Below are 57,671 nucleotides of genomic sequence, written 5' to 3'. Positions count from 1 at the left end.
TGCTTCGATTGCGGGGTATGTCCCCAGATGGATACGGCCATACAAATCGGCCCGACCGGCAAGAAGCTGCTGCCTCTGGCGGTCAAGAACGCTGGTCCGACGCCCGCTGCGAGTGGTCACACCCACTGACGTGAGCGAGGCACTCGATCGGGTGATCGAGGCGCCGGCGGGGGCGAGTGAGGACGAGGTGACTGCGGCGTTGGCTGCGGTCGGGGCTTCGCGTCCTCGCTCGCCGGTGCCGTCGGCCCCTTCCCGGACGCCACTGCCGGTTCCTGGGGAGCACCGTCTCGCATGCGTCGCCGTGGTATCCGGGGCAGGCTGGTGGAGCGGGGAGTTTTGACGTGGGAATCCTCCGTGAGCGACGGCCTGTCCGCCCCGGCATTGGCCCGAAATGTAGGTGAAGATCCAGAGCCTGCCTCAGGGTGATGATTCTCGCTCTGCGCGAATCGCGCACGGACATGGGCGTGCCACGACGCGGTCCGATTCAAGGCGTCCGATCGCAGCGTCCCCTCGTCCCAGTGCCTGCCGTGCTCGGCAGGCGGCAGCGGGAAGGAAGCGCCATGGAGATCAAAGGATCGATTGCCCTGGTGACGGGGGCCAATCGTGGCATCGGCCACGCGTTCGCTCGCGCACTGATCGAGCGGGGAGCAGCCAAGGTCTACGCCGGTGTCCGCGATCCGGCGAGCGTGAGCGACGAGGAGCTCTCTGCGCTGCGTCTGGACGTCACCAAGCCGGATGACGTCGCCGCGGCGGCCGCGGCCGCCGGTGACGTCACCATCGTCGTCAACAACGCGGGCGTCGGAGGTTTTGAGACCAAGCTGCTGACGGGCTCCTTCGACGGTGCGCGCGAGGCGATGGAGATCAACTACTTCGGCACCTGGGCCGTGTCCCGTGCCTTTGCGCCGGTCCTGGCGCGCAATGGCGGCGGCGCACTGGTGAACATGCTGTCGGCTGTCTCCTGGATCTCCCGGCCGGAGTATCCCGGCTATGCGGCCTCCAAGGCGGCCCAGTGGTCGTTGACGGGCGCGCTGCGGGAAGGCCTGCGCGAGCAGGGAACACTCGTGATCGGCGTCCACGCCGGTTTCGTGGAGACGGATCTCAGCTCCTTCACGGACGCACCGAAGATCAGCGCAGCGGACGTGGCGGAGCAGACCATGGACGCCCTGGCGAACGACCGGGTCGAAGTCCTCGCCGACGAGCGGACCAAGCAGATCAAGCAATCCCTGGCGCAACCACTCGAACAGTGAGGAGACGTTGGCTGGGCCGGGAGGAATGACGCGGTGCAGCCGGACCGCCGGCTTCGTGGACACGCCGTTGTCGGCCAGGCCTCGCGACGGCACGCTCGGCGCCCAGGCGAGTGCGCTGCGGCGCGCGGCTGCCGCCCATGGTGAACACGAGAAGCGCATTGGCCAAGAGGATGCGTACTGGCGACTGGTACGCCCCGTACATGGTCAGCGAGCAGATCGGCGCCGAACCGCCCTGGTAGGGCCGGTGCAGGGAGGAATCATGACCGAGACCTACGATCGCCGCCGCACGGCCGTTCTGCTGGTCGATCCCTACAACGACTTCCTCTCGGAGGGCGGCAAGGTCTGGCCGCGCCTGGAGCCCGTGGCCGGCGACGTCGGTCTGCTGGATCATCTGCGCTCTGTTGTCGCCTCGGCCCGTGCGGTCGGTGTGCGCGTGGTGTTCGTGCCGCACCGCCGCTGGGAGCCGGGTGACTACGAGACTTGGGACCATCCGACCCCCTCGCAGCGGAAAATCCAGCAGCTCCACCACTTCGCCCGGGGTTCCTGGGGCGGGGAGTTCCACCCCGACTTCCAGCCGCAGCCGGGCGAGGCCGTCGCTCAGGAGCACTGGGGGTCGAGCGGGTTCGCCAACACGGATCTGGACATGCAGCTCAAGCAGCACGGCATCACCCACGTGGTTCTTGTCGGCGTGCTGGCCAACACCTGCGTCGAGGCCACCGCTCGTTTCGCCATGGAGCTCGGCTACCACGTGACGCTGGTCACCGACGCCACTGCGGCCCTCAGCCCCGAGATGATGCACGCCGCTCACGAACTCAACGGCCCCACCTACGCCCAGGCCATCGTCACCACGAACCAACTCATCGCCGCATTCGACGGATCCCAGCCATAGGTCGTGCGGACGTGCACGAGCTCGGTGTTCGGCCGACGGCGGGTGGTGCGTTTGGGGGCGCGGTCGGAGACCAGGGCGGCGATGGCACGGTGGGTTTCGCCATAGGTCTCGCGGCGTTGGCGTGTTCGACGCAGATGCGTCGGGAGGACTGATGCCCTCAGTGCGCACCGCGGTCTGGTCGTGCACTCGGCCCGGCCGTTCGGCTCCCGACCACAGGGTGCGGCCCTGCTCGTCGCTGATGGCGGTGGTCTTGATGGTGATCTTTCTCGAGCGTGCGCAGCCGCACCCCGGGCCGGTCCGGGACGGCGAAGCCGCGCGCAGCGGACGGACCTCACAGATCGCTCGGCCGATGGTGGACGAGCCCACCTCGTAGATCACCCCCAGGGGGCCTGACTGGTCATCACAACCCAGACAACTCACGCGGCCCCTCTGGCCCCTGCTCCGCGGCCGCTTCGGCGACGTTCGGGCCGCCGCCGAGATGATGGTCTGCGGCCTCGCCGACCCGGCTCGGTACGATCACCTACCTCGGTCTGAGTATGCGAGCGGTTGACCGCCGTGCGCGGCGCCGGAAGGGTGGACGCATGCGCCGACTGCTGCTGCTCGCCCCGCTGTTGCTCTTCACCGCCGGCTGCGGGGTGGTGCAGTCCTACGCCGAGGACGAGGCGACGGACGCCGCACGGGAGGTGGCCAGGAAGGCGGGCGAGCAGCTCTACGGCCAGCGTCCGCGCACGGCGGAGGAGGTCGGGCGCTCCGCTTCCGGCATCGACGGGGTGGAGGTACTGCGGGTGACGGGTACCTCGACACACGACGGGGACGGCGTCGACGTGGTCGTCCGCACGTCTGTGGGATGGTCCGACCTCGAGGAGGTCGCCGTACGGCGCTGTTTCGTGGTGCGGGTGTCGCCCAAGTCGGAGTGGGGTGAGAATCCCCGTGACGTGGACTGCCCGGACGGCCGTCCGCTGACCTTCGCCCCGCCACCCGGACCGCCCCGGCTGCCGTACGAGGAGCTCCGCGCGAAACTCCCCGGGGTGCCGGAGGGCGGCCGGGCGGACGAGGCCGAGGTGCGCCGTACGCTCGCCGCCCTGGACCTGGATCCGGCGATCCGTACTGAGGTGAAGGCGGACGGCGGCCGAGTCGGCGTTCTCCTGTCGGTGAAGGGCAATGGCTTCGACGCGCAGGACTGCCTTCTTGCCCGCGTGGTCCCCGGTGCCACCGAGGTGTGGGTGCCGCCCCGGATCCAGCGGATGCCCGGAGAGGGCGGCTGCACCGTCGGCAACGCCCTGGACCCGATACCGTCACCGCACTGAACGGGGTGCCTGGCTCCGGCGAAAGGCCGCCTGCACCCCGGTGGGTGGTCAGTGCAGGAGCGGCGAACCGTGTCCTCTCCCTGATCCGTGCCGAGCCCAGCAGGGCGGCTCCGCCGATGTGACGCTCCTGCGTGGGTTTCCTTCCGCCCACCGCCCACCGCCCACCGCCCACGCGTCACGTCGTATTTGCGCAATCTGGAAATTGTGCCGTTATGCTGCCGCCGATTCGCGACAGACGGCTCGCTCGCCGTGGCGTCTGAAGGAAGGACGGAACGTGCGGAACGCGGATACGGCGGCAGACGCGCCCAGGACCGGGGCGCGGTTCGGCCGGCTCGGACGGCATCCGGTGCGGTGGCACACCGCTCTGCTGACTGTGTGGACGGCCCTCTGGTTCGTCGTGGCCGAGCGCCACGGCGCCGTGTCCTGGCACTATCTGAGAACCGGTGAGGAGCTGCTGTTCGGTGAGATTCCGGGCGGCGGCCTCGGGCTGTACGCCAACCATCCCGAACTGCAGATCGGCCCGGTCAGTTTCGTGGTCGCCGGCCTGTTCACGCCGTTCCCCGAGGCAGTGGGCGAGAAGCTGGCGGACGCATTCATGTCGGGCCTCGGGCTGTACATGCTGGTCCTGGTCGGTCGCACCGCCGCCGACCACTACCGGGGTACCGGGCTGAACCACCGGCGCCTCCAGCAGCGCGTACTGGTTGCCGGGGCCGCCTTCATCCCCATGTGGGTGGAGGTCGCGGTGCGTTTCGCGCACCTCGACGACGTGCTGGCGCTGTTCTTCACCACCCTCGCCGTGCGCGCGCTGGTGCGCGGCAACGCCACCGCCGTCGGGGTCCTGCTGGCCCTGGCCGTTGACTCCAAGCCATGGGCGGTGGGCTTCCTGCCGCTGCTGCTGGCGCTGCCCCGGCCAGTACGGCTGAAGGCGGGCGCCTGGGTGGTCGGGCTGGTGGCCGCCGCCTGGCTGCCGTTCTACTTGACCCATCTGGACACCTTCGCCGCGGCGCACTTCACCATCCCCAACCAGCCGGCCTCCGCCCTGCGCTGGTTCGGCGTGAACGACCCGAGCACCCCCTGGTGGGACCGCCCCGCGCAGATGACCCTGGGCATGGCCCTGGGCGCGCTCGCGGTGCGCAGGCACCGCTGGGCCGCCGTGGTGCTGCTGGCCGCCGATGCGCGGATCGTGCTGGACCCAAGCGTGTACACGTACTACAACGCCTCGGTCCTGCTCGGCACGCTGATCTGGGACTCGATCGGTCAGCGGCGGCTGGTGCCCTGGGTGAGCTGGATCGCCCTGATCTCCCTCTACGGCAGCACCCTGCTGGTCCCCTCCGACTCCGCGCAAGGCCTGATCCGGTTGGCCTTCGCGGTCGGTTCCGCCCTGTACGTCCTGTGGTGGCCGCAGCGCACCCTCCGCAGCCGACGCGGGCCGGCCGGTTCCGCCGGCCCGTCGGCCGAGCAGGATCCGGTCACACGGGTTCCCGGAACGGCCCGACCGGCAAGAAACTCCTGCCCCTGACGGTCAAGAACGCGGCCCCGGCACCCGCGTCGAGCGGTCACGCACACGGAACTGAGCGAGGCACTCGGACCGCGGGCTTGGCGATCCCCTCGAGCGATGTGGCATGGACAACAGGACCCTGATCCTCACGCGTATCGCCGCGCTCGCGGCCACGGACGCACCGGCGGTCTCCTACCTCGCCCATGTCGATCCCGCGGTCAAGGCCAACCTGACGGCCGAGCAAGTGCAGGACGTTCTCGTCGCGATCGCACCCGTGGTGGGCACGGCACGGGTGATGGCGGCGGTGGGCCACATCACCGAGGCGCTCGGCTTCGCCATCGCGGTGGCGGACTCCGACGCCGAGGCGATGGCTGCGGCCCAGAGCGGGAGCGGCTCCTGAACAGTCGCCGCCGCTGACGGCCGGTCGGCGACGGCGGTTCCGCCCGGATCGAGTCGGCCCCCTCCCGTTGAACGGGAGGGGGCTTCAACGTGTTTGAGAAGTGGGGAACTGGTCAGATCGAGGCCGGAAACGAGTGGCTGCGGTGTGCAGGGAATTGTTTGTATGACCTGTCACTTTCCGCTCGATTGCTTGAGGTGTGAAGCCACTTGAAGAAGGTCCTGACCACAATGGCCGCCGCTGTCATGGGTGTCACGATGTTCGGCGGGAATGCCCAGGCGGTGGACGCCACTCCGTTCAGCGCGACGAACTGCACCGGGAATGCGGGAGCCACGGACGGGTCCGGATCCGTTTGTATCACGGTGAACGGGACCGGTCTCAAGGTGGACAGCTTCTACCTGTCCAAGCAGTCGAACAACCGGGCCTGGACCGATTACGCGCACATCAACTTCACGGACGGATCGGGCGGTTTCATGAGTCAAACCGTCAGTGCCGCGCGGGTCGAGAAGAAGACGGTCGGAACCACCTGGGGGCTTTCTGCGGCGGACGGCAGCAAGATCTGCGGGTATTGGCACAATTACCCGGGAACCAAGGCCTGCGCGACGATTCACAAGTAATCCGAGGCGCGGAACGGGTGGGGCGGGCCGGTTCGGTCCGCTCCGTTGTCGTGGGCGGGCAGAGGCGGATCGGGGTCCGGCTCCTGCGGATTCCTGCCGAGTGATGTGTGGGCCTCGTGCATCCGGCGGGGGCGACGCTGCGTCCTCTCCGGTATGGAACTGGAGAAGCGGGGGACCGGTGAGCGACCGCCCGAGGGATGCCTCGTGGTGGCGATCCGGATGCCCGTACGGATCGTCGTGCTCGTGCTGGTCGTGCCGGTGCGCATGGCGTGGGACGCGCTCGTCGTCGGCGGGCGGTTCCTGCGCGACACCGTGCTGCGACCGCTCGGCCGGGCGCTCGCACGGCTCGGGCGCGTACTGGTCGTCGTACCACTTGTATGGCTCGGGCGCGTACTGGTCGTCGTCCCGCTCGTATGGGCATACCGGTGGGTGCTGACGCCGATCGGGCACGCGCTCGTGTGGCTCGCGCGGAGAGCCGGCGACCTGCTCGCGTGGGTGTACGCGCGCGTGCTCGCGCCGATCGGGCGCGCGGCCGCGTGGGCGCTCAGGAGGCTCGGGCTCGTGCTCGCCGCCGTGGGATCAGCGGTGTTCGCGGGCGTGGCCTGGCTCGTCCGGTGGCTCCTCGTGGCCCCCGGCACGTGGTGCTGGACGTGGATCCTCACGCCGGTCGGCCGTGCGCTCGCCTGGTGTGCGAGGGGGCTGCGGTGGGTTCTCGCGGCGGTGGCCGCCGGGGTCGGTGCGGTTCTGTACTGGACCTGCCGTGTCCTGCTCGTCCTGCCCGCGCTCGCGCTGTGGCGATGGGTCCTCACGCCGGCCGGCCGTGGGCTCGCCTGGTGCGGGAGGGGGCTGTGGCGGTGGGTGCTCGTCCCCGTCGGTCGCGCCCTGGCCGTCGCCGGGCGGGAGGTGGCGGACGCCCTCGGGCATGCCTGGCGGGTGGCCGGGCGGATCTCCCTCGCCGTCGGGCGGTTCCTGGGGACCGTCCTGCGCCTGCTCGTCGTGGAGCCGGTGAGCTGGGCGTACCGCCGGATTCTCACGCCGGTCGGGCACGTCGTCCGGGATGCTGTGCTGCGCCCCGCGGCGCGGGTCGCGCGCCAGGTGGGCCGCACCACCGGGCAGGCTTTCGCCGCGGCGCGCGACATCGCCCGGCAGACCCGCGCCGACCTGCGCCGGGCGCTCCTCGGGGAACCCCGGCCGGTGGCCCGTCGGGAACCCGTGGCGGCCGAGACGCGTATTCTAGAGACAAGGACCGGGCGCGAAGTCTCCCCGCCGACGCGGGGGTGATCCGGACGGGACGGCACCGGAAAGGTGCCGGACCGGACGCTCCCCGCCGACGCGGGGTGGTGCCACGGACCGTCCGCCGTACACGAGGAGAAGTTCCACTGGGCAAGCGACAGCCCGAAGGCCCACCGCCCGCACCCGCGGTGCAGCGCATCCGACTGCGCTACACCAAGCGTGGCCGCCTCCGGTTCACCAGCCACCGTGACTTCCAGCGCGCCTTCGAGCGTGCGCTGCGCCGTGCCGAGGTGCCGATGGCGTACTCGGCGGGGTTCACGCCGCACCCGAAGGTGTCCTACGCCAATGCCGCACCCACCGGCACGGGCAGTGAGGCGGAGTACCTGGAGATCGCGCTCACCGCGCCCCGCGAGCCGGAGCGTCTGCGTGAGCTTCTCGACGAGTCGTTGCCCGCCGGGCTGGACATCGTCGAGGCGGTCGAGGCCCGTACGTCGGGGCTCGCCGACCGGCTGACCGCTTCCGTGTGGGAGCTGCGGCTGGACGGTGTGGACCCGGCGGAGGCCGAACGCGCGGTCGCGGCCTTCAACGGGGCCGAGACCGTGGAAGTGCAGCGCCTGACCAAGAACGGCATGCGCACCTTCGACGCCCGGCCCGCGGTGGTGGACCTGGAGAGTGCGGAAACGCACGGTTCGGCGGCTGATGGGCCGACCGACCAGCCTTGTGCGATACTGCGGCTGGTTGTTCGGCACGTGACGCCTGCCGTACGACCCGACGACGTCCTGTCCGGTCTCCGCGCCGTGGCCGACCTGGCGCCGCCGGTCCCCGCAGCGGTGACCAGGCTGGCGCAGGGGCTGCTCGATGAAGAGACCGGCACGGTGACCGACCCGCTCGCGCCCGACCGCGAGGCAGACCCGGCCGCCCCGGCCGATTCAGTGGGGGCCGCCGTTCCTGCCGCCGCGAAGGCGCCTGCGTAGGGACGGTTCCGCACCGGGACGGACGTCGAAGCGCCGCCCTCGTACTCGGGAGCCACCTGGGTCGGGCAGCGCACCGACCAGAAGACTTTCGCCAGGCCGTACACGACAAGGCGTACGGAACCGGCGAGACAGGACACAGAGAGCTCCCGTGCGGCGCCCGCGCCCCGGACGGCGGCCGGCGCCCATGCGCGGCCGCGGACGTCAACGGTGCCGATCGACGTGATCGGCGCCGGACCAGGCGCGGCGCCCGGGAGCCTGACGGGAGATACCCCCGCATGCTCGAACCGACCGAACCCATCGAGGGTTCCGAAGAACTGAACACTCCCAGCGACACCCTGCCGCCGCGTCGTCGGCGCCGTGCCGCGTCCCGCCCGGCGGGTCCGCCCGCCGCCGCGTCCTCCGAGGCCGCGGCCGAGATCACCGCTCCGGCCGTACCGGCCGCCACCTCCGCGGAACTCGCGGAACAGGTGGAGGAGCAGGAGACTTCCGGGGCCGCGGTGACCGCCGAGACGGTAGCGGTCACCGGTGAGGCGCTGGAGGAGACCGAGGAAGCCGCCGCGGAGGCAGCGCCCGCGCGCCGTACGCGCCGCCGTGTCTCCGTGCCCGCCGGGACCCCCTCGACCGCCCAGGGCGAGGCTGCCGCCGAGACCGTCGTGCCGGCGGCGGCCGTTGCCGAGACGTCGGTCACCGGGTCCGGTGCCGTCGAGGCGCCTGCCGGGTCCGTGGAGGTCGGCGAGGCCGCCGCTCCGCGGCGGACCCGTCGGCGTGCCACGCGCAGCGTGTCCGCGCCCACCGCGTCCGCCGCGTCCGCGGAGGCGGTCGACACGGTCGTCCCCGCCACGCCCGCGGAGAGCGCACAGCAGCCGGCGAGTGCCGAGGCTGTCGCCGAGCCGGCGGCCGAGGCGCCCGCGCCTGCCGCTCGTACGCGGCGCCGCGCGACCCGGCGCGTGTCCACGCCCGCCGGTGCCCCCGCCCCGGCCGAGGCCCCTGAGGCCCCCGCGGTGAACGCCGCTCCCGAGGCCACGATCCCTGAGCCCGCGACCGCCGAGCCTGAGCCCGTTGCCCAGGCTGCGGAGGACGAGGCTCCGCGCCGCGCTCGCCGGCGTGCCACGCGGCGTGTGTCCGAGCCCGCCGCCTCGCCCGAGGGTGCGGCGGAGTCCGGGAGCGGCGCCCCCGCCGAGGAGGCCGCGACCCCCGAGCCCGCCGCCGAGGTCGTGGAGGACGCGGCTCCGCGACGTACCCGCCGTCGTGCCACGCGCCGCGTGTCCGAGCCCGCCGCCCAGACCGCGGGCGTCACCGAGGCCCCCGCGGCCCAGTCCGCCGAGGCTCCCGGCGAGGACGAGGCCCCCGCCGCCGTCGCCCCCACCACCCCTGCCGCCGACGAGTCGCAGGCGCCCAAGGCGTCCGCCGCCGAGGCCGGGGCCGAGGAGACCGGGACGCGGCGGAGCCGGCGTCGGGTCGTCCGGCGTGCTGCGACCGGGTTCTCCGAGCCCGCCGCCGAGTCCGCCGCCGGCGACGGCGAGTCGCCGCGTCGGCCCGCGCGCCCCGCCGTCGCCGTGTTCCAGGCGCCCGTCTTCACCGAGCCGATGTTCCAGACCCCGGAGCGGGCCGCCGCCGCTGCGGCGGCCGAGGCCGCGGAGGTCGAGGAGCTTCCGGAGGAGCAGCTCGAGCAGGCCGAACAGGCCGAACAGGTCGAGCAGGGCGTTTCGCGCCGCCGTCGCCGCCGGGGTTCCGGTGGCGAGGAGCCCGAGACCCGGGCGGCCGGGCCCGCCGACGAGTCCGCCGAGGACGAGACGGAGGAGGAGACCGCCGAGTCGGCCGAGGAGGCCGCCGAGGGCGAGGACGGCGAGGAGTCCGGTTCGCGCCGTCGCCGCCGTCGCGGTGGCCGCCGCCGTCGCCGGGGCGAGTCCGCCGAGGACGCGGAGGAGAGCGACGAGCTCGCCGCCGAGCAGGCCGCGCAGGACGCCGAGGACACCGCCGAGCAGCTCGACGAGGACGACGAGGAGTCGGCCGACGAGGACGAGGGCCGGCAGGGTGGCGGTGGCTCCAGCAGCAGCCGACGTCGCCGTCGGCGTCGTCGCCGGGCCGGTGACAGCGGCACGGACAACGAGCCGTCCGCCGACGACCCCGAGCGCACTGTCGTCAAGGTCCGCGAGCCCCGCAAGGCCGCCGAGCCGTCCGACGAGGTGCAGTCCATCAAGGGCTCGACCCGCCTGGAGGCCAAGAAGCAGCGCCGCCGCGAGGGCCGCGAGCAGGGCCGCCGCCGGGTGCCGATCATCACCGAGGCCGAGTTCCTGGCCCGCCGTGAGGCCGTCGAGCGCGTGATGGCGGTCCGGCAGCACGGCGACCGTACGCAGATCGGCGTCCTGGAGGACGGCGTGCTCGTCGAGCACTACGTCAACAAGGAGCAGTCGACCTCGTACGTCGGCAACGTCTACCTCGGCAAGGTGCAGAACGTCCTGCCCTCGATGGAGGCCGCCTTCATCGACATCGGCAAGGGCCGCAACGCCGTGCTGTACGCCGGTGAGGTCAACTTCGAGGCGCTCGGCATGGCCAACGGCCCCCGGCGCATCGAGTCCGCCCTCAAGTCCGGCCAGTCCGTGCTCGTCCAGGTCACCAAGGACCCCATCGGACACAAGGGCGCCCGTCTGACCAGCCAGGTCTCCCTCCCGGGCCGCTACCTCGTGTACGTCCCCGAGGGCTCGATGACCGGCATCAGCCGCAAGCTGCCCGACACCGAGCGGGCCCGGCTGAAGACCATCCTCAAGAAGATCGTCCCCGAGGACGCGGGCGTCATCGTGCGCACCGCCGCCGAGGGCGCGAGCGAGGACGAGCTGCGCAGGGACGTCGAGCGGCTCCAGGCGCAGTGGGAGGACATCCAGAAGAAGGCCAAGAACGGCGGCAGCTCGAGCGCACCGTCGCTGCTGTACGGCGAGCCGGACATGACCGTCCGGGTCGTGCGCGACATCTTCAACGAGGACTTCACCAAGGTCATCGTCAGCGGTGACGAGGCGTGGCAGACGATCCACGGGTACGTCTCGCACGTCGCCCCGGACCTCGCGCCGCGTCTGCAGCGCTGGACCAGCGAGGTCGACGTCTTCGCCACGTACCGGATCGACGAGCAGCTCGCCAAGGCGCTGGACCGCAAGGTCTGGCTGCCCAGCGGCGGTTCGCTGGTGATCGACCGGACCGAGGCGATGGTCGTCATCGACGTCAACACCGGCAAGTTCACCGGCCAGGGCGGCAACCTGGAGGAGACGGTCACCAGGAACAACCTGGAGGCGGCCGAGGAGATCGTGCGTCAGCTCCGGCTGCGCGACCTCGGCGGCATCATCGTGATCGACTTCATCGACATGGTCCTGGAGTCCAACCGCGACCTGGTGCTGCGCCGCCTGCTGGAGTGCCTGGGCCGCGACCGTACGAAGCACCAGGTGGCCGAGGTGACCTCGCTGGGCCTGGTGCAGATGACCCGCAAGCGGGTGGGCCAGGGCCTGCTGGAGTCCTTCTCCGAGACCTGCGTGCACTGCAACGGCCGCGGTGTCATCGTCCACCTGGAGCAGGCGAGCGCGGGCGGTGGCGGCGGGAGCAAGCGCCGCAAGCGCGCCCGCGCCGGTGCCGAGCAGCCGCACGAGCACGAGGCCGTGGCCGCCGAGGTGGTCGCCCCGACCGCCGAGGAGGAGGCGGAGGCCGAGACGGAGGCCGCCGAGCCCATCGTGCTGCCCGCGCTGGAGATGGCCCCGGACGAGGAGCTGTACAGCAGCGTCGCCGAGGCGGAGGCCGCGGCGAGCCGTGGCCGTACGCGGCGCCGGGCGAGCCGGCGGGCGTCCGCGCCTGCGGGCGCGCCGAAGGCGCACGCCGACGGTGGCACCCCGGCTCCCACGGCCCAGGACGTCACGGCGGCCGAGGAGGCCGCGCGCCCGGTGCGCCCGGAGCCGGCGGAACGGGCTCAGGCCGAGCCTGTGGCCGTCGAGGACCCGGCCGTCCCGGCGCCCGCCGCCGAGGCCCCGGTCGAGGAGGCCGCTCCCAAGGGCCGTGCGCGTCGCCGCGCGACCCGCAAGGTGTCGGCGCCCGCCGGCTCCCCGGCGGGTGCCGAGGAGACCGTGGTGACGGTGTCCGAGGCCGCGCCGGTGGCACCCGCCGAGCCGCAGGACGTCGCGGTCGACGCGGCTCCGGTTCCGGCGGAGCAGCCGGAGGCCCCCGCCGAGCCCGTCGCCCCGGCCCGTCCGCGCCGCCGTGCCGTGCGCAAGGCCACCGCGCCGACCGCGTCCGAGGACACGGCCGTCATGGTCGTCCCGTCGGCCCCGGCGGAGGAGGCCGAATCGGCCGCCACCGCGGAGGAGCCCGCCGAGGAGACCGCCGCGGAGGAGACTCCGGCGAAGAAGGCGGCGGCCCGCAAGACGGCCAAGAAGGCGACGGCGAAGAAGGCCGCCGCCAAGAAGACCGCGGCCAAGAAGACGGCCGTGAAGAAGGCCACGGCCAAGAAGGCGGCGAAGACGACGACCGCCAAGAAGACCGCGGCCAAGAAGACGACGGCCAAGAAGGCGACGGCCAAGAAGACCGCGGCAGCGGCCCAGCAGGCGCCGTCCTCGGTCGGCTCGTCGGTGGAGGAGTGACCAGGGCCTAGCCCCGGCCGCGTGCCCCGGCCCGGACACCCCCGCGGTGTGCCGGGCCGGGGCACGCGGCTGTTTCCGGCCCGGCGGGGGTGAGAGGCGCATCCGGTGCCACGCCGCCGCTGCCCGCGCGAGCGCACCCGGACAGCCCGGATCCCCGTCGAACGCCCGAGGTTACGGAGAGGTGGCGGGCGGGGGAACACACGTGCACTTTTGATAACCTGAACGGCGGTATCGGCCGCTGCCGAGACGTACGCCCAGGCGTTTGCCGAGGACCACGGCCGACGAGCACGCCGGACATCCCGCTCGCGGCTGACTCTCTCTCAGAGCACCCCGTCGGCCGGGGATTCGGCGGAGACCTGTACGCCGTCCCCGAGCACCGGTGATCCACGGGAAGCGGACGAACGTGCCACGGCGGCCACCTCCCGGCTCAGGTATGTCGTGCGGCGACAAGGCCGTTGAAGAGGAGGACGCCGATGGCGGACGCCCTGGAGTCCATCCCGGCTGCTCGGCCGGTGATCGGCGATGAGGAGATCGAAGCCGCGGTGCGCGTGCTGCGCAGCGGCAGGGTCGTGCAGGGGCCCGAAGTGGCCGCCTTCGAGTCGGAGTTCTCCGAGTTGGTCGACGGGCGCCACTGCGTCGCCGTCAACTCCGGGACCTCCGCGCTCCATCTGACCCTGATGGCCCTCGGTATCGGCCCGGGCGACGAGGTGATCGTGCCCTCGTTCTCCTTCGCCGCTTCCGCCAACGCCGTCCGCCTGGTCGGCGCCGACGTCGTCTTCGCCGACATCGAACCCGGCAGCTTCTGCCTCGATCCGGACGCGGTCGAGGCGGCCGTCACCCCGCGCACCGCAGCCGTCATGCCGGTCCACCTGTACGGGCACCCGGCGGCCATGGACCGGCTCCTGCCGATCGCCGAGAAGCACGGCCTCGCCGTCGTCGAGGACGCCTGTCAGGCCCACGCGGCTCAGCTGAACGGCACCCCGGTCGGCGCGTTCGGCACCGCCGGAACGTTCAGCTTCTACCCGACGAAGAACATGCACGCCCTGGAGGGCGGCATGGTCACCACCGCCGACGCCCAGGTGGCGCGGACCCTCAGGCTGCTGCGCAACCAGGGCATGGAGCAGCGCTACGCCAACGAGATCGTCGGCGCCAACATGCGGATGACGGATGTCGCGGCGGCCATCGGGCGGGTGCAGCTCGGGCGGCTCGCGGAGTGGACGGACCGCCGCCGCGCCAACGCCGCCCACCTCGACGAGCACATCACGGCGCTGGTGACGCCGCCGGTCGCCGAGGGCGCGCGGCACGTCTACCACCAGTACACCGTGCGCGTGTCCGAGGGCATGGACCGGGACGCGGTGCAGGAGCGGCTCACGGCCGCAGGAGTGGGCAACGCCGTCTACTACCCGACCCCCATCCACCGGCTCACTCCGTACTGGGAGCCGGACCGCAAGGCCGGCCGGACCTGGGACCTGCCTCAGACCGACCGGGCCGCCGCCCAGGTCGTGTCGTTGCCGGTCCACCCGTCCCTGACCGACTCCGACCTCGCGCGCATCGCCGACGCCGTGAACAGCCTGGGAGACACACTGTGAGCAGGGCGAAGCTGCGGGCCGGTCTCGTCGGCCTGGGGTCCATGGGTCGTCACCACTGCCGGATCCTGTCCGAACTCCACGGCGTGGAACTGGTCGCCGTCGTCGACCCGATGGGCGACAAGTTCGGTGTCGCGCGGGGCGTGCCGATCCTGGAGTCCGTCGAGCAGCTCGTCGCGCTGGGCGTCGACTACACCGTGGTGGCCTGCCCGACCGCGCTGCACGAGGAGATCGGCCTGCAGCTCGCCGAGGCCGGGGTGCACGCGCTGGTCGAGAAGCCGGTGGCCGACACCGTCGAGGGCGCGCGGCGGCTGGTCGAGGCGTTCGAGGCCCGCGGCCTGGTGGCCGGCGTCGGCCACATCGAGCGCTACAACCCGGCGCTGCAGAGCCTGCGGGCCCGCCTGGAAGTGGGCGAATTGGGCGAGGTGTTCCAGGTCGTGACCCGTCGTCAGGGGCCGTTCCCGCACCGCATAGCCGACGTGGGAGTGGTCAAGGATCTGGCGACCCACGACATCGACCTGACCGCCTGGGTCACCGGCAAGCCCTACGTGTCGGTCTCCGCGCACACCGTCTCCAAGAGCGGCCGCCCGCACGAGGACATGGTCGCCGCCGTCGGGCAGCTGGTCGACGGCACGATGGTCAACCACCTCGTCAACTGGCTGAGCCCGCTCAAGGAACGGTTCACCTCGGTCACCGGCGAGCGCGGCTGCTTCATCGCCGATACCCTCACCGCGGACCTGACCTTCCACTCCAACGCGGCCGTCGCGACCGAGTGGGAGGCTCTTCAGGCGTTCCGCGGCGTCGCCGAGGGCGACATGATCCGTTACGCGATCCCCAAGCGGGAGCCGCTCCTCGTCGAGCACGAGTTCTTCCGGGACGCCGTGCTCGGCCGCTCGCACGAGATCTCGACGCTCCGCCAGGGCCTGCGGACGGTCGAGGTGGCCGCCGCGGTGCTCGAATCCGCCGCCACCGGCGACACCGTGCGGCTGGACACGGCCGACGACGCCGTGCCGTCCGGGGCCTGACGCTCAGCCCATCGCTTCCGGCCGGGTCCCGTGTCCCGGTCCCGCAGTACGCCCCGAGAAAGAGGCACCCCGTCCATGAACATCTGCGTAGTCGCCCTCGGGAAGATCGGCCTGCCGCTCGCCGTGCAGTTCGCATCCAAGGGCCACCGGGTGATCGGCGCCGACGTCAACGAGAAGGTCGTCGACCTGGTCAACGCCGGTACCGAGCCCTTCCCCGGCGAGCACGCCCTCGACGTCCGGCTCAAGCAGGCCGTCGACGACGGGCTGTTGTCCGCCACCACCGACACCGCCGACGCGGTGGCCCGGTCCGAGGCCGTCGTCGTGGTCGTGCCGCTGTTCGTGGATGCCGAGGGCGTGCCGGACTTCGGCTGGATGGACGCGGCGACCAAGGCCATCGCACAGGGGCTGAAGCCGGGCACCCTGGTGTCGTACGAGACCACACTGCCCGTCGGCACGACCCGCGACCGGTGGGCGCCGATGCTCGCCGAGGGCTCGGGGCTGACCGCGGGAGAGGACTTCCACCTGGTGTTCTCCCCGGAACGGGTCCTCACCGGCCGGGTCTTCGCCGACCTGCGGCGCTACCCGAAGCTGGTCGGCGGCATCGACGAGGCGTCGACCCGGCGCGGCGTGGACTTCTACCGGCAGGTCCTCGACTTCGACGAGCGCGACGACCTGCCGCGGCCCAACGGCGTGTGGGACCTGGGTACCTCGGAGGCGTCCGAGATGGCCAAGCTCGCCGAGACCACCTACCGGGACGTCAACATCGGCCTGGCCAACCAGTTCGCGCGCTTCGCCGACACGGCGGGCATCGACGTCAAGAAGGTCATCGAGGCCTGCAACAGCCAGCCCTACAGCCACATCCACCAGCCGGGCATCGCCGTCGGCGGCCACTGCATCCCGATCTATCCGCGGATGTACCTGTGGAACGACCCGCAGGCCACCGTGGTGCGTGCCGCCCGCGAGGCCAACGCGGCCATGCCGGCGTACGCCGTCGACCTCCTCGCGGCCGCCTACGGCGACCTGACCGGCGTGAACGTCCTCGTGCTGGGCGCCGCCTACCGGGGCGGCGTCAAGGAGACCGCGTTCTCCGGCGTCTACGGCACGGTGGAGGCGCTGCGCGAGCGCGGCGCGGTGCCCTGCGTCTCCGACCCGATGTACACCGCCGAGGAGCTGACCGCGCACGGCCTGCCCCCGCACGAGGGCCAGACCGTGACCGCCGCCATCCTCCAGGCCGACCATGCCGAGTACCGCGAGCTGTCGGCAACCGACCTGCCCGACGTACGCGTCCTGGTCGATGGCCGCCGCACCACCGACCCGGCCCGCTGGGAGGGCGTGCGCCGGGTCGTCATCGGCGGCTGACCCGCTCCGTACGGCGCTGAGCCCCCGCCCGGACCACCGGGCGGGGGCTCAGCGCCGTACGCGGGCTCCGGTCAGGCGCCGGCCGCCTCCTCCATGAGCCGCACGACACGGCGGGCCGCGGTGCCGTCACCGTACGGAGTGCCGCGCGGTGTCCGGGGCGCGGGACGGCAGGCGATGCCGGTCCACTCGGCGGCCGGCTTCTCGTGCGGATCGGGCACGAGGACGTTCCAGCCGTCCTCCAGGGTTTCGACCCACTCGGTCTCCGGCCGCACCGTGGTGCACGCCCGGTCGAGCAGGTACGCCTCCTTCTGGAGACCGCCGGAGTCGGTGACCACACCGGCAGACGCGAGCACCGCGGCGACCAGACCCGCGTACGGCAGCGGACGGCCGACGCGGACGGATCCCTGCTCCAGCTTGATGCCGTGCTGCTCGGCACGGGCGACGAGGCGCGGATGGGCGAGCAGGGCCACGGGCAGCGGAAGCCCGGCCAGCGACCCCACGAGCGCGGAGAGGCGCTCCGGGTCGTCGGTGTTGTCCGGCCGGTGCAGGGTGGCCAGCAGGAACGGCTGCGCCGGGTCGATGCCCTCGGGCAGCGCCGGCGCCGGGTGCTGCCCGGCGAGCACGGCGTCCCGGATGCGCAGGCAGATGTCGACCATGACGTCGCCGGACAGCCGGGCGCGGTGCTCCAGCCCCTCGTCGGCGAGGTGTCGCATGGCCTCCTCGGTGGGCGCGAGCAGCAGGTCGGCGCAGTGGTCGGTGAGCACGCGGTTGTGCTCCTCCGGCATGCGGCGGTTGAACGAGCGCAGCCCCGCCTCGAGATGGGCGACGGGGATGTGCTGCTTCACGGCGGACAGAGCGCCCGCGATGGTCGAGTTGGTGTCGCCGTACACCAGGACCCAGTCCGGCCGGTGCTCGTCGAGGACGGGGTCCAGGGCGGACAGCACCGCGCCGGTCTGCACGCCGTGGCTTCCGGATCCGACCCCGAGGTGCACGTCCGGGTCCGGGATGCCCAGCCCGCTGAAGAAGACGTCCGACAGGTCGGCGTCGTAGTGCTGGCCGGTGTGCACGATGACGTGCTCGTGCTCGGTCTCCGCGAACGCGGCGGCTATGGGGGCCAGCTTCACCAGTTGGGGGCGGGCTCCGACGATGCTGATGACTTTCACGGCGTCTCTTCTTCTCGGTCAGGGGCGGTGGGTCCGGGCGTGCGGCCTCACTCGGCGCATGCGGTCTGCGGTCGCGGCCTCGGCGCCGCGGAGCGCGGGCCGAGTCTGCGCAGCGTGCGTTCGGCAGGGCGTTCGATCCACTGGTAGGCGGCCGCGGACAATGCCAGGCTGATCACCAGGACGAGCGTCCAGACCTCGATGGTCTCCGACAGCGACACGGGGCGACCGTGGAAGCCCTTGACGATTCGGATGACTATTTCATGAATCAGGTACCAGGCGAACGACCAGTGTCCCAGCCGGATCATCCAGGAACCGCCCAGTCCCGTGCGGCGTCCGTCGAGATCCGCGCGGGCGGCCGCGACGACGAGCAGGGCGAAGAGCGGGGTGGACAGCAACTGGGAGGCGCTGTACGGGCTGTACCAGAGGGCGTCGGGTACGGCACGGGACCAGGGGATCAGCAGCAGGTGCCAGGCGACGACCAGGCCGACGGCGACCGACAGGGGCACGCGGGGACGCCATCCGCGCCGGACGGCGAGCCCGGCCGCCACGCCCACGACGAACTGCAGCGAGCGGGTCAGCGGTACGTAGTCCAGCGCCCATACCCGCAGGAACGTGTCCGAGACGGTGGAGGCCGCCGGCCACACCAGGAGCAGGGCCGCGCAGCAGACCGCCGCCGTCCACGCCCACGTCCGTGCCCTGCGGGGCGCGAGAGCGGCCAGGAGCAGCGGGAAGACCGCATAGAAGAACGCCTCGTCACTCAGTGACCAGGCGGCCGGGTTCCCCGCTGACGCGTAGACCGGGTCGGGCACCCAGGCGTGCAGCAGGACCAGTGACGTGGTGACCGCCGCACCCGGGATCGCGACGTTCTGGACGGCCATGACGGCCACCGACAGGGCGGTGCTCACCATCATCAGCGGCCAGATCCGGGCGAAACGCCGCCACATGAAGACCTTTGCCGGGACGCCGGCTCCGTCGTACGTCCACGCGAGGACGAACCCGGAGAGCACGAAGAAGAAGGTCACTCCGGAGCGGCCGTACCACACCGCGTCGCTGAGGCCCGGGATCTTCCCCACTCCGCGGGAGAGGTGGTAGAGGACCACGGTCAGCGCGGCCCAGAAGCGCAGGCCGGTGAGAGAGGGCAGCCGGTCACGGCTCGGTGCGGTACCGGCTGCCGGAAATCTCTCGGAGCTCGGTGCCATGTGCGTCCCCCCGGTCATCCTGCGTTTCCTCGTCGTCGCAGGGCCGACCGAGCATACGATCCGCCCGGCGACGCGCGGCGGGGGGTCAGGAGTTGCCGTGAGGCGGACGGTGGCTGTCGACGAGGGAAAGGATTGTCGAACGTGTGTGATAATCCCTCCATTTGGAGGCGGCGGGACCGACACATCACCGCACGGTGGAGGAAGGCCACGACCACCAGGGAACCGGCCACTGGGCCCCGCTCGGTGCGCGCCCCGCCTTCACCATGGCTGAGCGAGGAAGCACGGCCGCCAGAGTCAACCACTCCAGTCGAGGACAAGTCTGTGCCACCCGCCGATCTGACGTCCGCCGAGGGCCGGGACAAGCCGCATCTGCTGTATTTCGCGATCGGTTTCCCGCCCGCGGCCAAGAGCTGTGCCTACCGCATGCGGGAAACCGCCAACCAGTTCGCGGCTCACGGGTGGCGGGTCACCGTGGTCACCATCGAGGACGAGTCCTGGATGATCGACTCGGGCATCGACCCGACGCTCTCCGACCCGGTCGATCCCAGGATCGACGTGGTCAAGCTGCCGCTGTCCCGCGACGACCTCGAGACGGACCTGCGGAAGTTCTCGCGGGAGCGGGCACTGGACCCGGATGCCTGGCTGCGCCAGGCCCGAAAGGACGTCCAGGAGATCTTCCCCGACCCGGTGTTCGGCGCCTGGCGCCCCGCCCTGGAGGAAGCCGCCCTCCACATCCACGCCGAGAACCCAGTGACCCTCTCGATGGCCAGTTGCGTGCCCTACGTGCAACTCGCCGCGATCCGGCGCCTCTACGACGATCACCAGGTCCCCTACGCGGTGGACTTCCGCGACGGCTGGTCGCTCGACGTCGTGGAGGGTGTCGAGGCGTTCCTGGAGGACTCCCCGGCGGGTGTCTGGGAGTCCCGGATGCTGGCCGACGCGGTGGCCTTCTGGTGCGTCAACGACCCCATCGCCGAGCACTATCGCAGGCGTTACCCCGACGCGCGCTCCCGGATCCACGTCGTGCGCAACGGCTACGACGCCGACAGCGTCGACCTGCCGACCACCGTGCGCGACCCCGACGCCCCGCTGGTCTTCGGCTACCTCGGGACCGTGACGTTCCCGGTGCCTCTGCTGGCCAAGGTCCTCGACTCCTGGAAGGCGGCCCGCGAACGCGAGCCGCTGCTGGCCGACGCCACACTCGAAGTACGCGGGCACATCGGTGTCGGAGCGCGCCAGGGGGCGAACCGGCACATGGAGATGCTGCACGAGGCCGCCGCCGAGGGCGTCGTCGTCGGCGGACCGGTGCCCAAGGGCGAGGTGTCCGAACTCTACGGCCGGTGGAACGCCCTGCTGCTGATCATCGTCGGCGGCAGGTACACCACGTCCGGGAAGGTCTACGAGTACATGGCCACCGGGTTGCCCGTCGTCTCGGTCCACGAGCGTGAGCACGACGCCTCGGACCTGCTCGAGGGCCATCCGCTGTGGACCGGCGCGTACGGCCTCGACGTCGAGAAGCTCACGGAGTCGTTCTGCCGGGCCGCGTACATGGCGACGTCGGCCACGGACGAGCAGTGCCGGGCGGCCAAGGCACACGGGGCGTCCTACCAGCGGGGCGCGGTCATGGCGCCCGCGGTCCGCGAACTGACCGAACTGGTTCTCGACGCGCGGAACGCGGCGAAGGAGAGGGTGGAATCGTGATGGACGTGCTCGTCGTGGTGGGGCGCACGCCCAACACCGACATCTTCCGGACGTTCGTCGGCGAGATGAAGAAGCTGGACGTTCGTGTGCATGTGGTCGGGACGTTCGCGCAGAACCGGATCGACGCGGAGTGGGGGATCGACACCGTCCACCGGGTCGCGACCGACGGCGCCAACCTCGACTGGCGCGCCCGCGGCCGTGCCGTGCACGCCCACCCGCACGAGCGCTTCTGGGCTTACGTCGGCGGCGACGACAAGGTCCTGCGCCTCGCCGGCGCGGCCGATGTCATCGTGGCGGCCGACTCCAAGGCCTACTACAGCGGCTGGGAACTGGCACGGCTGAACACCGGCGCACACGCCTGCGTCGGCTTCGGTGCGGCCCAGCGCCTGGTACGGGCGCTGCAGGACGGCAACGCCCCGGCCGTGTCGGTGCCCGACGCGATGGACGACGGTCCCCAGCGCGAGCGGATCTCCGACGGCGCGCTGCTCCTGGGCCACGAGAAGATGCTCGGCTCCCGGATCGGTTCCGCCGTCGCCCGGCGGGTTCCGCTGCTTCCGCTGCCCCAGCAGACCCGGGTCGACGTGACGCGCAGTGTCATGACCGGCCTGTTCGGTCTCCGCCAGGCACGGGCTGCGGTGGCGACCGCCGGCGCGGCCGCCCAGCGGCTGCGGGACACGGAGTCGCGGGCCGAGGTGCTGCGCACGGCGACGCGGCGTGCGCTGAGCCACGGGTTCACCCCCGACACGCTGCTGGCGTCCGCCGAGGCCGATCTCGCCCACGCCGACAGCCTGTTCGCGGCGGGCGACGCTGCCGGTGCGGCGGAGTTCGTGCACTACGCGCTGCAGACGGCGTTCCACCGGGTCGCCCACATCGATCAGCGCGAGAGCCCGCTGCCGAAGCGCGCGGAGGAGTTCGCCCGTCTGATCACCGCGTCCACCGCGGGTGCGGCGGCGACCGCGGCGCAGGGCCGGGTGCGTCCGGCGGCCGAGCCGGAGCCGGGCCGGCCGCGGCGGTTGCTGGTCGTGACGGACGGAAACGACAACTTCCTCGGCCTGATCAGGAACCACTACGAGTCGAATCCGGATGTCGAGCTGAAGTTCCTCGACATCGCCGACTACCCCGGCATCAAGCGGCTCGCCGGGAATCGCCGGGGGCTGATCGCTCACCGCCTCGGCGGCGACGCCATGTACGGCTTCACCGCCGAGCAGCACCTGCGCCCCTACCTCGACTGGGCCGACACGGTGTTCGTCGACTGGTGCGCCGCGGCCGCGGCGCTGTTCACCTCCGTGGACCCGGGCACCGCCCGCATCGTCGTGCGGCTGCACAGCTACGAGACATTCTCCTCCTGGCCCCGGCTGACGGACTTCTCCCGAGTCGACGACCTGGTCTTCGTCGCGGACCACATCCGTGACCTGGCGCTGCGTTCCGTGCCGGCCCTGACCGGACCACAGGCGCCGCGCACGCACATCGTCGACAACGGCATGGACCTCGCCGGCTTCGCCCTGCCGAAGAACCCCGACGCCCGCTTCACCGTGGGCATGGTGGGCATCGGGCAGGTCGCCAAGGACCCCCTGTGGGCCCTGCGCGTCATCCGGGAACTGCGCGGCCGCGACGAGCGCTACCGGCTGGTGATGATCGGCGGCGACATGGACACGAAGGCGAGTCAGGCGGCCGCCGCCTACCAGCGCTCCTTCCAGCGCAAGGTGGCCCCGTTGGTGAAGGAGGGGGCCGTGGAACGCCGGGGAGCCACCACCGACGTGCCCGGCAGTCTGCGGGACGTCGGCGTCATCCTCAGCAGCTCCGTGCGCGAGGGCTGCCACGTCGGCGTGATGGAGGGCGCCGCCAGCGGGGCGGTTCCCGTCGTCCGTGACTGGCCCTTCTTCGCGGGGCAGAAGCACGGCGCCTCGACGCTCTACCCGGCTGACTGGGTGGTGAGCACCCCGGAGGCGGCCGCGGACCGGATCCTCGCCGTCACCGCCGACGAGGAGACGTGGGCGGGGTACGGCCGCGAGAGCGAGAAGTACGCCCTGGCCTCGTGGGACTGGCCGGTGGTCCGGGGAGAGTTCGACCGGCTCTTCGGCATCGGCTGACGTCGAGAGCGCGGCCCTTGGCCCAGGAGGGCATGAGACGGCCCGTGGTCCGCAGGAGGGTTCCTGCGGACCACGGGCCGTTCGTTCACTTTCTCAGGCGTCGCGCTCGGTGAGGACGCCGTCCTTCTCGTCGTACAGCGCACCCGTCTGCGGGCACTGCCACACCCCGGCCTCCTTCTGCGCGAGCTTGTGCCCGGCGCGCCCCACCCAGCCGGTCTGCCGCGCCGGCACGCCCATCACCAGGGCGAAGTCGGGCACGTCCTTGGTGACGACGGCTCCAGCGGCGACCATGGCCCAGCGGCCCACGCGGACCGGGGCGACGCACACCGAGCGGGCCCCGACGGACGCGCCCTCGCCCACCGTGACACCGACGGCCTCCCAGTCGCCGCCGCGCTTCTGCTTGCCCTCGGGGTCGACGGAGCGCGGGTTGTGGTCGTTGGTGAAAACGACGGCCGGGCCGATGAAGACGCCGTCCCCGAGTTCGGCCGGCTCGTAGACGAGTGCGTAGTTCTGCAGCTTGCAGTTGTCGCCCATGCGTACGCCCGAGCCGACGTACGCGCCGCGGCCGATCACGCAGCCCTCGCCCAGACGGGCGTCCTCACGGATCTGCGCGAGGTCCCACACGCTGCTTCCGGCACCGATCTCGGCGCTCTCGTCGACCTGGGCGCTGGGCTGGACCCTGTAGTTCACCTGGCTGCCTTCCCCTGTTGGCTTCGTCGGCGAGCATATTCCCCGCCGCGGGAGGACCCGCGTCCGCCCTCGTCGGCATGGGCACGCTCGGCACGAGAGAGCTCTGCGCCCTGGTCCTGGCGGGAACGTGCAGGTTTCCGTGGTTCATCGGCGACTGACGGCCCGGTTTGACCCCTCAAGCCGGGCCCCGTAACCTTGACCGTCGGCGTGTCGCCAGATGCGTCCCATCCTCGTAAACCTCTTCCTCCCGGGAAAGGGCCCGCACGGGCTGTGGCCGGGAGAGGCTGTTCGCGCGTGTCGCGGGGCGGCTGGACTGCGGGGATGCCGTTCCGAGCGAGAGAGTGAGATCCGCGTGTACGCCATCGTGCGCAGCGGTGGTCGCCAGCACAAGGTTGCTGTCGGCGACATCGTTGAGGTTGACAAGATTTCCACTGCCAAGGTTGGCGACACGGTCGAGCTCTCGACCCTGCTCGTTGTCGACGGCGACGCTGTGACCAGCGACCCGTGGGTGCTGGCCGGCATCAAGGTCCAGGCCGAGGTCGTGGACCACCACAAGGGCCAGAAGATCGACATTCTGCGCTACAAGAACAAGACCGGCTACCGCCGTCGGCAGGGCCACCGCCAGCAGTACACGGCGATCAAGGTCACGTCGATCCCCGCGGCTGCGAAGTAAGGGACTGAGGAGACATGGCACACAAGAAGGGCGCATCGTCCACCCGGAACGGTCGCGACTCCAATGCCCAGCGGCTCGGCGTGAAGCGCTTCGGCGGTCAGGTCGTCAACGCGGGTGAGATCCTGGTCCGCCAGCGCGGCACCCACTTCCACCCGGGCGCCGGCGTCGGCCGTGGCGGCGACGACACGCTGTTCGCGCTGCAGGCCGGTGCGGTGGAGTTCGGCAGCCACCGCGGCCGCAAGGTCGTGAACATCGTTCCGGTCGCCTGATCGGAAGCTTTCGCGAGGCGGACCTCACTTCCCCGGCGGGAAGGCGGGTCCGCCTTTCGCGTGTTACGCAGTAACCACATCCGTACGTTTGCTCAGTGCTGGAGGCACACACCATGACCACCTTCGTGGACCGCGTCGAACTGCACGTCGCCGCGGGTAACGGAGGCCACGGCTGTGCCTCCGTGCACCGTGAGAAGTTCAAGCCGCTGGGCGGCCCGGACGGCGGCAACGGCGGGCGCGGCGGCGACGTGATCCTCACCGTCGACCAGTCCGTCACGACGCTGCTCGAGTACCACCACTCCCCGCACCGCAAGGCCACCAACGGCAAGCCCGGCGAGGGCGGCAACCGCTCCGGCAAGGACGGCGAGGACCTGGTGCTGGCGGTGCCGGACGGCACGGTGGTCCTGGACAAGCAGGGCAACGTGCTCGCCGACCTGGTCGGCCACGGCACCTCCTTCGTCGCCGCGCAGGGCGGCCGGGGCGGCCTGGGCAACGCGTCGCTGGCCTCCGCCCGGCGCAAGGCGCCCGGCTTCGCGCTGCTCGGCGAGCCGGGGGACCTCCAGGACATCGTCCTGGAGCTGAAGACCGTCGCCGACGTGGCGCTGGTCGGGTACCCGAGCGCCGGCAAGTCCTCCCTCATCTCCGTTCTCTCCGCGGCCAAGCCGAAGATCGCCGACTACCCCTTCACCACCCTCGTGCCCAACCTGGGCGTGGTGACGGCCGGTTCGACCGTCTACACCGTCGCCGACGTGCCGGGCCTCATCCCCGGCGCCAGCCAGGGCAGGGGGCTGGGCCTGGAGTTCCTGCGCCATGTGGAGCGGTGCAGCGTGCTCGTGCACGTACTGGACACCGCGACGCTGGAGTCCGACCGCGACCCGGTCTCCGACCTCGACGTCATCGAGGAGGAACTGCGGCAGTACGGCGGCCTCGGCAACCGCCCCCGCATCGTCGTCCTGAACAAGACCGACGTGCCCGACGGCAAGGACCTCGCCGAGATGGTCCGCCCCGACCTGGAGGCGCGCGGCTACCGCGTCTTCGAGGTGTCGGCGGTCGCGCACATCGGGCTCAAGGAGCTGTCCTACGCGCTCGCCGACCTGGTCGCGAAGGCGCGTGCCGCCCGTCCGAAGGAGGAGGCGACCCGGATCGTCATCCGCCCGAAGGCGGTCGACGACGCCGGCTTCTCCGTCACCCGCGAGGACGACGGTCTCTTCCGCGTCCGCGGTGAGAAGCCCGAACGCTGGGTGCGCCAGACCGACTTCAACAACGACGAGGCGGTCGGCTACCTCGCCGACCGGCTCAACCGCCTCGGTGTCGAGGAGGCGTTGATGAAGGCGGGCGCTCGGGGCGGCGACGGCGTCGCCATCGGGCCCGAGGACAACGCGGTGGTCTTCGACTGGGAGCCTTCGGTCACGGCGGGCGCTGAGATGCTCGGACGTCGCGGCGAGGACCATCGCTTCGAGGCGCCGCGTCCGGCCGCCCAGCGGCGCCGGAACCGGCAGGCCGAGTGGGACGAGGCGGAGCAGGGGTACGAAGGGTTCGACCCCTTCGCCTCGTAGACCGGCTTCATGGTGCCGGCGCCGGTCATTCCGCCGGCTCCGGCAGCGGCCATGCCATCGCCGACAGGTCGACCCAGCCCGGCAGGGCCTCCATGCGGGGCAGCGACAGGGCCAGCACGCCACCCTGCGAGATCTGCAGGGTGGCCGCGTTGACCGTGGACGCCGGCAGGGTCTGCAGCAGAGCGACACCGCGGTGGGTGCGGGCCGGGCTCACCGCCGTGTCCAGCACCGCGCTGACGGGCGTCGTGCTGGAGGTCCACCGGGATCCGAAGCCGCCGCCGTGGGCGGGAGCGATCGAGCCCGTGAGTTCGACGCGGTCGCCGTTCAACCGGTAGCGCGGTGGGTCGCCGTGAGCCGCGACGGCCGGATTCAGCGGGAGGTCCCGCCATACGCGGTCGGCCGGCCGAGCGCCCTCGGGCAGCAGGGGCCAGGGCTCCGCGAGCCAGTCGCCGAGCCTGCCCGACTTCGCCGCCGCCTGCAGCGCCGCGTCCCTGCGGCTGGTGACGAACTCCCGCAGTACGTTGTCGCGGATGCCCCCGTAGAGCCTGCCCACGTCGGGCAGGAGCGCTGCGACATCGAGTTCCGGCGGAGCCTCGGAGAGCCGTCTGAGGAAGCCGAGATAAGTGAAGCCGGCGTACCGCTCCATCAACCGCCGCACCCCGGGTCCGTGGCGCGTACCCACGTCGAGCAGGTGCAGGTTGAGGTCGAGGTGGTCGCGGTAGTTGCCCGCGTTGGCCCGCAGGGAGTCCATGATGGAGGAACCGTCGCCGCGCTGCCGGTAGAGGTAGACGGAGCGGTCCAGCAGGTTGACGCGGCGCGCGGACAGCAGCGACGGAACGCTGAACCATGCGTCCTCGAACAGCACGCCCTCCGGGAAGGCCGCCCGGACGCGCCGCAGGAACGGCACGGAGAACAGCTTGTTCCAGACGCTCGCCGAGAACACCAGGTCCGGGTACTCGGTGATGTCCTCGACGCACCGGTCGCCGTCTCCGAAGTACCGCTTCCAGCGGCCGTAGGGGCGCAGCGGGACGTTGGTGAAGTCGGCGACGACCATGTCGGCGTCGTTGCCCCGGGCCGAGGCCAGCATCGCGGACAGCCCGTCGGGCACCATCACGTCGTCCGCGTCGGCGAAGGCGACATGGGCGGCGCGCACCTCGCGCAGCCCACGGTTGCGGGCCGCCCCGGGTCCCGCGTTGGACTGGGTGATCAACTGGGCCTGCGGATGGCGGTCGGCGAACGCGGCGAGCAGTTCGCTGGTGCCGTCGGTCGATCCGTCGTCGACCAGGATCACCTGGGTCCGGTCGAATCCGTCGAGAGCGGCGACCGAGCCCAGGAAGCGGGGCAGGTGCCCGGCCACGTCGAAACAGGGCACGATGAGCGCGGCGTCGTACGAGGGCTGGTCCGTCACCGAGGGCTCCAGTGCTGGGGGAGGGGCGATGCCTGCGGGGACGCGGCCGGGAAAACGCCGATGCCGGTCTCCGATGTGCTCAGGAGACCGGCATCGCGGTGGGCCGCGTGCGGGAGTCAGCCCTTGGCAGGGACGGACACGGTGACCGGCTCCGCGGCCGCCGTGGCGGCCGCGGCGGTACGGCGGTACGAGTCCATGGCGTGCTCGAAGTCGCGGGTCGAGAGCATCAGCTTGTAGATGATGGCGAGTTCGAAGAGAACCAGCAGCACACCGGCCCCGATCGTCACGCCCATGATCGCCCCGGCGAGCGGGCCGATGATGAACACCGCCATCTGGAACTCGATGCCGCTGACCAGGTGGGTGCGGATGCGGTGGCTGATCAGGAGGTCGCGGAGGCGGTTGTAGCGCGTGAACCGGCGCACGAACGACTGCTGCGTGACCACTCCGAGGGCGGGGGCCGCGGGCTCCTCGGCGCGCTGGTCGGCCGCGGTCTCCTCCTCGCCGGCCTCCACGGCCTCGTCCTTCGCCTCGGCGGTGATGCGCACGGCCGCGGCGACGCGGGGCGCGGGCGCCTGGGTCACCTCGGCGACCTCGGCCGCGGCCTGCTGGAGCTTGGTCCGCATGCCCTGGCGGACCTTGTAGATCTGCAGGGCGTCGATGTACCGGAGCATGTCCAGGAAGACGACGGCCAGCGCCAGCCAGATGTACGCGACGTTGCCGGTCTGGTGGTACTGGCCGCCCATGAGGGCGATGGCGCAGACGAGGACCCGGATGCGGTCGAAGACGTAGTCCAGCCAGGCGCCGAACTCGGATCCGTTGCCGGTGAGTCGGGCGAGCTTCCCGTCCATGCAGTCCAGGATGAAGCTGAGGTGGTACACCACCGCGCCGACGACCAGCCAGAGCCACTCGCCCTGGGCGAAGCAGGCGGCCGCTCCGAGGCCGAGTACGAGCGCGGCCCAGGTGATCTGGTTCGGAGTGACCCTGGTCCACTTGGCGGTCCATCGGACCAGGGGCGTGGCCACCGGGTCGACGAGGAGAACGGTCCACCAGGCGTCCCGCTTCTTCTCAGTGCGGCGGCGCACTTCGGCGAGCGGAGGTATGTCCATGGTCGGCAGGAAGCCCTTTCGGGGTGGCCCTCGGAGAGGCACCGAGGAGCGCGCGGAGTGGTCGGACGTGCCACACGAGGCGGCCGGGGCAACCGGTGCGCCTTACGTCAAAGGACGTTGGCTTTACCACGGTAATCCAACAGTCAAATGTCAGCGTAGGGCGGTCCGGGCGCGGCCAACCATACGCCGTTCGCCAAGGCTTAAGGCAATGCTCAGGCGGCACTGGTTGCCCCGTTCACCCGAAGCTGTGTCAAGAATCACATGGGACCGGGACATAAGGTGGATGGTGTCCGAATCGTCCCTGATTGGGGACCGACCGGACGCGCGGGTTAGGCTAATCTGCTCATGAGTCAGCCGCTTCCTTGTGTCACTTGGCTTTTGCCGCTTGGCGCGCCTCCGTGGCGGGGTTTCTCCCGGAGTCTCCTTGCCGTGCGAGCCAAGGTGTGAGCGCCTTCCGGGCCAGTGCCGACGCGAGGGCGTCCGGCGTGGGAGCTGTGATCTCCGACTTTTCAGTCCTTGGTAATGGAGGCGTGATGTTCCCGCGCGTGGACGCTGCACCTGGCATCACCGTCGTCGTCCCCGCGTACAACGCCGCGGCGACTCTCGGTAGAGCCCTCGACTCCCTGGTGGTGCAGACGTGCCAGGACTTCGAGGCCGTGGTCGTCGACGACGCGTCCGAGGATGGTAGCCGAGCCGTCGCGGAGAGTTACGTGGACCGAATTCCGCGGCTGCGGGTCATATCCCGGCAGACCAACAGCGGGGGCGTGGGAGCACCCCGCAATGACGGAATTCGTGCGGCACGCGGCGAATACGTCATGTTCCTGGACTCCGACGACGAACTGCCGGTCAAGGCATGTGAACTGCTGCTGGAGTCGGCCCGGAACACCGGTGCCGACATCACCGCCGGGCGCGCCCACCGGATCAACCTGAAGCGTGACACGACGCAGGTGTGGCAGCCGATGCTCTACGGCGCCGACCGGACCGTGGGCGGCATCCGGAGCTGGCCGGAGCTGATCAACGACCCCATCGCCGCCGCGAAGTTGTACCGGCGTGACTTCCTGCTCGAGAACGAGGTCTTCTTCCCCGAGGGGGTCTTCTACGAGGACACCTTCTTCTCGGCCAAGTCCTACACCCTCGCCTCCGGTATCTCCGTCCTCGCCGAACCGGTCTACCGGTGGATCTGGGAGGACCCGCAGGACGGCAGCGCCTCGATCACCAACCGGCGCGCGGAGATCCGCAGCATTTCCGACCGGGTGGCGGTGCACCGACTGGCGGACGAGTTCCTGCGCGATGCCGGCGCCGAGGACATCAAGGTCTACAAGGACGCCCGCTTCATCAGCCACGACGTCCGGCTGTACGCGAAGGAACTCCGCGCGGGCGACGAGCAGTTCCGCACCGCTTTCCTGGACATCGTCTCGGAGTACCTGACCGAGATCGACGAGCGGGCCTTCCCGCTGTGCGGGCCGTTGGACCGGGTGCGCGCGTTCTACCTCCGGAACCGGCTGGCGGACGAGGCCCTCACAGTCGCCGACTTCGAGCAGCGCCGCGGCGTCGTCTCCACCGACCTGGTGCGCCGCGGAGACCGCGTGTACTGGTCGGCACGCCATGCCGACCTGCCGGGGGCGGACGAGTTCCTCGACGTGACCGAACTCGGCCTGCAGGACGAGTCGTTCGAGAACTGCAAGCTGTTCAACCGGGCCACCTCCCTCACCGTCGACGGCACGACGGTCACGCTCGGGGGCGAGATCCTCAATCAGTTCCAGCGCATCGGAACCGGCGACGAGGTACGGCTGGCGCTGCACGTACGCGCCAAGGACACCGGCGAGCGGACCGTCGTGGAGGTGCCGGACGTCCGGGTGGACGAGTCCCGGATCTCCTACCAGGTCTCGTTCGACCTGGGCTCGGCGGCCACCGTGCTCTCCTCGCGGAGCCTGGTCAACCTCAACATGCAGGTCCTGTGGAAGGGCCGCAAGCACACCACGGCCCTCTGCGTCCGAGGTTGCGACCTGGCACCACTCGGTCGTGTGCTGGAGCCCTCCGGTCTGTGGCCGGACATCACGGGCAGCGGCAACCTCGTGTGGCGTCCGGCCGAACCGGCCGACGCCAGGGGGGCGACGCGCAAGGCGCCGGACGCCGAGCACTGGCAGTGGTGGCAGGGGCGTGAGCTGCCGGCGAACGCCGCGGAGCCTGCGGAACCCGCCGCGACCGTCGTGGTGTTCTGCGCCGGATACGGCGACGACGCGCTGCGCGCCGCCCTGAACTCCCTGGCCTGCCAGGAGGAGTTCGGCCGGACCAGGGTGCTCCTGGTCACCGCCGGCACCGGCACGGACGCGCCCGCCGCGGTCGAGTTCGCCGGCCGCTACGGCAACGCGAGCCTCGTCCGCACCCCGGACGGCGACGCCCGGGCCTCTCAGCAGGCGGTCCTCGACCGACTGGCAGGTCCGTACGCGGCCTTCATGGACGGATCCGGTGTCCTGGCCGAAGGTGCGCTGGCCGGGCTGCTCGCCGCGGCCGCGGACGACGTCGACGTCGTGGTCGCCGACACCTGGCAGGCCTCCGAGGCGCTGCGCGAGGCCGACGTGTTCCTGCGCGAGTGCTTCGCGGCCGGCGACCGGACCGTCGACGGCCTCGCCGACGTGCCCGACCTGCTCTTCACCGCGTCGCCCGGCGGCAAGCTGTTCCGCTGCGACCTGCTGCGCGAGTGCGGCTTCCACGTCGGGGACGGCTGGGACCTCGAGCACATCACGCCCGTGGCCACCGCCCTGCTGAGGGCCCGCCGCATCCGCGTGACCGCGGCGCTCGTCTACGGCATCACCGACGATGCCCGCTCCGGACTTCCCGCCCGCGACCGGCGGGAGACCGCGCGGGGCCTGCTGGCCCTGCACCAGTCGCTGCTGGACGCCCATGCGGCGGCGGGCCCGGAGCGGCGGGCCGCGCTCCAGCGCTTCGTGGCGGGAAGCTTCCATCCGTACCTGGTCGGCCTGCCCAAGATGATGATCGGCGAGGAACTCGAAGCCCTCTACCCGAAGTTGCGGACCCTCTACCGGGACATCCCGGACGACCTCGTCCTGGACTGCGCCGGTCCGAACGCCTCCCTCCTCGCGCATCACGCCGTGAGAGCGGGCAACGCCGCGCTCTTCACCCGTCCGTTCGAGGAGCCCCGTTTCCTGCCGGAGCTGTCGGTCGCCGGCCCGGTGCTCTTCCGCAGGGTCGAGGGCGACGTGGACGACTCCACGCTGCTGCGCGTCATGTCCCGGTCGGCCCAGGCGGAGTCCGTCCGTCCCGTCGACGGCGCATTGCGCGTCGAGGGGTTCCTGACACTTGGTGACGTCGACATCTCGGAGGACTTCGGCAACCGGCTGGAGCTCGTGTTCAGCGCGCCCGGCGGCCGGGAACACGCCGTACGGGCGCAGCAGGTGTACCGCCGCGACCGCTGGCACGTCCGCAAGCAGCGGGATCTGCACAGCGGCTGGCGGGCCGACCTCGGCCGCGACGAGCTGGCGGCTCTGCACGGCGGCGCGTACTCCCTCGCGGTCCGGCTGCACGGCCCCGGCGGCTTCGTCGACATCCCGGTGACCGCCCGCCCCGCGTTCCACCGCTTCAAGGGCGTCGACCGGATCGGCGCCTTCCGCTACGAGGTGTCGGCGGACACGGAGAACGTGGCCCACGTGCGGGTCGCCCGGCGGCGCTCGGTGGCGGGCGTCGCCGACCGGATGCGGCGCCTGGGCCGCGAGACGGGCCGGATCGTCACCCGGCAGCCGGGCTGGCTGCTGCGGCTGCTCTACTGGCTCACCCGGCCCGTGCTCGCCCGCCGCGACATCTGGATCGTCGGCGAGCGCCAGGACACCGCGCAGGACAACGGCCACCACTTCTTCCGGTGGATGCGTCAGAACCACCCCAGGCGCAACGTCTACTACGTCATCGACGAGAAGGCGGCCGATCGCGCGAAGGTCCAGGACTGCGGCAACGTCCTCGGGCTCGGGTCGCTCAAGCACCGGCTCTACCTGCTCAACGCCACCCGGCTGATATCGCCGTACGACCTCGAGGCCTACCTCGCGCCGCCCAGCATGGGCAAGCTCAACTACCTGCGCATCTTCGGCGACCTGCTGAAGTACCGCCGGGTGTTCCTGCAGCACGGCGTGACGTACAACGACGTCTCGCAGTCCGCGCACCGGCAGGCCACGAGCGTCGACCTGTTCGTGGCCGTGTCCGAGGACGAGGCCGCCTACATCCGCGAGGAGATGGGCTACCGCCCCGACGAGGTCCAGGCCCTGGGCTTCCCCCGGTTCGACAAGCTGCAGCCCGTCGAGGGCCGGCCCACCGTGCTGCTCATGCCGACGTGGCGACGCGACATCGTGGTGCCGTCGTACAACCGCAGGCGCCGGCCGCGCGTCCAGTTCCCGGCCTCGGAGTACTTCCGGTTCTTCTCCCGGCTGCTGGAGGACGAGCGGCTGCGGGCCGGGCTGGAACGCTCCGGTGTCCGGCTGGAGTTCTACCCGCACTACGAGATCCGTCCGTACCTGCGCCACTTCAAGGTCGACCACCCCAACATCACCGTCGCGGACCAGACCAAGCGGGGTGTGCAGGAGGCGATGAAGGAGTCCTCGCTCCTCGTCACCGACTACTCGTCCGTCTTCTTCGACGTGGCCTACATGGGCAAGCCCCTCGTCTACGTGCCCTTCGACGAGGACGACTTCTACGGGCAGCACTACCGCCGCGGCTACTTCGACCTGACCCGTGACGGGTTCGGGCCGGTGTGCCGGACGGTGGAGGACGCCGTCGACGAGATCGTCGCGGCGATCGACCGCGGCTTCTCGGTCAGCGAACCGTACGCTCAGCGAGTCGACGACTTCTTCGGTCAGCGCGACACGGAGAACTGCGCACGTGTCTTCCGGGCCATCGACGGCCTGGACGGGCGGCGCGACGGAAAGGGATGACCCAAGCATGTGGATGATCACGGGCGGTGCCGGTTTCATCGGGGCGCACGTCGTGCGCGCGATGACCGAGGGCGGCCGGAAGGTCATGGTCTACGACGATCTGTCGACCGGCAGCCGGGACCGGGTGCCCGCCGGGGTGCCCCTGGTGGTCGGCAGCGTCCTCGACCGGCCCCGGCTGGAGACGGCGATCCGTGAGCACGGCGTGACCGGCGTCGTGCACATCGCCGCCAAGAAGCAGGTCGGCGAGTCCGTGGAACGCCCCCTGTACTACTACCGGGAGAACGTCACCGGCCTGCAGACCCTGCTGGAGGCGATGACCGGGACCGGCGTCGAACGGCTGGTCTTCTCCTCCTCCGCGGCCGTGTACGGCATGCCGGACGTCGACCTGGTCACCGAGGAGACCGAGTGCGTCCCGATGAGCCCGTACGGCGAGAGCAAGCTCATCGGTGAGTGGCTGATCAACGCCGCGGCCCGGGCCCACGGCATCCGCAGCGCGTCCCTGCGGTACTTCAACGTCGCCGGTGCCGCGTCCCCGGAACTGTCCGACTCCGGCGTGTTCAACCTGATCCCGATGGTCTTCGAACGCCTTGAGGCCGGCGAGGCGCCGCGGATCTTCGGCGACGACTACGCCACCCCCGACGGCACCTGTGTCCGCGACTACATCCACGTCCAGGACATCGCCTCCGCCCACCTGGCCGCCGCCACACGTCTGGAGACGGCGCCGGCGGGCACCGCTCTGACGCTCAACATCGGGCGTGGCGAGGGAAGTTCGGTCCAGGAGATGGTCGACCGCATCCTGAAGGTCACTGGCCGGGAGGGCACGGTCCCGCAGGTGACGGAACGCCGCGCCGGAGACCCGGCCCGCGTCGTCGCCTCCGCCGACCGCGTCCGCGAGGAACTCGGCTGGTCCGCCAGTCACGGCCTGGACGACATGATCGAGTCCGCCTGGCAGGGCTGGCGCCACCGGCACGGCTGACCCGGCCGGTCGGCGGGTTCCGCGCTGAGGGTGCCCGAAGGCGTCCTGGCCCACGCCAGGGTGTCCGTGTGGCGCTTCGGGCGGGGCGCTCGCCCCACGACTGCCCCGGCCGGGACGGCCCTCTTGTGGCGTTCCGGCTACTGAGGCGAAGGCGTCCGCGGCTGCCCCACCGTTCGCAAGACCGCCGCCGAAGCCGCCGCCCGGGACCGTTCCCGGCGTTGCTCTCCTGGAGTGTCCCGAGCCCGGCTGCGCGGAGTGGCCGGGCGCGTCGGGCCCAGTGCCGGCAGTGCTCCTCCGGCGTTGAGCCGGTGGACCCGACGACGAGTCCTTTGTCCTCCCCCACCGCGGGATGCTCCGGCGGTGGCCCTCCCCGACAGCCCCGGTCGGAGGAACCGGAGAGGGCGTACACCCGCCCGGCAGCCCGCACGACCCGGGCGGCCCCGCCCCGCGGGCTCCCCGCCCCCATCGCCCTGTCCGATGAGTGGACCGGCGCACTGCCCACGATCCCATTCGCGTAGATTGCCAGGCAGGGCAGCCGGAAACCGGACGAGGGGGCACAGGGCAAGGTGACTGGGGCAAGGCAAGCCGTGCGCGAGGCCCGCAGGATCGTCGTCAAGGTGGGTTCCTCGTCGCTGACCACCGCGTCGGGCGGCCTGGACGCCGACCGCGTCGACGCGCTCGTGGACGTCCTCGGCAAGAGCCTCAAGGAGGGCGGTGCCCGAACGGCCCCGGCCGAGGGCGGCGGGGGACGCGCGGGCGGTGGACAGAAGGAGATCGTCCTCGTCTCCTCCGGTGCCATCGCCGCCGGCCTCGCCCCGCTGGGCCTGCGCCGCCGTCCCCGCGACCTCGCCCGCCAGCAGGCCGCGGCCAGCGTCGGCCAGGGCCTGCTCGTGGCCCGCTACACCGCCTCCTTCGCCCGCTACGGCATCCGCGTCGGCCAGGTCCTGCTGACCGGCGACGACACCAGCCGCCGCGCCCACCACCGCAATGCCTCCCGCACGCTCGACAAGCTCCTCGCGATGGGCGCCCTCCCGGTGGTCAACGAGAACGACACCGTCGCCACCGACGAGATCCGCTTCGGTGACAACGACCGGCTCGCCGCGCTCGTCGCCCACCTGGTCCGCGCCGACCTGCTGGTGCTGCTGTCCGACGTGGACGGCCTCTACGACGGCGACCCGAGCAGGCCGGGCACGTCCCGGCTGGCGGAGGTCCGGGGCCCCGGCGATCTGGTGGGCATCGAGATCGGCAGCGCGGGCAAGGCCGGCGTGGGCACCGGCGGCATGGTCACCAAGGTGGAGGCGGCCCGGATCGCGGCCGCCGCCGGCATCCCCGTGGTGCTCACCAGCGCCGTCCACGCCGCCGACGCCCTGTCCGGCCGCGACACCGGCACCTACTTCCACCCCACCGGCAAGCGCTCCGCCGACCGACTGCTGTGGTTGCAGCACGCCTCCACCCCGCAGGGCTCGCTCACCCTCGACGACGGTGCGGTCCGCGCGGTCGTCGAGGGCCGCAAGTCGCTGCTGCCCGCCGGGATCGCCGCCGTGGAGGGCGAGTTCACTGCCGGCGACCCGGTCGAGCTGCGCGACGGCGCGGGGCGCGCGGTGGCCCGCGGACTCGTCAACTTCGACGCCAGGGAGATCCCCCGGCTGATCGGCCACTCCACCCGTGAACTCGCCCGCGAGCTGGGACCGGCGTACGAACGCGAGGTCGTACACAGGGACGACCTGGTGCTCCTGGAGCCGTAATACGCCGAAACGTCCGGCCACCCGGGTGCCGAAGGCGGGGGACGTTCCGTAAAACCGCCCCATGGAGCCGTGCGGCCTGCTCCACTTTGAGGCAGGGACGCATTCCGCATGAGCGGGACCAGCGATACGAGCGATGCCAGCGATGCGAGCGAGCGCTGCGTGAAGGAGGACGTCGTGAGACGAGTGCGCCCTGGGGCGGCGGCGTCCCGCGGTGGCCTGACGAGCGTGGCAGCCGGAGCCGGCTACGAGGAGCCGCAGGATCTGCCCCGGCTGTGGCACGTCACGCTCAGCGTCTCCGGCGCCCAGGCCCCGCTGAAGGAGGTACGGCGCGGCCTCGAGCAGCTCGCTCACGACCACCCCTTCCTGCTGACCAGCCGTTACGCGGGTGACCACGCCGAGATCCGCTACTGGGAGGAGGCCCGCGACCTCCACGACGCGGCCGCCGTCGCCCTGCGCCTGTGGGGTGAGCACCGGCAGAGCGCCCGGCTGCCGCCCTGGGAGATCGTCGGCCTCGAGGTCATCGACCGCGAGACCTACCACCAGCGCCTCGCCGAGGGGTACGGAGCGCCCCCGGCGACCCCGGTCGGAGTACACCCCTTTTGACCCCGTCTCGCGGTGTGGGATGACCGGTGTCCGCCCCTTGCGGCGCACTACCCTTCCCTCATGACCACGCTCTCGCCGTACGACTCGATGTCCCCGGTCATCCAGGCCGCGTACCGCGCCAAGGCCGCCGCCGCCGACCTCGCGCCGCTGCCGCGGGTGGCGAAGGACGACGCCCTGCTGGCCGTCGCGGACGCCCTGGAGGTCCGTACCGGCGAGATCCTTGAGGCCAACGCCAAGGACGTCGCCAAGGCCCGCGAGGCCGGCACCAGCGAGGCCATCGTCGACCGGCTCACGCTCACCCCCGAGCGGGTGCGCGCCATCGCCGCCGACGTGCGGGACGTGGCGGCGCTGCCCGACCCGGTCGGCGAGGTCGTCCGCGGCAACACGCTGCCGAACGGGCTCGACCTGCGGCAGGTCCGCGTCCCGCTCGGCGTGGTCGGCATCATCTACGAGGCCCGCCCGAACGTCACCGTGGACGCCGCCGCCCTCTGCCTGAAGTCGGGCAACGCGGTGCTGCTGCGCGGCTCGGCCTCCGCCTACGAGTCGAACACCGCTCTGGTCCGGGTCGTCCGTGATGCAGTGGGCGGGGCGGGACTGCCCGCCGACGCCGTGCAGCTGGTGCCCGGCGAGAGCCGCGAGAGCGTGCGCGAGCTGATGCGCGCCCGCGGCCTGGTCGACGTGCTGATCCCGCGTGGCGGCGCCTCGCTGATCCGGACGGTGGTGAACGAGTCCACGGTCCCGGTGATCGAGACCGGCACCGGCAACTGCCACGTCTACGTCGACGCGCAGGCCGACGTCGACACGGCCGTCGACATCCTGATCAACTCCAAGGCGCAGCGGCCCAGCGTCTGCAACGCCGCCGAGACGCTGCTGGTCCACCAGGACATCGCCGCCGAGTTCCTGCCGCGCGCCCTGGACGCGCTCGCCGAGGCCGGGGTCACCGTGCACGCCGACGAGCGGGTCATGGCCCACGCCAAGGACTCCCGGGCCACGGTCGTCGAGGCCACCCCGGAGGACTGGGAGACCGAGTACCTGTCGTACGACATCGCCGCTGCCGTGGTCGACTCCCTGGACCGGGCCGTCGCGCACATCCGGCTGTGGAGCTCCGGACACACCGAGGCGATCGTCACCACCTCGCAGCAGGCCGCCCGCCGCTTCACCCAGCTGGTCGACTCCACGACCGTCGCCGTCAACGCCTCCACCCGCTTCACCGACGGCGGCCAGTTCGGCTTCGGCGCCGAGATCGGCATCTCCACCCAGAAGCTGCACGCCCGTGGCCCGATGGGGCTGCCCGAGCTGACCAGCACGAAGTACATCCTCACGGGGGACGGCCACACCCGCCGCTGACGCCGCCCGGTCCGTGGCGGGGCGTCTCAGCAGTCGGATGAATTTCCATACCGTCTGCCCAAATTGACCCCTCAGGTCTACTCTGGATCCGTGCCGGAGGATGTGGGGGGCACGCCGTTCCCTGACGGCTGGGAGCCCGACGACGACCACGACCACGGGGTGTCGGACGAAGAGTTCGCCTCCGTGGTCTTCGACGAGGCCTTCGTACGCTCGGCCGTGATCCACGAGCCGACCGCCGTCGAACGCCTCCTGGCCGCCGCGCAGGCCAGAGCCGAGGCCTCCGAAGCGGAGGCCCGCCGCGCCCACGCCAGAGGCGAGCGCTACGAGGACGGGTACGGCCCTGGCCTCGGCCCCGAGCACCCCTATGGCGACCTGGACGACCCCGACGTCCTCGAAGGCCGTCACGGCGCCCCGGGGACCTTCGGCAAGCACGTCCGCTGGCACCGCCCCGTCGCCTGGGTGCTCGCCCTCGTCATGGGCATCGGCATGGTCGCCCTGGCCTTCGCGGCGGTCTACCGGGGCGGCTCCTCGGGCAGCCGGGAGCAGGCCCCGCCGCCCGCCTCGACCGGCCTGGAGCAGGGCAGCGCCGGGGCACCCTCCGCCTCCGCCGACTACTCCCAGCCACCCGTCCCCGCGGTCCCGCGCACGCCCTGACGGCGAGGCGGCGGTTCTGGTGAGAACCTGTCAGAACTTGTCGCACATCAGGGCGTTTACCAGGGCTTCCGGAGACCTACCCTGAAGATATGGGAGGGCCTGGAGAGCCACCTGAGGGGACACCCGAGGGCGTCCCGGGAGGTGCGGAGGACGAGTACCGATCCGTCGTCTTCGACGAGTCGTTCGTCCGGGCTGCCCACCTCCAGGAGTACTCAGCGCGTGAGCGGATGACCGACCACACCCCGGCCGTGCGCCGCCGCCCGCCGCTGCGCCGAGGGCTGCCCCGGCAGGCGCTGCTGCTGGTCCTGCTGATCATCGTCGCCTTCGGCACCGCGATCTACATGGGCGTACGGCACCCCTACCAGAGCGCGCAGGCCCAGCGGCCCGTGGAGCCGCTGCGGATGACCGTCGTCCCGCTCGCCCCGCAGGGCAAGGTGCCCGGCGCGGCCGACCCCGAATACCTCTACACGCACAGCCCGGCCGCCCAGTTCGCCATCGGCGCGGAGGGCGTACCGATGCCCGTCGTCCGGCGCACCGCGCACTTCACCGACAGCCAGGTCGTCGCCGCGCTGACCATGGCGAAGGAGTACATCGTCGCGTCCTCCCTCTACCCGGAGGTGCTCACCGGCGGCCAGACCCGCCCGGTGCGGGCGCTGCTCGACCCCGGTCAGCTCGACCAGTTCGACCAGAGCTTCGTCCGCCCCGCCGCCGACGGCCGGCACGCGCCCACCGGCTGGCTCGTCCGCTTCGACCCGGCCCGGGCCGAGCTGGCCGACCGCGAGATCCGGGTGCAGGGCAGTCTCCAGGCCGTCGAGACCGACTCCTCCACCCTGGAGGTCAGGGCGGACCACACCTTCGTCTACGCGCTGAAGCCGGCCGGCTCCGCGGCGCACGCGCCGGCCTCGCTGTTCACCGTCCGGCGCGAGCTGCAGTTCCGCTTCACCCAGGACGACCTGCGGCTGCACCAGGTCCAGATCGTCGTCTCCTATGTGCAGGCCGGCCCGCTCTCCTGCGCCGGGGACTCCGCGGGGCGCTTCGAGCCGCTGCTGGCCGGCCAGACGGCCAAGGCGGGCAGCCCGCCCGGCACGGACCCGTACGCCACGGACACCGCGGCGGCCCTGTGCGGCTCCCTGGCGCACAGCGCCGAGCCGAAGGTGTGACGCCGCCGCGGGCGGTGGCCGCGCGGGACCGGCCCGCGCTCGCTCGGAGGGTCAGTCGTCGTCGCGGGGCGGGGTGTCGGTGGACGGCTGGTCCTTGCCCCGGTCCTGGGGCGGGGCCGATCCCGTGAAGCCGCCGAAGCCGCGCCGCACCCGGTCGCCCAGGTCGCCGGCGCCGCCCGCCAGATCGCTGACCAGCTTCATCAGCGGGTCCTTCGAGCTCCTGACGTGGTTGGCGTAGTGGGCCGCCGACTCGCGGAAGGAGTCGGTGACCGAGGTGTCCTTGTCCTCGGTGCGGCGCGGGTAGTGGCCGTCCATGATCCGCTGGTAGTCGCGGGACTCGGCCCACTTCTTCAACTCGGCCGCACGCACGGTGGTGAAGGGATGCGAACGCGGCAGCACGTTGAGGATCTTCAGCACGGAGTCGCGCAGGTCGCCCCCGGCCTCGTACTCCTCGGCCTGCTGGAGGAACGCGTCCACGTTCATCTGGTGCAGGTGGTTGCCGCCCGCGATCTTCATCAGGCCCCGCATGGAGGCCTTCAGGTCCTGGCCGACGAGCAGACCGGCCCGGTCCGCCGACAGCTCCGACTTGCGGAACCACTCGCGCAGCCCGGTGACGATCGCCATGATCGCGAGGTTGCCCAGCGGGATCCAGGCGACCCGGACGGCCAGGCTCGTCAGGAACAGCAGGATCGTGCGGTACACGGCGTGCCCGGACAGGGCGTGGCCCACCTCGTGGCCGATGACCGCCCGCATCTCCTCCTCGTCGAGCAGCTCGACCAGGCCCGTGGTGACGACGATGATCGGCTCGTCCAGGCCGATGCACATCGCGTTGGGCTGGGGATCCTGGTTCACGTACATCGGCGGGACCTTCTCCAGGTCCAGGATGTAGCAGGCGTCCCGCAGCATGTCGTTCAGGTGTGCGAACTGCTGGTCGGAGACGCGGACGGAGTCGGACAGGAACAGCAGCCGGAGACTGCGCTCGGGCAGCAGGCCGCTGAGGGCCTTGAACACCGTGTCGAAGCCGCTCAGCTTGCGCAGCGCGACCAGGGCGGAGCGGTCGGCAGGGTGCTCGTACGCGCGCGAGGAGATCTCCGGGAAGCGCCTGCGCTGCCGGCTCGGCACGTGCTCCTGCCCGTCTTGTTCGCGGCCGTCGTCGGACATGTGGTCCCCCATGTGTGTCAGTGTCCCAATGTGCCCCCGAGGCAGGACCCAGCCTAGGCGGAGATACCGTGGACGGGCAGTGCAACGAAGGAGTCCACACCATGGAGCACCACCCCGCAGCCGCCTGGCTGACCGAGGCCGCCGACGCCGCCGCCCAGCACCAGGGGACGGGCTACCTGCTCCGGGTCGTCCTGATCGTGATGGTTCTGGGCTGCGTCCTCACCGGCTGGTTCCTCCTCCGCGGCTACAAGCGGGACGACGACTGACGCGGCGAAAAGGTTCCCGAGGGCTCCCGCGGCCGTCGCGCCCGCACCGGAGGGGCCGCGCGGGTGCGGGTGGGGCGCAAGCGCCCGCGGTGCCAACGGTGGAGTCGGGGTGAGCGGTGCGCCGGGGGTTGCTTACGATGGGCCGACATCCTTGTCCCGCTCACTCCCGGATAGGTCCTGCCAAAGATGAGCTACCCCAGCACCGCTGCCCAGTTGGTCAACCTCGCCGAGGCCGAGGGGGGCAACCACGAGAGCCTCAGCCCCTTCCTCACCGGCGGTGGCGCGCTGTTCATCCTGCTGCTCCTGCTGTGGATCACCACGCGTTTCAACCGCGACCGCTGAAGCCCTGTCCGGCCCGTCCCCGGGATCTGGTTCACGGAGTCCTCAGGTCGGGCCGGTAGGGTCTGCACGCATGGGAGAGCAGGACATGCCTACCGGTCCGGCGAGTGACACGGTGAACCCCCTCGAACACGGGCCCGGCGGCGGGCCTTCGGCGTCGGGCAAGCGGCGCCTCGGCGTCATGGGCGGAACGTTCGACCCGATCCACCACGGGCACCTCGTGGCGGCCAGCGAGGTCGCCGCGCAGTTCCACCTGGACGAGGTGGTGTTCGTGCCCACCGGGCAGCCCTGGCAGAAGTCCCACCGCCATGTCTCCCCGGCGGAGGACCGCTATCTGATGACGGTCATCGCGACCGCCGAGAACCCGCAGTTCTCCGTGAGCCGCATCGACATCGACCGCGGCGGTCCCACCTACACCGTGGACACCCTGCGCGACCTGCGCGCGCTCAATCCCGACACCGACCTGTTCTTCATCACCGGCGCCGACGCGCTCGGCCAGATCCTCACCTGGCGGGACTCCGAGGAACTGTTCTCCCTCGCGCACTTCATCGGCGTCACCCGGCCCGGCCACCATCTGACCGATCCCGGCCTGCCGGAAGGCGGCGTCTCGCTCGTCGAGGTCCCCGCCCTCGCCATCTCCTCCACCGACTGCCGGGCGAGAGTCGCCAAGGGTGACCCGGTCTGGTATCTGGTGCCTGACGGAGTCGTGCGCTACATCGCCAAACGCCAGCTGTACCGAGGCGAGTAAGCCGAGAGGGGCACCGGGGTGAACGACCGATACGACGCTGGTCACGGAGGCGACCAGTACGAACTCGTCGGCTACGACGAGTACGGCCGGCCTGTGTACCGGCAGGTCCCCGTCCAGCAGACGCCGCAGCAGGCCTACGACGCCTACGGACAGCAGGGCTACGGCTACGACCCGTACGCGACCGGCGGCCAGCAGCAGCTCGACCCCACGTCCTACCAGGGCGGTCACGACGGCGCCTACCAGGGCGGCTACGGAACCGGCTACGACGGCGGCCGGCAGGCGCCCGGCCCCTCCGGCCCCTCCGGCCCCTCCGGCCACGGAGCTCATGGCGCCCACGGCTCCTACGACCCCTACGGTTCCGGCGCGACGGCGGCGCCGTACGACCCGTACGGCCGGGCCGCGACCAGCGGGCAGCAGCCCCAGGTCTCCGAGCAGACCGCACACATCCCGCAGCAGACCGGCCCGGCGGACGCCGACCGGCCGGCGCAGGGACCCGGCCGCGGCGGTGCGGACGGACCCGACTACCGCACCGAGCAGTTCGCCTTCGTCGAGGAGCCTGGCGACGACTCCGAGGACGTCATCGACTGGCTGAAGTTCACCGAGAACCGCACCGAGCGCCGCGAGGAGGCCCGTCGCCGCGCCCGCAGCCGCGTCATCGCCCTGACCGTCGTGCTGGCCCTGGTCGCGGTGGGCGGCGTCGGCTACCTCTGGTACGCCGGGAAGCTGCCCGGACTGTCGTCGCCCGGCTCCGAGACCGGCACCACGACCGCGTCCGGCGCCCAGAAGCGCGACGTGATCGTCGTCCACCTGCACGACACCGAGCGGGGCGGCACGTCCACGGCGCTGCTCGTCGGCAACACCACCACCAAGCAGGGCACCACCGTCCTGCTGCCCAACTCCCTTGCCCTGTCGGGCGACGACGGCACCGTCACTACCCTCGCCAAGTCGGTCAAGGGCGACGGCTCCTCGGGTACCCGCGACCAGCTCGACACGGTCCTCGGCACCGACATCGAGGGCACCTGGCGCCTGGACACCCCCTACCTCCAGAACCTCGTCGACCTGGTCGGCAACATCGACGTCGACACCAACGCCGAGGTGCCCGACCCGGACGCCAAGAAGAAGGGCACCGCGCCCCTGATCCGCAAGGGCAAGGCGCAGACCCTCAGCGGCAAGATGGCCGTCGCCTACGCCACCTACCACGCCCCGGGCGAGCAGGAGAACGCCCAGCTCGAACGGTTCGGCCAGGTGATGCAGAGCGTGCTGCGCAAGGTCCCCTCCGACGCCACGGGCGCGACGACGACGGTGCAGACGCTTCAGCAGATCCTCGACCCCTCGCTCACCGACGAGGACCTCGGCGCCTTCCTCGCCAAGCTGGCCGATTTCGCCAAGGGCGGCGACTACAAGACGGCGCTGCTGCCGGTGCAGACGGACGGCACGCTGAGCGCGCAGACCAGCGAGAGCGTGGTCAAGGACGTCCTGGGCGGCACCGCGAAGAGCCCCGACCAGTCGTCCGCCGTCCGGGTCTCCGTGCGGAACGCCACCGGCACCAAGGGCAACACCGAGAAGGCCCGGATCGTCCTCCTGGGCGGCGGCTTCACCTTCCTGGAGGGCGGCACCGCGTCCGAGGTCCGCTCGGCGTCCCAGGTCGTCTACGCCGACGCCGCGGGCAAGGAGAAGGCCACGGAGGTCGCCAAGACCCTGGGGCTGCCCGACACCGCGGTGACGAAGGGCACCGTCACCTCGAACGCCGACGTCTCGGTCGTCCTCGGTCAGGACTACCGGGGCTCCTCGGAGCAGTGATCCCTCAATTGCGTGGGGTGTCCTCGGCGGTCCGTGAGACCCTTGGTGTCAAGTGACCGCCGAAGGAAAGCCTTGTAGTGACCGCGACCGACCACTCTCTCGACCTCATCAACACCGCCGCCCAGGCGGCCGCCGACAAACTCGCGCACGACGTCATCGCGTATGACGTCAGCGACGTGCTGTCGATCACAGACGCCTTCCTGCTGGCGTCCGCGCCCAGTGACCGCCAGGTCAAGTCGATCGTCGACGAGATCGAGGAGCGGCTGCTGAAGGAACTCGGCGCCAAGCCGGTGCGCCGCGAAGGCGACCGCGAGGCCCGCTGGGTCCTGCTCGACTACGTGGACATCGTCGTGCACGTCCAGCACAGCGAGGAGCGCGTCTTCTACGCCCTGGAGCGGTTGTGGAAGGACTGCCCCGAACTCGAACTGCCCGCCGACGCCAAGGCCACCCGGGGCAAGGCTGAGGAGCACGCCAAGCAGCAGGCCGCCGAGGAGACGGCGGAGCCAGGCGGTGAGTGGCGGTGAGCGGCGCCGCCGAGGGGCCCGGCCGGGTGCCGGGCCGTGGCCGCCGCGTCATCCTGTGGCGCCACGGCCAGACTCCCTGGAACGTGGAACGGCGCTTCCAGGGCAGCACGGACGTCGAGCTGACCGAGACCGGCGTCGGCCAGGCCCGCCGTGCCGCCCGCCTGCTGGCCTCCCTGCGGCCCGACGCGATCGTCTCCTCCGACCTCCTGCGGGCCACCCGAACGGCCGCCGAGCTGGCGGCGCTCACCGGCCTTGAGGTCACCCGCGACGAGGCCCTGCGCGAGACCTACGCGGGCGTCTGGCAGGGCCTGACGCACGAGGAGATCATCGACCGGTACGGCGAGCAGTACGCCGCGTGGAAGCGCGGCGAGCCGGTGCGCCGCGGCGGCGGGGAACTGGAGACCGAGGTCGCCGACCGTGCCGCCCCCGTCGTGCTGCGGCACGTGGAGAAGGTGCCCGAGGACGGCACGCTCGTCGTGGTCAGCCACGGCGGAACCATCCGCACCACCCTCGGTCGCCTCATCGGCCTCGAACCCCACCACTGGGAGAGCCTGGGCGGCCTGTCCAACTGCTGCTGGTCGGTCCTCGGCGAGGGCGCCCGCGGCTGGCGGCTGCTGGAGCACAACGCCGGCACCCTGCCCGAGCCCGTCCTCGGCGACGACGACTGAGCCGCCCCGCGGCCCACGGGACCCGGATTTCACTTTCCGGCAGGTCGCAGGCTAAAGTTCTTCTTGTTCGTCCCGCCGAGCGGGGCGAAACACCACGCGGCTGGTTCGCGTGGAGGCAAGGGGCTATAGCTCAGTTGGTAGAGCGCCTGCATGGCATGCAGGAGGTCAGGAGTTCAATTCTCCTTAGCTCCACGGACCGGCACTCGGTTGAGTCGCCGAAGATCGTTCGTCAGGATCCCGTCCCGTTCAGGGGCGGGATTTTCTGTATTCCTGCGAACCGGCTTGAGTCACTTGGGGCTCGGGGGCGTATACCTCAGCGAGCGCGCTCCCGGAGTGCCTGGACGCGTCGGCCCGGACGTCCGTGGTGCAGGCCGTGGCCGTACTGGTACCAAGGCGTCGCTGACCGTGTCGGCCCGGCCGTGGCAGAATCAAACGGCCGGAAGGGGGCGCGGCCCGACGGGAGGGAGTAGCGATGCCTGCCTGCATCCTCGAGGAGGTCGATCACCTCCTCGGTGCGGCGTTGATACGAGACACGGTCACCCGCCTCGTCTGCCCCTCCTGCGGCTCCCTCGATGTGGCCCAAGTCCTCGGCGACAACGGGGGGATCTCGTACGTGTGCACGGCCTGCGGCCACAGCTGGAGCTGACCTATGGGTGCACACAGGCGGAAGTGCGACTGGTGCGGCGGCGGCACCCCGATCGTCCGCGACATGGAGCCGATCAACCCCGACTACCAGTACTGGTGCGAGGAGTGCGCGCGGGCGCTGATCATAAAAGGCGACCCGATCGAGACGTACCGCGAACTCGAGGGAGAGCCGATCTACGGCCGGCTCCTGGAGGAGCACTGCACTCTGAAGCGGTTCTATTCGTTTGTGACGGCGTGACGCCGGCCCTGCTCTCGGGGGCCGTGCCGGGGGGAGCGAAACCGATTTGGTGTTCCACCCCATGGACCGTGTAATGTTGGCGTCGCCGCCGGGGAAACCGGGCGACACGGTCGAATACGAGGCTCAGCCGCGTGGCCGCGAGGGGCTATAGCTCAGTTGGTAGAGCGCCTGCATGGCATGCAGGAGGTCAGGAGTTCAATTCTCCTTAGCTCCACAGGAAGTGAGGGCGGGTCATCCATTGGATGACCCGCCCTCGACGTATGCCCGGACGCGTACGCGGCGGCATCGGGAGCGGCAATGCGACGGCGGGGCGCCCCCTGGGAGGGCGACCCGCCGTCGCGTGCGTTCAGCGGCCCAGAGCGCGGCGGCCGCGGCCCTGGGAGAGGACCGGCAGGTTGCGCGACGGCGCCTGCGAGCGGGTGTCCTCCTCGAGGCGCAGGGCCAGCGCCGGGCAGCGGCGCACGGCGCGCAGGGCCTTGTCCTCCGCGTAGCGCGGAACCTTCGCCTGGGCGACGGTCGGAAAGCCGTCGGCGCCCAGTTCGAAGACCTCCGGGAGGATGTCCGCGCACAGACCGTGTCCCCGGCACAGCGTCCAGTCGACGTAGATCTTCTGACGGCTGGAGCCGGACTCCTCGGCCTCGCCCCCGCCGGGGACGCCGGTGGGAGCCCTGCCGCCCTCGAAGAGCGGCAGGACGCCCTCCACGGGGCGTCCGCAGCCGTTGCCGAGGACGTGCGCGGCCAGGTCGTCGGTGAACGCCTTGATGGTCGATTCCAGGAACATCGCCGAGCCGTCGGGGTGCGAGCAGGCGCCGCGCCGCTTGACGTTCTTGGCGACCTGCTTGAGGGCCTCCAGGGCGGCCGGGCCGCCGCCGTTCAGGATGTCCTCCAAGCCGCGCGCGGCGGCCGGCAGGCCGAGGTAGCAGGGACCGCACTGGCCCGCGCTCTCCTCCGCCAGCCACTTCGCCACCTGGAGCGACTCGCCAAGCGGGCAGGTCTCCTGACTGATCGGCAGAATCGCCCCGGCGCCGAGCGAACCGCCCACCGCGTCCAGGGAGTTGCGCGAGACGATCGCCTCGTTGACGGTCGCCGCGTCGATCCACTTGCCGTGGTAGCCGCCGGTCAGCACGCCCTGCGGCACCGGCGGGGCGCCGGCGAGCTGGAGGACGTAGCGCAGCGGTACCCCGGTGGGTGCCTCGACCACCATGGGGCGGGCGACGGCGCCGGAGATGGTCAGCATCACGGTGCCCGGCTCGTCGTACAGGCCGGTGTTGCCGTAGCGCTCCGGGCCGATGCGGGCGGCGATCGCCAGTTGGGCGAAGGTCTCCGCGTTGGACAGCAGGGTGGGCGCGCCGCCCACGCCGTTCTGCGAGGCGCTGGTCTTGCGGCCCGGCGGGATCGCGGGGCCGCCGTCGATGGAGCGGATCAGCGACGCGGCCGCGCCCGTGACCATGCGCACCGGGTTGCGCTGCACGCTCGCGCGCAGAGCCGACCTGCGGCTGTTGCTCAGGCCGCGTTCGGCGAGCGCGGCCTCCATGGAGCGCTGGGTGGACTCCCGGGTGACCCCCACCACGAGGGTGCGGGCACCGAGGGCCTCCGCGCACAGCAGGGCCCCGTCGAGGATGAGGTGCGGGGCACGGTTGATCAGGACCGTGTCCTTGCGGCAGGCCGGCTCGTCCTCGCTGCCGTTGACGACGACGACCGGCCGTACGCCGCGTTTGATCGCCGACTCGGCGACCGAGCGCAGCTTCCTGTGGAAGGGGAAGCCCGCGCCGCCGCGGCCCTTCAGATTGATGGCCTCGGAGAGCTGCGCGAGCTGCTCGCCGCCCATCGGTTCGAGCGGCCCGTGCACCTTCAGGTGCATGGGCAGATCGAGTCTTTCGACAAGGTCGAAGCCCGACGTGAGCTGGGGGAGCCCGACCACGCGGACTTCGGGGACGTCGGGCAGGGCCTCGTTCACCTGTAGCCTCCGGAAGGCGTGTTCCAAGGTTCGCCCGAACCCGGCGCGTCGTAGGAGGCGCCGGGCGGTGTTTCAGTGGCGGGACCGCTGTTGTACGTGTCGTTCGGGTTGTACGTGCCGTAGGGGGCGTTCGTCTCACCGGTGTCGTACACATCACGTCCGCCGTAGCCGGTGGTGCCCGCGGCCGCGCCCGGATTGTTGTAGGCCGGGATGTTGTACCCCGTGTCGTTCAGCGGGTCGTAGGCGGACGGGGGCGCCTCGCCGACCGGCGGCGGTGAGGGGATCGGCCAGCTGCCCGAGGTGCTGCCGGGGCCGTCCACGTGCGGCGTCGCGCCGGTGGCCTGCGAGTCGAACGGCATGTTCATGCGTGCGGTCTGGTCGGCCGCGAAGGACTGCCGGTCGCGCGGCGGCGTCGCGACGGCCCGGTAGGCGGCGGCGAAGCCGGGGGCGGGCTCGGGCTCCGCGGCGGGCGCCGGGGTGTCGTACAGCGGGGAGGAGGGCCGCGGACTGCGCGGCGCCGGCCTTGTCGCGTCGGCGCGGGGGGGCGTCGCGCCGCGTGCGTTCTCGTAGCCCGGCAGCGCCGACTCGGAGGCCCTGGCCCGGCTCGCGTCCAGGTCGTCCAGCTCCGGCCGCTCGCCGCCGCCCAGCACCGACACGAGCCGGTCGGCGAGCCTGCGCTTGAACGGGCGCGGTGCCGCGCGCACGGCCAGGGCCGCCATGACGCCCAGCAGGGACAGGCCGTAGAGGATGAAGAAGATCGGCTTGGCCTCCCGGCCCGCGTACAGGCCGTGCACCAGCGCCGCGCACCAGGCCGGGTACGCCAGCATGTGCATCGCCCGCCAGCGCGCCGCGACCGGGGCGGGGGTGGCGAAGTTGCTGCGCAGTGCCCCGGTGATGCCCACGAAGATCATCAGCAGGCCGGCCAGGGAGCCGAGGCCGACCAGGCCCTCGATCCCGGTGAGGCCGAGCGAGAACGGGATCAGGGCGGCGATCAGCTGGGTGTGCCCCAGCACGATCTTGGTGGTGATGTGCACCAGGAGGAACGCGATCGAGGCGACCGCGGTGGTCCGGTGCACCGCCTGGCCCACGATCCGCTGGCGTGTGTTGAGGATGATCCGGTCCTGGGCGACCAGGCCCCAGATCACCGAGCAGCTGAGCGAGACGAGCGAGAGCACGCCCGCGCCGAAGTTCAGGAACTCGCGGAACTGGCTGCCTCCGGCCAGCACGACCACGGGTATGAGGAGCAGGACGACAGCCGACGCCACCCCATAGGCCGAGCGGCCGGGTTTGGGGAGGGAGCTGTTACTGCGACGAGGGTTCATGGGGGCGACTCCGAGCGGTTCGGGAAAGCGGTCCCGGGCACGAACTCTAAGTGGCTCCAAACCGAGCGGTACGCCGTTTGAGTTATTGCGTTGTTATCAACGGCGCCGCCGGGGCTCGTGTTGTCCCCATAGGATCCATTACGCCGGGTTAAATTTGAACTATGTTCAGCTTTTCTGAACCTTCACAAACAGACCCCCGGTCCCTCACGACTCGCCGGGGTTCGCGTCCCGCCCCGCGGACGCTCGTCGCCCCGCACTCGACGGCTGCGGTACCCTGACGCCATGCGTGCCGTACGCCTTCTGCTTAGCGAGCCGCGCTGATCAGTCCCGACCGCCGGACCAATCGGATGGTCGGCATCGGCGCGGCGTCCCCTCCTGTGCGAGGGGATTTTTCGTTTCTGAAAGTCGCAGCCGTGGGCAGAGACGATCGATGGAGCTTTGAGGATCATGAGCGAGACGAACCCCGCTGCCGCCTCCGAGGTGGCAGCGCCGCACCGCTACACGGCCGCCGTGGCGGCCGACATCGAGGCACGCTGGCAGGACTTCTGGGACGCCGACGGCACCTACGCGGCGCCGAATCCCAAGGGTGACCTGGCGGGCGACCCCGAGCTGGTCGCCCGGCCCAAGAAGTTCATCATGGACATGTTCCCGTACCCCTCCGGTGCGGGCCTGCACGTCGGTCACCCGCTCGGGTACATCGCCACCGACGTGTACGCCCGTTTCCAGCGGATGACCGGCCACAACGTCCTGCACACCCTGGGCTTCGACGCCTTCGGCCTGCCCGCCGAGCAGTACGCCGTGCAGACCGGCACCCACCCGCGGGTGTCCACCGAGGCCAACATCGAGAACATGAAGGCGCAGCTGCGCCGGCTGGGCCTGGGCCACGACAAGCGCCGGTCGTTCGCCACGATCGACCCGGACTACTACAAGTGGACCCAGTGGATCTTCCTGCAGATCTTCAACTCCTGGTACGACGACGAGGCCGGGAAGGCCCGTCCGATCTCGCAGCTGATCGCCCAGTTCGAGTCCGGTGAGCGGGCCGTGCCGGGGCACACGCGCGCGTGGCCGGAGCTGAGCGCCGCCGAGCGCGCCGAGGTCCTGGGCGAGTTCCGCCTGGCCTACGCCTCCGACTCGCCCGTCAACTGGTGCCCCGGCCTGGGCACCGTGCTGGCCAACGAGGAGGTCACCGCCGACGGCCGCTCCGAGCGCGGCAACTTCCCGGTCTTCAAGGCCAAGCTGCGCCAGTGGAACATGCGCATCACCGCCTACGCCGACCGGCTGCTGGACGACCTGGAGGAGCTGGACTGGCCCGAGGCCATCAAGCTCCAGCAGCGCAACTGGATCGGCCGCTCCGAGGGCGCCCGCGTCGACTTCCCGATCGACGGCGAGCGGATCACGATCTTCACCACCCGCCAGGACACCCTGTTCGGCGCCACCTACATGGTGCTGGCGCCCGAGCACCCGCTGGTGGAGAAGTTCACCCCGGCCGCCTGGCCGGAGGGCACCCACGAGGTGTGGACCGGTGGCCACGCCACCCCGGCCGAGGCCGTCGCCGCCTACCGCGCCCAGGCCGCCTCGAAGTCGGACGTGGAGCGCCAGGCCGAGGCCAAGGACAAGACCGGCGTCTTCACCGGCGCGTTCGCCGTCAACCCGGTCAACGGCGAGAAGGTCCCGGTCTTCATCGCCGACTACGTCCTGATGGGCTACGGCACCGGCGCGATCATGGCCGTCCCCGCCCACGACAGCCGCGACTTCGCCTTCGCGCGCGCCTTCGAACTGCCGATGCGCTGCGTGGTCGAGCCGGCCGACGACCGCGGCACCGACACCACGACCTGGGACGACGCCTTCGCCTCGTACGACGCGAAGATCGTGAACTCCGCCGGCGACGACGTGAAGCTGGACGGCCTGGGCGTCGTCGACGCCAAGGCGCGCATCACCGAGTGGCTGGAGCGCAAGGGCATCGGCGAGGGCACCGTCAACTTCCGCCTGCGCGACTGGCTGTTCAGCCGCCAGCGCTACTGGGGCGAGCCCTTCCCGATCGTCTACGACGAGGACGGCGTGGCCCACGCGCTGCCCGAGTCGATGCTGCCGCTGGAGCTGCCCGAGGTCGAGGACTACTCGCCGCGCACCTTCGACCCGGACGACGCCGACACCCAGCCCGAGACGCCGCTGTCGCGCAACGAGGACTGGGTCAACGTCACCCTGGACCTGGGCGACGGGCCGAGGAAGTACCGCCGCGAGACCAACACCATGCCCAACTGGGCCGGTTCCTGCTGGTACGAGTTCCGCTACCTGGACCCGCACAACGACCGGCAACTGGTCGACCCGGAGATCGAGCGCTACTGGATGGGCCCGCGCGAGGGCATGCCCCACGGCGGCGTCGACCTGTACGTCGGCGGCGCCGAGCACGCCGTGCTGCACCTGCTGTACGCGCGCTTCTGGTCCAAGGTCCTGTACGACCTGGGGCACGTCTCCTCGCCGGAGCCGTTCCACAAGCTGTTCAACCAGGGCATGATCCAGGCCTACGTCTACCGCGACAGCCGTGGCATCGCGGTGCCGGCCGCCGAGGTGGAGGAGCGCGACGGCGCGTACTACTACCAGGGCGAGAAGGTCTCCCGGCTGCTGGGCAAGATGGGCAAGTCCCTGAAGAACGCGGTCACTCCGGACGAGATCTGCGCGGAGTACGGGGCCGACACGCTGCGCCTGTACGAGATGGCGATGGGCCCGCTGGACGTGTCCCGGCCGTGGGACACGCGCGCGGTGGTGGGCCAGTTCCGGCTGCTGCAGCGGCTGTGGCGCAACATCGTCGACGAGGCGACCGGCGAGGTCACCGTCGTCGACGCCGAGGACGCCGACATCGACGAGGAGACGTTGCGCGCCCTGCACAAGGCGATCGACGGCGTCCGCCAGGACCTGGAGGGCCTGCGCTTCAACACCGCCATCGCCAAGGTGACGGAGCTGAACAACCACCTGACCAAGACGGGCCGGTCCGTGCCGCGCTCGGTCGCCGGGCAGCTGGTGCTGATGGTCGCCCCGCTGGCCCCGCACATCGCCGAGGAGCTGTGGCACAAGCTGGGTCACTCCGGCTCGGTCGTCCACCAGGACTTCCCCGTCGCCGACCCGGCGTACGTCGTCGACGAGACCGTGACCTGCGTCGTCCAGGTCAAGGGCAAGGTGAAGGCGCGTCTGGAGGTCTCCCCGGCCATCTCCGAGGATGAGCTGGAGAAGGTGGCGCTGGCCGACGAGAAGGTCGTCGCGGCGCTGGAGGGCGCGGGCATCCGCAAGGTGATCGTGCGGGCGCCGAAGCTGGTGAACATCGTTCCGGCGTGAGTGCGTGCGGGACGGGGTGTGAGCTGTCGTTCGGCGTGAGCGTGTGTGCACGCGTGCGCGTGAGGGCCGGGGCGTGAGCGCCTCGGGGTAGTCCCCTACGGGCAGGTTCGGGGTTCTTCTGGAACCCGGGGCCTGCCCGTTGCGTTTACCGTGGAGGGGCGGCGCGACCGGTGCCGCGTGAGCCGGAGGAGGAGCGCCGTGGAAACAGTCGTCACCGTCCTCGTCCTCCTCTTCGCGGTCTTCGTGGTGCTCGGCGCCTACGCCGCGGTGAAGGTGGTCGGGGCCGCCAAGCGCAGTGTGGACCGCACCATCACCCAGGCCCGCCGCACGGTCGAGGACCACACGCTGCGGGCCAAGTCCTTCACCCAGCTCGGCCCGGCGGGCGAACTGGCCCAGCTGCGGCTCACCCTGCGCACCTCGATGCGTGCCACCCAGGACGCCCTGTACGCGGGCGTGCACGAGGACGAGTCCCTCAAGGAGTCCATCGCCCTGTTCGAGCGGCTCAGCGTGCACGGGCGCGAACTCGAGGGCGACCTCAAGCGCCTGGAGGCCGAGCCGGACCGGGCGACGCTCGCCGAGCGGCTCCCGGCCCTGCGTGAACGCACCCGACGCATCACGGAATCGGCCGACTCCCTGCGCTGGGCGGCCCGCGACCGCGCCCGCCGCTTCGCGGACGACGACCTGGACACGCTGAGCGCCCAGATCGACGTGGAGGCCGGCGCGCTGCGCCACTGGACCAAGACCGAGCCGACTGAGCCGACAACCGGGCCGACGACCGAGCCACCGGCCGCCGCGGCGGACCCGCGGACCTGGCCCGGGGCCCCGCGGCAGGCCTCCGCCGAGGAGCCGGCCCGGCCCGCCATCACCCCGTCGGGCCGTCGCCCCGTCTACCCCTGGCAGAAGAAGCCCCGGCCCGAGAGCACGACTTGAACACGGCCCGATCCGGCCACACGTGACCCGGTGAGAGGGGCTGGGCTGCCATCGGGGCACTACGGCAGGTAACCTCCAGCTCATGTCCCGCCATGTCGCGATCGTCACCGATTCAACGGCCTACCTGCCGCCGCGGACGATGGAGCGCCACGGCATCACCTCGGTTCCGTTGACCGTGGTCCTCGGCGACCAGGCGCTCGAAGAGGGCACCGAGATCTCGACGCGTTCACTCGCGCAGGCGCTGCAGAAGCGGCGGCCCGTCACCACCTCGCGCCCCAGCCCCGAGCTGTTCGCCGAGACCTACCGCAGGGTCGCGGCGTCCGGCGCGAGCGGCATCGTCTCCCTGCACCTGTCCGCGGAGCTCTCCGGCACGTACGACGCCGCGGTGCTCGCTGCGCGTGAGGCGCCCGTGCCGGTACGGGTGGTGGACACCGGGATGGTCGCGATGGCGCTCGGCTTCTGCGCCCTGGCCGCGGCCGAGACCACGGAGGCCGGCGGCACGGTGGACGAGGCGGTCGCTGCCGCCGAGAAGCGCGCCGGAGGCACCTCTGCCTTCTTCTACGTCGACACCCTCGACTATCTGCGCCGCGGCGGTCGCATCGGCGCGGCGCAGGCGCTGCTGGGCTCCGCGCTCGCCGTGAAACCGCTGCTCCAGTTGCAGGACGGCCGGATCGAACTCCTGGAGAAGGTGCGCACCGCCTCGAAGGCGATCGCCCGCCTGGAGGAGATCGTGGCCGAGCGCGCGGGCGGCGCCGACGTCGATGTCGCCGTCCACCATCTCGCCGCTCCCGAACGGGCGTCGGCCCTCGCGGACCGGCTGCGCACACGGGTGTCCGGCCTGGCCGACCTGCACGTCAGCGAGGTCGGGGCGGTGATCGGCGCGCACACCGGTCCAGGGCTGCTGGGGGTCGTGGTCTCGCCGCGCTAACCCGTACGGGTGAGTGAGTTGTCCACAACTGGGCGGTAGTCCCCGGAAATTGAGCAAGATCGTTGCGAGGGTGCCGGGTTGCCGGATGCTCCTGGCATGGCACTTCGATCACGCTCACGCACAGCGGCGGCGACCAGCGGCCCGGGCCGCGCCCCCGACTCGGACGGTCGCACCCGGCACCGCCGCCCACCGGCCCGCCGGGGCTCCCACGCCTCGGCGGAGGATCTGCACCGGCGCGCGCAGGCGCTGTTCGCCGAACGCGCGGCGCGGGCCGGGGAGCCGGGCGGTGACTCCCGGGAGGCCGCGCGGAGGCACAAGGCCGGTCCTGACCCGGCGCCGCCGATTCGGCCCCCTCGTCCCAGGCCGTCCTGGGCCACGGCGACGCCGGAGCGGACGGGCCGCCCACCGGACGCGGCGAGCGCGGCTGCGGCGGTTGGCGCGGGGTCGGCTCCTGTGGGCGGTGAGGGTGCGACGGCCGGAACCGACTTCGGTCGCGTTGGCGCGAGTGAGCCGAGCCCGGCGGCCGAGGGCTGGTTTGCGGTGGGCGGCGCGGATCCGAACGGCGTGGCCGATGTGGGACTTGGCGTTGCGGGGAAGACAGGCGTGGCTGCAGTGGGTCCGCTTGCGGTGGGTGGTAGGGCCCCGACTGCCCTGGCCGACGTCGTCACTGCCACGAGTGGGCCGAGCGTGGCGGCCGAGGGTCCGCCTGCGGTGGATGGCCCGGATTCGACTGCCCTGGGTGACGGGGGTTTTGTCGCCGTGCGGGAGGTGGGCCCGGCTGCGGTGGTCGGTGGTGGGCTGGTTGGCGTGGGCCAGGCAGTCGCGCACGGAGCCTCTACTGCCGTGGTGGGCGCGGGTCCGGCGGCGGCCGTGGTCGGCGGCGGGGCGACTGGCCTGGCCGGTGGCGGCTCGGCCGCAGTGGTCGATGTTGGCCCGGCTGCGGTCGTCGACGGGGGCTTGGCGGACCTGAGTCCGTCTGGCGCGGGCCGTGCGAACCCCGCTGCCATGAGCGAAGTGAGCTGCTCGATCACGGCGGTTGGGGCGGGCCCGATGGCGGCGGGTCGGAGGGGCGCGGCCAATCCCGCCGTGCGGGGCGCCGTGGAGACGGGCGGCGGCGCCGAGACGGGGCCCGTCGTTCCTGTCGGGGTGCCGGACTGGCGGGAGCGGGCGGGGGCCGCGGTGCGCGAGCGGATGCCGTTGTGGTTGCAGACGCGGTGCGGGCTGGAGCGCAGGAACGTGGTGGCGCTTACCGTGCTGTTCGCCGTCGCCGCACTCCTCGCCGTGCAGCACTTCTGGACCGGCCGTACGCAGACGGTCCAGGCACCCGAGGTGGTGCGTGCCGTGGCTCCCCACGAGAACCAGGGGCAGGACAAGGCCACCACGGCCGGGAAGCCGGTCACCGCGCGGGGCGCCCCGGCGTCTCCCGGCGCGGAGATCGTGGTGGACGTCAGCGGCAAGGTCCGGCGCCCCGGAATCCAGCGCCTGCCGGCCGGGTCGCGGGTAGCCGACGCCCTCCAGGCGGCCGGCGGGGTGCGTCCCGGCACCAATACCGACGGCCTCAACCGGGCCCGCTTCCTGGCGGACGGCGAACAGGTCGTGGTCGGCGGCCCGGCCCCCGCCGCCGTACCCGAGGCGCCCGGGACGGGCCTAGCAGGCGCGGCCGGTACGGGTGCCGCGGGCACGTCCACGGCCCCGGTCTCCCTCAACACGGCGACCGCCGACCAGTTGCAGACCCTGCCCGGCGTCGGTCCCGTACTGGCCCGGCGCATCATCGACTACCGCACGCAGCACGGCGGCTTCCGCTCGGTGGACCAACTGCGTGAGGTCAGCGGCATCGGCACACGCCGCTTCGCCGATCTCCGGGACCTGGTCAGCCCGTGAACCCCGATACCGATACCGATACCGAGACCGGCACCGACGCCGAGCGAGGCCCCGCGCCTCCCGGCCGCCCCGCCCCCGCCGAGCCCCCAGCCACCCCGACCCACCTCCGCCCGGCGGTGCACGCGGCCTCCGGCAAGCGGCTGGGAGACGCCCATCCCCGGCAGGAAGGACCGGCAGACCTCCGGCTCGTCCCGCCGGCCCTCGCGGCCTGGGCTACGGCGGCCGTGGCGCTGGACGCCCCCACGGGCGGCGTGACCGGCTTCGTGACGGCCTGCCTCGCCGCTGCCGCCGTACTCCTGGCAGGCCGACGACGCGGAAGCCGTGGAACCCCTACAGCAGGACAGCCGCCCGCCCCTACCGCCGGGCGGTCCCGGGCACGCGCCTCCTGGGCGCGTACGTCCGCTGCCGCCGCGCTGCTCGGTGCCGCCGCGGCCGCCGTGTCCGCCGGGCTCCACGGAGCGGACGTGCGGCGCGGTCCGGTGCCCGCTCTGGCACGGCAGTTCGCCACGGTGACCGCCGAGGTGGAGCTGACCTCCGACCCCCGCCTCACCCGCCCGCGGATCCGCGGCGACCGCCAGGCACCTCCCTCCGTACGGATGGACGCCGAGGTGCTGCGCGTCCACCGACCCGGCTCGGCGGCGGCCGTGGTGACCCGGACTCCGGTGCTGATCCTCGTCAACATCGGCTCGCAGACGGCGGCCCGTGCCGGGGACCCGTCGGGAAGACCGGGACGCCCGCCGGACGGGCACGACACGCATCCCGCGGAAGGGGCGCAGCTCTCGCCCTGGCTCGGGCTGCTGCCGTCCACGCGGCTGAAAGTGACTGCGCGGCTTGCGCCCCCGATGACGGGCGGCGACCGGATCGCGGCGGTCCTCCGGGTCCAGGACCGGGCGCCGCCCGAGGTGGTGGCGG

General features: G+C 71.7%; 45 protein-coding genes, 2 tRNA genes and 1 pseudogene (2 of these 48 running past the window's edge). 40 read left to right on the top strand and 8 right to left on the bottom strand.

Going from position 1 to position 57,671, the window contains the following annotated elements; genetic code table 11:
- From ACIQFZ_RS04615 to ACIQFZ_RS04555, 13 genes are all read left to right on the top strand, one after another.
- Positions 1–129, top strand: the 3' portion of a protein-coding gene (locus tag ACIQFZ_RS04615) for a TIGR03960 family B12-binding radical SAM protein (protein ID WP_365773851.1). It extends 1,851 nt beyond the left edge of the window; 129 of the gene's 1,980 nt are visible here — the last part of the coding sequence; its start codon lies off the left edge, out of view; it ends in the stop codon at positions 127–129.
- Positions 130–560: 431 nt separating this feature from the next.
- Complete coding sequence (locus ACIQFZ_RS04610) at positions 561–1,247, top strand: SDR family oxidoreductase (protein WP_365417406.1); 687 nt, start codon at positions 561–563, stop codon at positions 1,245–1,247.
- A 259-nt stretch (positions 1,248–1,506) separates the two neighbouring features.
- Positions 1,507–2,136: an isochorismatase family cysteine hydrolase gene (locus ACIQFZ_RS04605; RefSeq protein ID WP_365417345.1), complete on the top strand. Its 630-nt coding sequence runs from the start codon at positions 1,507–1,509 to the stop codon at positions 2,134–2,136.
- A 581-nt stretch (positions 2,137–2,717) separates the two neighbouring features.
- Complete coding sequence (locus tag ACIQFZ_RS04600; RefSeq protein ID WP_365417342.1) at positions 2,718–3,443, top strand: translation initiation factor IF-2; 726 nt, start codon at positions 2,718–2,720, stop codon at positions 3,441–3,443.
- Between the two features lie 274 nt (positions 3,444–3,717).
- On the top strand, positions 3,718–4,962 hold the full coding sequence (locus ACIQFZ_RS04595; protein WP_402690598.1) for a hypothetical protein: 1,245 nt from the start codon (positions 3,718–3,720) through the stop codon (positions 4,960–4,962).
- A 103-nt stretch (positions 4,963–5,065) separates the two neighbouring features.
- Positions 5,066–5,341: a carboxymuconolactone decarboxylase gene (locus tag ACIQFZ_RS04590; protein WP_402690597.1), complete on the top strand. Its 276-nt coding sequence runs from the start codon at positions 5,066–5,068 to the stop codon at positions 5,339–5,341.
- A 206-nt stretch (positions 5,342–5,547) separates the two neighbouring features.
- The gene (locus ACIQFZ_RS04585) at positions 5,548–5,955 is read left to right on the top strand and encodes a hypothetical protein (RefSeq protein ID WP_402690596.1); all 408 of its coding nucleotides are present in this window, start codon (positions 5,548–5,550) and stop codon (positions 5,953–5,955) included.
- 153 nt (positions 5,956–6,108) lie between these two features.
- On the top strand, positions 6,109–7,236 hold the full coding sequence (locus ACIQFZ_RS04580) for a hypothetical protein (protein ID WP_402690595.1): 1,128 nt from the start codon (positions 6,109–6,111) through the stop codon (positions 7,234–7,236).
- Between the two features lie 140 nt (positions 7,237–7,376).
- A complete protein-coding gene (locus ACIQFZ_RS04575) occupies positions 7,377–8,162 on the top strand; it encodes a TIGR03936 family radical SAM-associated protein (RefSeq protein WP_365417327.1) in 786 nt (261 codons plus the stop codon).
- A gap of 275 nt (positions 8,163–8,437) precedes the next feature.
- Positions 8,438–12,775: an Rne/Rng family ribonuclease gene (locus ACIQFZ_RS04570; protein ID WP_402690594.1), complete on the top strand. Its 4,338-nt coding sequence runs from the start codon at positions 8,438–8,440 to the stop codon at positions 12,773–12,775.
- Between the two features lie 473 nt (positions 12,776–13,248).
- Positions 13,249–14,364, top strand: coding sequence for a DegT/DnrJ/EryC1/StrS family aminotransferase (locus ACIQFZ_RS04565; protein WP_365435827.1), 1,116 nt, complete (start codon positions 13,249–13,251; stop codon positions 14,362–14,364).
- On the top strand, positions 14,361–15,386 hold the full coding sequence (locus ACIQFZ_RS04560) for a Gfo/Idh/MocA family oxidoreductase (protein WP_365435830.1): 1,026 nt from the start codon (positions 14,361–14,363) through the stop codon (positions 15,384–15,386). Before ACIQFZ_RS04565 ends, ACIQFZ_RS04560 begins: the two co-directional genes overlap by 4 nt.
- Positions 15,387–15,461: 75 nt before the next feature.
- Entirely contained in the window at positions 15,462–16,745 is a 1,284-nt protein-coding gene (locus ACIQFZ_RS04555) for a nucleotide sugar dehydrogenase (protein WP_365435833.1), read from the top strand.
- A 71-nt stretch (positions 16,746–16,816) separates the two neighbouring features.
- On the opposite strand, the gene wecB is transcribed toward ACIQFZ_RS04555, so the two are convergent.
- Positions 16,817–17,908 (bottom strand): non-hydrolyzing UDP-N-acetylglucosamine 2-epimerase, encoded by a 1,092-nt coding sequence (gene wecB, locus ACIQFZ_RS04550; RefSeq protein WP_365773858.1) that lies wholly within the window; start codon positions 17,906–17,908, stop codon positions 16,817–16,819.
- A gap of 47 nt (positions 17,909–17,955) precedes the next feature.
- A complete protein-coding gene (locus ACIQFZ_RS04545) occupies positions 17,956–19,107 on the bottom strand; it encodes an acyltransferase family protein (protein ID WP_402690593.1) in 1,152 nt (383 codons plus the stop codon).
- Positions 19,108–19,428: 321 nt separating this feature from the next.
- Between ACIQFZ_RS04545 and ACIQFZ_RS04540 the strand changes: the two genes are divergently transcribed.
- Together ACIQFZ_RS04540 and ACIQFZ_RS04535 are read left to right on the top strand one after the other, a co-directional pair.
- Positions 19,429–20,808 (top strand): glycosyltransferase, encoded by a 1,380-nt coding sequence (locus ACIQFZ_RS04540; RefSeq protein ID WP_402690592.1) that lies wholly within the window; start codon positions 19,429–19,431, stop codon positions 20,806–20,808.
- A complete protein-coding gene (locus ACIQFZ_RS04535) occupies positions 20,808–22,898 on the top strand; it encodes a glycosyltransferase family 1 protein (RefSeq protein ID WP_402690620.1) in 2,091 nt (696 codons plus the stop codon). The genes ACIQFZ_RS04540 and ACIQFZ_RS04535 overlap by 1 nt, the downstream gene beginning before the upstream one ends.
- 93 nt (positions 22,899–22,991) lie before the next feature.
- On the opposite strand, the gene ACIQFZ_RS04530 is transcribed toward ACIQFZ_RS04535, so the two are convergent.
- A complete protein-coding gene (locus ACIQFZ_RS04530) occupies positions 22,992–23,588 on the bottom strand; it encodes an acyltransferase (protein ID WP_365419578.1) in 597 nt (198 codons plus the stop codon).
- Positions 23,589–23,940: 352 nt separating this feature from the next.
- On the opposite strand from ACIQFZ_RS04530, the gene rplU reads away from it, so the two are divergent.
- The 3 genes from rplU to obgE all read left to right on the top strand — a co-directional run bounded on the left by rplU (position 23,941) and on the right by obgE (position 26,086).
- Complete coding sequence (rplU, locus tag ACIQFZ_RS04525) at positions 23,941–24,261, top strand: 50S ribosomal protein L21 (RefSeq protein WP_030749991.1); 321 nt, start codon at positions 23,941–23,943, stop codon at positions 24,259–24,261.
- 14 nt (positions 24,262–24,275) lie between these two features.
- Positions 24,276–24,530 carry a 50S ribosomal protein L27 gene (gene rpmA / locus ACIQFZ_RS04520; protein ID WP_061922958.1) on the top strand — a complete coding sequence of 85 codons (255 nt, stop codon included), beginning with the start codon at positions 24,276–24,278 and terminating at the stop codon, positions 24,528–24,530.
- Between the two features lie 113 nt (positions 24,531–24,643).
- Positions 24,644–26,086 carry a GTPase ObgE gene (gene obgE, locus ACIQFZ_RS04515; protein ID WP_365419580.1) on the top strand — a complete coding sequence of 481 codons (1,443 nt, stop codon included), beginning with the start codon at positions 24,644–24,646 and terminating at the stop codon, positions 26,084–26,086.
- 25 nt (positions 26,087–26,111) lie between these two features.
- On the opposite strand, the gene ACIQFZ_RS04510 is transcribed toward obgE, so the two are convergent.
- Both ACIQFZ_RS04510 and ACIQFZ_RS04505 read right to left on the bottom strand, forming a co-directional pair.
- Complete coding sequence (locus ACIQFZ_RS04510; protein ID WP_383056989.1) at positions 26,112–27,494, bottom strand: glycosyltransferase family 2 protein; 1,383 nt, start codon at positions 27,492–27,494, stop codon at positions 26,112–26,114.
- Between the two features lie 116 nt (positions 27,495–27,610).
- Positions 27,611–28,600, bottom strand: a complete 990-nt coding sequence (locus ACIQFZ_RS04505) for a CDP-alcohol phosphatidyltransferase family protein (protein ID WP_383056988.1) — start codon at positions 28,598–28,600, stop codon at positions 27,611–27,613.
- A 545-nt stretch (positions 28,601–29,145) separates the two neighbouring features.
- Between ACIQFZ_RS04505 and ACIQFZ_RS04500 the strand changes: the two genes are divergently transcribed.
- From ACIQFZ_RS04500 to ACIQFZ_RS04470, 7 genes are all read left to right on the top strand, one after another.
- Positions 29,146–33,537 (top strand): glycosyltransferase, encoded by a 4,392-nt coding sequence (locus tag ACIQFZ_RS04500; RefSeq protein WP_402690591.1) that lies wholly within the window; start codon positions 29,146–29,148, stop codon positions 33,535–33,537.
- 7 nt (positions 33,538–33,544) lie between these two features.
- Positions 33,545–34,513, top strand: a complete 969-nt coding sequence (gene galE, locus ACIQFZ_RS04495; RefSeq protein WP_402690590.1) for a UDP-glucose 4-epimerase GalE — start codon at positions 33,545–33,547, stop codon at positions 34,511–34,513.
- Between the two features lie 566 nt (positions 34,514–35,079).
- Positions 35,080–36,258, top strand: a complete 1,179-nt coding sequence (gene proB, locus ACIQFZ_RS04490) for a glutamate 5-kinase (RefSeq protein ID WP_365428333.1) — start codon at positions 35,080–35,082, stop codon at positions 36,256–36,258.
- 183 nt (positions 36,259–36,441) lie between these two features.
- Positions 36,442–36,861 carry a hypothetical protein gene (locus ACIQFZ_RS04485; protein ID WP_376404612.1) on the top strand — a complete coding sequence of 140 codons (420 nt, stop codon included), beginning with the start codon at positions 36,442–36,444 and terminating at the stop codon, positions 36,859–36,861.
- A gap of 60 nt (positions 36,862–36,921) precedes the next feature.
- The gene (locus ACIQFZ_RS04480; protein WP_383056986.1) at positions 36,922–38,208 is read left to right on the top strand and encodes a glutamate-5-semialdehyde dehydrogenase; all 1,287 of its coding nucleotides are present in this window, start codon (positions 36,922–36,924) and stop codon (positions 38,206–38,208) included.
- Between the two features lie 63 nt (positions 38,209–38,271).
- On the top strand, positions 38,272–38,862 hold the full coding sequence (locus ACIQFZ_RS04475; RefSeq protein WP_402690589.1) for a hypothetical protein: 591 nt from the start codon (positions 38,272–38,274) through the stop codon (positions 38,860–38,862).
- Positions 38,863–38,951: 89 nt separating this feature from the next.
- On the top strand, positions 38,952–40,022 hold the full coding sequence (locus ACIQFZ_RS04470; RefSeq protein WP_376650734.1) for a hypothetical protein: 1,071 nt from the start codon (positions 38,952–38,954) through the stop codon (positions 40,020–40,022).
- 51 nt (positions 40,023–40,073) lie between these two features.
- Here ACIQFZ_RS04470 and ACIQFZ_RS04465 read toward each other — a convergent pair whose 3' ends face one another.
- Entirely contained in the window at positions 40,074–41,195 is a 1,122-nt protein-coding gene (locus ACIQFZ_RS04465; RefSeq protein WP_383056983.1) for a M48 family metallopeptidase, read from the bottom strand.
- Positions 41,196–41,284: 89 nt separating this feature from the next.
- Here ACIQFZ_RS04465 and ACIQFZ_RS04460 point away from each other — a divergent pair, with 89 nt between their 5' ends.
- The 10 genes from ACIQFZ_RS04460 (at position 41,285) to ACIQFZ_RS04415 (ending at position 46,625) form a co-directional block, all read left to right on the top strand.
- On the top strand, positions 41,285–41,449 hold the full coding sequence (locus ACIQFZ_RS04460) for a hypothetical protein (RefSeq protein WP_365433742.1): 165 nt from the start codon (positions 41,285–41,287) through the stop codon (positions 41,447–41,449).
- A gap of 186 nt (positions 41,450–41,635) precedes the next feature.
- Positions 41,636–41,791 (top strand): hypothetical protein, encoded by a 156-nt coding sequence (locus ACIQFZ_RS04455; RefSeq protein WP_225075111.1) that lies wholly within the window; start codon positions 41,636–41,638, stop codon positions 41,789–41,791.
- A gap of 70 nt (positions 41,792–41,861) precedes the next feature.
- Positions 41,862–42,536: a nicotinate-nucleotide adenylyltransferase gene (gene nadD / locus ACIQFZ_RS04450; protein WP_361408553.1), complete on the top strand. Its 675-nt coding sequence runs from the start codon at positions 41,862–41,864 to the stop codon at positions 42,534–42,536.
- Positions 42,537–42,554: 18 nt separating this feature from the next.
- Positions 42,555–44,336 carry an LCP family protein gene (locus ACIQFZ_RS04445; protein ID WP_402690588.1) on the top strand — a complete coding sequence of 594 codons (1,782 nt, stop codon included), beginning with the start codon at positions 42,555–42,557 and terminating at the stop codon, positions 44,334–44,336.
- 77 nt (positions 44,337–44,413) lie between these two features.
- Positions 44,414–44,860, top strand: a complete 447-nt coding sequence (rsfS, locus tag ACIQFZ_RS04440; RefSeq protein ID WP_365433751.1) for a ribosome silencing factor — start codon at positions 44,414–44,416, stop codon at positions 44,858–44,860.
- A complete protein-coding gene (locus ACIQFZ_RS04435; RefSeq protein ID WP_365773865.1) occupies positions 44,851–45,528 on the top strand; it encodes a histidine phosphatase family protein in 678 nt (225 codons plus the stop codon). The genes rsfS and ACIQFZ_RS04435 overlap by 10 nt, the downstream gene beginning before the upstream one ends.
- Positions 45,529–45,647: 119 nt before the next feature.
- Positions 45,648–45,720, top strand: a tRNA-Ala gene (locus tag ACIQFZ_RS04430).
- Between the two features lie 280 nt (positions 45,721–46,000).
- Positions 46,001–46,174 carry a hypothetical protein gene (locus ACIQFZ_RS04425; protein WP_365438330.1) on the top strand — a complete coding sequence of 58 codons (174 nt, stop codon included), beginning with the start codon at positions 46,001–46,003 and terminating at the stop codon, positions 46,172–46,174.
- 3 nt (positions 46,175–46,177) lie between these two features.
- The gene (locus ACIQFZ_RS04420; RefSeq protein ID WP_100566877.1) at positions 46,178–46,411 is read left to right on the top strand and encodes a hypothetical protein; all 234 of its coding nucleotides are present in this window, start codon (positions 46,178–46,180) and stop codon (positions 46,409–46,411) included.
- 141 nt (positions 46,412–46,552) lie between these two features.
- Positions 46,553–46,625: transfer RNA gene (locus tag ACIQFZ_RS04415), tRNA-Ala, on the top strand.
- Between the two features lie 132 nt (positions 46,626–46,757).
- On the opposite strand, the gene ACIQFZ_RS04410 is transcribed toward ACIQFZ_RS04415, so the two are convergent.
- Together ACIQFZ_RS04410 and ACIQFZ_RS04405 are read right to left on the bottom strand one after the other, a co-directional pair.
- Positions 46,758–48,368, bottom strand: a complete 1,611-nt coding sequence (locus tag ACIQFZ_RS04410; protein ID WP_365422287.1) for an NADH-ubiquinone oxidoreductase-F iron-sulfur binding region domain-containing protein — start codon at positions 48,366–48,368, stop codon at positions 46,758–46,760.
- The gene (locus tag ACIQFZ_RS04405) at positions 48,365–49,690 is read right to left on the bottom strand and encodes a cytochrome b/b6 domain-containing protein (RefSeq protein WP_402690587.1); all 1,326 of its coding nucleotides are present in this window, start codon (positions 49,688–49,690) and stop codon (positions 48,365–48,367) included. Before ACIQFZ_RS04405 ends, ACIQFZ_RS04410 begins: the two co-directional genes overlap by 4 nt.
- A gap of 447 nt (positions 49,691–50,137) precedes the next feature.
- Here ACIQFZ_RS04405 and leuS point away from each other — a divergent pair, with 447 nt between their 5' ends.
- The 5 genes and pseudogenes from leuS to ACIQFZ_RS04380 all read left to right on the top strand — a co-directional run.
- Positions 50,138–53,020, top strand: a complete 2,883-nt coding sequence (leuS, locus tag ACIQFZ_RS04400; RefSeq protein WP_365422281.1) for a leucine--tRNA ligase — start codon at positions 50,138–50,140, stop codon at positions 53,018–53,020.
- Between the two features lie 198 nt (positions 53,021–53,218).
- A complete protein-coding gene (locus ACIQFZ_RS04395) occupies positions 53,219–53,950 on the top strand; it encodes a hypothetical protein (RefSeq protein ID WP_402690586.1) in 732 nt (243 codons plus the stop codon).
- 82 nt (positions 53,951–54,032) lie between these two features.
- On the top strand, positions 54,033–54,878 hold the full coding sequence (locus tag ACIQFZ_RS04390) for a DegV family protein (RefSeq protein WP_365422276.1): 846 nt from the start codon (positions 54,033–54,035) through the stop codon (positions 54,876–54,878).
- A 1,005-nt stretch (positions 54,879–55,883) separates the two neighbouring features.
- A complete protein-coding gene (locus ACIQFZ_RS04385; protein ID WP_365422273.1) occupies positions 55,884–56,759 on the top strand; it encodes a ComEA family DNA-binding protein in 876 nt (291 codons plus the stop codon).
- Between the two features lie 116 nt (positions 56,760–56,875).
- Positions 56,876–57,671 (top strand): annotated as a pseudogene (locus ACIQFZ_RS04380) (ComEC/Rec2 family competence protein); its annotated part runs 1,064 nt beyond the window's last position; the annotation flags it as partial.

The sequence above is a fragment of the Streptomyces sp. NPDC093064 genome (assembly GCF_044754605.1).
In the GTDB taxonomy this organism is placed as follows: domain Bacteria; phylum Actinomycetota; class Actinomycetes; order Streptomycetales; family Streptomycetaceae; genus Streptomyces.
Note: the sequence above shows the minus strand (reverse complement) of the source record. Positions and strands in the feature narration are given on the sequence as shown.

Bases quoted from the DNA above. Each gene is read 5' to 3' on its own strand.
- ACIQFZ_RS04470 (WP_376650734.1), top strand. From the start codon at position 38,952: ATGGGAGGGCCTGGAGAGCCACCTGAGGGGACACCCGAGGGCGTCCCG.
- ACIQFZ_RS04480 (WP_383056986.1), top strand. From the start codon at position 36,922: ATGACCACGCTCTCGCCGTACGACTCGATGTCCCCGGTCATCCAGGCC.
- ACIQFZ_RS04555 (WP_365435833.1), top strand. From the start codon at position 15,462: ATGAACATCTGCGTAGTCGCCCTCGGGAAGATCGGCCTGCCGCTCGCC.
- ACIQFZ_RS04455 (WP_225075111.1), top strand. From the start codon at position 41,636: ATGAGCTACCCCAGCACCGCTGCCCAGTTGGTCAACCTCGCCGAGGCC.
- ACIQFZ_RS04580 (WP_402690595.1), top strand. From the start codon at position 6,109: ATGGAACTGGAGAAGCGGGGGACCGGTGAGCGACCGCCCGAGGGATGC.
- obgE (WP_365419580.1), top strand. From the start codon at position 24,644: ATGACCACCTTCGTGGACCGCGTCGAACTGCACGTCGCCGCGGGTAAC.
- ACIQFZ_RS04570 (WP_402690594.1), top strand. From the start codon at position 8,438: ATGCTCGAACCGACCGAACCCATCGAGGGTTCCGAAGAACTGAACACT.
- ACIQFZ_RS04535 (WP_402690620.1), top strand. From the start codon at position 20,808: ATGGACGTGCTCGTCGTGGTGGGGCGCACGCCCAACACCGACATCTTC.
- leuS (WP_365422281.1), top strand. From the start codon at position 50,138: ATGAGCGAGACGAACCCCGCTGCCGCCTCCGAGGTGGCAGCGCCGCAC.
- ACIQFZ_RS04605 (WP_365417345.1), top strand. From the start codon at position 1,507: ATGACCGAGACCTACGATCGCCGCCGCACGGCCGTTCTGCTGGTCGAT.
- ACIQFZ_RS04545 (WP_402690593.1), bottom strand. From the start codon at position 19,107: ATGGCACCGAGCTCCGAGAGATTTCCGGCAGCCGGTACCGCACCGAGC.
- ACIQFZ_RS04460 (WP_365433742.1), top strand. From the start codon at position 41,285: ATGGAGCACCACCCCGCAGCCGCCTGGCTGACCGAGGCCGCCGACGCC.
- ACIQFZ_RS04610 (WP_365417406.1), top strand. From the start codon at position 561: ATGGAGATCAAAGGATCGATTGCCCTGGTGACGGGGGCCAATCGTGGC.
- ACIQFZ_RS04390 (WP_365422276.1), top strand. From the start codon at position 54,033: ATGTCCCGCCATGTCGCGATCGTCACCGATTCAACGGCCTACCTGCCG.
- ACIQFZ_RS04505 (WP_383056988.1), bottom strand. From the start codon at position 28,600: ATGGACATACCTCCGCTCGCCGAAGTGCGCCGCCGCACTGAGAAGAAG.
- nadD (WP_361408553.1), top strand. From the start codon at position 41,862: ATGGGAGAGCAGGACATGCCTACCGGTCCGGCGAGTGACACGGTGAAC.
- ACIQFZ_RS04600 (WP_365417342.1), top strand. From the start codon at position 2,718: ATGCGCCGACTGCTGCTGCTCGCCCCGCTGTTGCTCTTCACCGCCGGC.
- ACIQFZ_RS04420 (WP_100566877.1), top strand. From the start codon at position 46,178: ATGGGTGCACACAGGCGGAAGTGCGACTGGTGCGGCGGCGGCACCCCG.
- ACIQFZ_RS04385 (WP_365422273.1), top strand. From the start codon at position 55,884: ATGAGCGAAGTGAGCTGCTCGATCACGGCGGTTGGGGCGGGCCCGATG.
- ACIQFZ_RS04425 (WP_365438330.1), top strand. From the start codon at position 46,001: ATGCCTGCCTGCATCCTCGAGGAGGTCGATCACCTCCTCGGTGCGGCG.
- galE (WP_402690590.1), top strand. From the start codon at position 33,545: ATGTGGATGATCACGGGCGGTGCCGGTTTCATCGGGGCGCACGTCGTG.
- ACIQFZ_RS04590 (WP_402690597.1), top strand. From the start codon at position 5,066: ATGGACAACAGGACCCTGATCCTCACGCGTATCGCCGCGCTCGCGGCC.
- rpmA (WP_061922958.1), top strand. From the start codon at position 24,276: ATGGCACACAAGAAGGGCGCATCGTCCACCCGGAACGGTCGCGACTCC.
- ACIQFZ_RS04565 (WP_365435827.1), top strand. From the start codon at position 13,249: ATGGCGGACGCCCTGGAGTCCATCCCGGCTGCTCGGCCGGTGATCGGC.
- ACIQFZ_RS04405 (WP_402690587.1), bottom strand. From the start codon at position 49,690: ATGAACCCTCGTCGCAGTAACAGCTCCCTCCCCAAACCCGGCCGCTCG.
- ACIQFZ_RS04465 (WP_383056983.1), bottom strand. From the start codon at position 41,195: ATGGGGGACCACATGTCCGACGACGGCCGCGAACAAGACGGGCAGGAG.